The following is a 56,901-nucleotide window of genomic DNA, read 5'->3' as shown; positions in this document are numbered from 1 at the left end:
CCACTGGAGGAGCACGGCGAGCAGCAGCAGCACCGGGCCGCCGATCACGGCGAGCCAGGCGAACTTCGCCGTCGTGTCCGCCTCGGGCAGGGGCGGCGGCTCCGGGGGCACGAAGTGGCCCTCGTCCGTCTCGTCGAGGTCGTCGTCACCCGCCTCCGACGCCTCGTAGTCGCGCGGGCCGGCACCGAGGCCCACGGATACGCCGGGCGCGAAGACGACCGAGCCGCCCAGTGGCCTCTCTGGCCCGGGGCTCTCCTCCTCGTCGTCCTCGGACACCGTCGTGCCGCCCTTCGCCGCCTTGTCCAGTGCCGCGAGGTCCTCGACCGACTTGAACGGTCTGGCCCCCGGCGGGTCCGCGGGCTCGTTGCCGTACCCCGCGACGATCGCCGCCCAGGCGGCCTCCTCGTCGATGGGCCGGGGCTCCCGGTCCCGGTCGTCCCGGTCCGCGTCGTGCTGCTCAGCCACCGGTGGTGATTCCCTTCTTCCCGGCACTCGGAGCGAGGCGGCCGATGAACGCGTAACTCTCGTCGAAAATCCGCTCCGCATCGTGGTCCAACGTCGCCACGTGGTAGCTCTGTTCCAGCAGGATCTCCCGCACGTCCACCGAGGACACACGGCTGAGGATCCGGGCCGAGTCGACCGGCGGGACGACATGGTCCCGGGGACTGTGCAGCAGCACCATCGGCTGGGTGACCTGCGGCAGCTCGCCGTCGACGAGCCGGAGGAAGTTCCGCAGGGAGTGTGCGGCGTGCAGCGGCACCCGGTCGTAGCCGAGCTCCTCCACCCCCTCCTTGGCGATGTCGCTGGTCACGCCCTTCGTCGTACGGACGAAGTGGCGGGCCACCGGGAGGGCGTGCGCCGAAAGGCCGTGGAGCTTGTTGGCCGGATTGACCACCACGATGCCGGTGATCGCGTCCCCGTGCCTGGCGGCGAGCCGCAGCGTCAGAGCGCCGCCCATCGAGAGCCCGAGGACGAAGACCTGGCTGCACCGCTCCCTCAGCGTCCGCAGCTCCCTGTCCACCTCCGCGTACCAGTCCTGCCAGCCGGTCAGCTGCATGTCCTGCCAGCGGGTGCCGTGCCCGGGCAGCAGGGGCAGGGACACGGTCAGGCCGCGCTCCGCCAGATACTCCGCCCACGGGCGCAGCGACTGCGGGCAACCGGTGAATCCGTGACAGAGGAGGACGCCGACCTCACCGCCCTCGTGGCGGTACGGCTCGGCTCCAGGAAGGACCGGCACCGGGGGTCTCCTTGTTCGTGAGGACGAGAAGGCGAGGAGAAGGAACGTGTTCGTCGGAGGTTCGATCCGAAGGTGCCTTCACCGTACGCGACCGGGCTGACACCGACCAGGGCCGACGGCGTCCCGGCATGGCCCCGGGGGAGAGAGCGCAGGCCCCCCACGGGTTAAGGTCTTTCCGACGGACACCAGGAAGGCACCCGAGTTGATCTACGGCGCAATGAAGTTCTCCATCGGAGGGTCGCTGAAGCTTGCCTTCCGGCCGTGGGTGGAGGGCCTCGAGAACATTCCCGCCGAAGGGCCGGCGATCCTCGCGAGCAACCACCTCTCCTTCTCCGACTCGTTCTTCCTCCCGGCGGTCCTCGACCGCAAGGTCACCTTCATCGCCAAGGCCGAGTACTTCACCTCGCCCGGAGTGAAGGGCAAGCTCACCGCGGCCTTCTTCAAGGGCGTGGGCCAGCTGCCGGTGGACCGGTCCGGTGCACGGGGGGCCGGCGAGGCGGCCATCAAGAGCGGCATAGGGGTCATCGAGCGCGGTGAACTGTTCGGTATCTACCCGGAAGGCACCCGCTCGCCCGACGGCCGGCTCTACCGGGGCAAGCCTGGTGGTCTTGCTCGGGTGGCGCTCGCGACGGGCGCGCCCGTCATCCCGGTCGCGATGATCGACACCGAGAAGATCCAGCCCCCCGGCAAGGTCATTCCCAAGCTGATGCGCCCGGGCATCCGGATCGGCAAGCCGCTCGACTTCAGCCGCTATCACGGCATGGAGCACGACCGTTTCATCCTGCGCTCGGTGACCGACGAGGTCATGTACGAGATCATGAAGCTGTCCGGGCAGGAGTACGTGGACGTCTACGCCACGGCGGCCAAGCGGCAGATCGCCGACGCGGAGAAGGCGGCCAAGGAAGCGGCCAAGGAGGCCGCGAAGGAAGCCGACAGGGCCGCGAAGCAGGCGGAGAAGACCGGGCAGGCGGAGAAGACCGGGCAGGCCGAGGGGACCGAGCAGGCCCGGAGGGAATCGAAGGCCGGCAGCGCGGATCGGGACGGCGCCCAGTAGCGTCGTCCCGCAGGCGGGACGGGGTGGGGATCATGGCCAGGCGTGAGCGTGTCGTGCGCATGTCTGTCGAGCTGCCGCTGTGGCGTGCGCTGACCGCGTACCGCGTACTGACGATGGGCTACGCCGTCCTGCTCTTCGTCTTCACGCGCCACAGGTTCGAGCACCCCTGGGTGGCCATCGGGTATCTCGCCTTCCTGGCCGTCTGGACCCTTGCCACGCTCTCCAAGGTGGCGAACGCCGCCGCCTGCACCAAGCGCTTCCTCGTCGCCGATCTCACCGTCGCCCTCACCGGCATCATCCTCACGCCGCTCGCCGACCAGCAGGCCCAGCAGATCGACGGCCCGACCCTGCCGTCGATCTGGACGGCGGGGGCGGTCCTCGCGTACGCGATCAAGGGCGGCTGGCGCTGGGCCGGCTTCGCGTCCTCCCTCGTCGCCGTCGCCAACATCATCGAGCGCGGAGAGCCCAGCCGGGACACCTTCCACAACGTCCTTCTCGTCTGGGTCGCCTCGATCGCCATCGGTTACGTCGTCGAGGTCGCCCGCGCCTCCGAGCGCACCCTGGCCCGCGCACTGGAGATCGAAGCGGCCACGCGGGAGCGGGAGCGACTCGCCCGCGACATCCACGACAGCGTGCTCCAGGTGCTGGCCATGGTGCAGAGGCGCGGCACGGCGATCGGTGGCGAGGCGGCGGAGCTGGGCCGGATGGCGGGCGAGCAGGAAGTCGCCCTGCGCAATCTGGTCGTGGGCGGCCTGGTGCCCGCCTCGCGGGTGTCGGAGGACGAGACGCAGGGCGCGGTCGTGCGGATCGTGGACGAGTCCGACGAGTCCGACGAGGGCGGCTCGGGGACCGGGGGTTCGCGGACGTGTGACCTCCGGAGCCTGCTGGCCCCGCATGCCGGTTGCCGCGTCACCCTGTCCGAGCCGGGCGCCCCGGTGCTGCTTCCGGTGCCAGTGGCGAAGGAACTTGCGTCCGCAGTCGGCGCCGCCCTGGACAATGTCCGCAGGCACGCCGGGGACGGCGCACAGGCATGGATCCTGGTCGAGGACTGGCCGCACGAGGTGATCGTGACGGTCCGGGACGACGGGCCGGGCATCCCGGAGGGGCGGCTCGCGCAGGCCGAGGGGGAGGGGCGGCTCGGTGTCGCGCTCTCGATCCGCGGCCGGCTGCGGGACATCGGCGGCACGGCGGAGCTGGTCTCGGTGCCGGGACAGGGCACGGAAGTCGAGTTGAAGGTCCCACGGGGGAAGGCGGAACGATGACGGAGACGACAGGGCAGCAGCCGGTCCGGGTCATGGTGGTGGACGACCACCCGATGTGGCGGGACGCGGTCGCACGCGATCTGGCCGCGGCCGGCTGCGACGTGGTGGCGACGGCGGGCGACGGCCCGCAGGCGGTGCGCCGCGCCACGGCCGCGGCACCCGATGTCCTCGTCCTCGACCTCAATCTGCCGGGGATGCCCGGTGTCCAGGTCTGCAAGGAGCTCGTCGGCGCGAACCCCGCGCTTCGGGTGCTGGTGCTCTCGGCGAGCGGTGAGCACGCCGACGTGCTGGAAGCGGTGAAGTCGGGTGCGACGGGCTATCTGCTGAAGTCGGCAAGCACGGAGGAGCTGGTCGACGCGGTGCGGCGGACCGCCGTCGGCGACCCGGTGTTCACACCGGGGCTGGCGGGACTGGTGCTCGGGGAGTACCGGCGGCTGGCCACCGAGCCCGCTGTGCCGGCCGGGCCCGACGATCCCAGGGCGCCGCAGCTCACCGAGCGGGAGACCGAGGTCCTGCGGCTCGTGGCCAAGGGGCTCTCGTACAAGCAGATCGCCGAGCGACTCGTGATCTCGCACCGCACCGTGCAGAACCATGTGCAGAACACTCTGGGCAAGCTTCAGCTGCACAACCGCGTGGAGCTCGTGCGGTACGCGATAGAGCGCGGCCTCGATGACGCCTGATCACTCGTCGGAGTGAATGGCCGGGCGCCAACAGGCGCCCACCGCACAGGAATTCACCTTTCACACAGTCCCGGAGTGACCTGGCTCACTACTAGCGTGACTTCCCTATGCCACCACCGACGGCGAAGGGAACTTCCATGCGGGTCGGAGTACTGACCGGGGGCGGCGACTGCCCCGGCCTCAATGCGGTCATCCGCGGCATCGTCCGCAAGGGTGTCCAGGAGTACGGCTACGAGTTCACCGGTTACCGGGACGGCTGGCGCGGGCCGCTGGAAGGCGACACCGTGCGGCTGGAGATCCCAGCGGTGCGGGGCATCCTGCCGCGCGGTGGCACCATTCTCGGCTCCTCGCGCACGAATCCTTTCAAGCAGGAGAACGGCGTCCGCCGGATCAAGGAGAACCTCGCCAAGCACGAGGTGGAGGCGCTCATCGCGATCGGCGGTGAGGACACCCTCGGGGTCGCGGCCCGTCTCGCAGGTGAGTACGGCGTGAACTGTGTGGGTGTGCCCAAGACGATCGACAACGATCTCTCCGCCACGGACTACACCTTCGGCTTCGACACGGCGGTCGGTATCGCGACCGAGGCGATCGACCGGCTGCACACCACCGCCGAGTCGCACATGCGGGTCCTGGTCGTCGAGGTGATGGGCCGTCACGCGGGCTGGATCGCGCTGCACTCGGGGCTGGCCGGCGGGGCGAACGTCATCCTCATCCCGGAGCAGCGCTTCGACGTGGATCAGGTGTGCGCCTGGGTCACCTCACGCTTCCGCGCCTCGTACGCGCCGATCGTGGTCGTCGCCGAAGGGGCGATGCCCAAGGACGGTGACATGGTCCTCAAGGACGGGACGCTCGACTCCTTCGGCCACGTCCGGCTCTCGGGCGTGGGCGAGTGGCTGGCCAAGGAGATCGAGAAGCGCACAGGCAAGGAGGCGAGGACGACGGTCCTCGGCCATGTCCAGCGGGGCGGCACCCCCAGTGCGTTCGACCGCTGGCTGGCCACCCGCTTCGGCCTTCACGCCATCGAGGCGGTGCGCGACGGCGACTTCGGGAAGATGGTCGCGCTGCGCGGCACGGACATCGTCCGCGTGCCGATCTCCGAGGCGACGGCGAAGCTGAAGACGGTCGACCCGGCGCTCTACGAGGAGGTCAGCGTCTTCTTCGGCTGACACGAGGGTCGGGCGTGGCCGGCCCGGGGCCGTGTGCTTCGGGCCGGCCACGTAGCTGCTCGATACCGCGCGGGTGGCCGGATGTCCGTCCTCAAGCGCCGCAAGTGCCGGATCCGGGGCTGGATCTGGGCGCCCCCGGTGCTCGGCAGGCGGGCCGCGGCCGGCCCGGGTGTCCGTTCCGAGGTGCCGGAGGGGCTCTCATGGAGCCCCTCCGGCGACTGAGGGAGCGGAACCCCGGGTTTCGGGACGGGGGTACCTCCCGGGCGAGACTCTTGGGGAGGGCCCTCCACGGACGCCACTCCCACTCCCACGCCGCCCCTCACGCGCACACCGTCTCCGCGCTACGCCGACGGCTCCCGCATCACAGCCCTCACCAGCCCCCGCACGATCTCCGGCCCGCGCAGCGTCAGCACCGACTCGGGGTGGAACTGGATCCCCGCGAAGCCCGGTCCGCGCAGCGCGTGGACCTCGCCCGACGCCGTGCGGCTCACCTCTGTGCCGTGCGAGGAAAGCTCCGTGGCCGCCTCGTCGTCGCAGACGGCCGTGAAGCTGTTGTAGAAGCCCACTGTCTCCTCGTCGCCGAACAGGTCGATCCGCATCTGAGCGCCCTGGAACGGGGTCTCCTTGCGGGCGATGTCCAGGCCGAGCTCGGCGGCGATCAGCTCATGGCCCAGACACACGCCAAGGAGGCTGCGGTCCGAAGGGCCTCGATGAGGGGTGGTGGCCGGGAGCCGGGTGGGACCGCCCCGGTGCCCGCGCAGCAACTCCGCGGTGAGCGAGCGCAGGAAGCGCATCTTCGGGTCGGTCGCATCCAGGGGGTCGCCCGGCCCCGGGCCGAGGACCACCGGCCCCTCGTGCGCCAGCGCCGCCTCCCGTACACCGGGGTCGTCGTAGCGGCGCACGGTCACCTCCAGGCCCGCCCCGCGCAGCAGATGGGCGAGCATCGCGGTGAAGGTGTCCTCGCCGTCCACGACCAGGGCGTGCCCGGTCACTTTCTCCGGCCGGGACTGCATCTTCAGCCAGAAGGGCGCCAGGTCGGCCCGCCGGGCGTCCAGCGCCGCCCGTACCCGCGGGTCGTCCGCGAGTCGTGGCCGTACCGCGTCGTCCTGCCGGGAGCCGGGACGTACTCCCAGTGCGGCGAGCACCCCCGCGGCCTTGGCATGGGTCTCCGCCACCTCGGACAGCGGGTCCGAGTGGCGGACGAGCGTCGCGCCGACGGGGACGCGCAGCCCGCCGGAGGCCGAGATGTCGGCGGTACGGATCAGAATCGGGGAGTCGAGGGTCTGCATACCGCCGGCGTCCCTGCCGAGGAGTGCCAGCGCGCCCGCGTAGTAGCCACGCCCGGCCCCGTCCGGCCCGAGCGGTTCGTAGCGCTCGATCACCCGGCAGGCGTTCTGCACGGGAGACCCGGTGACCGTCGCCGCGAACATGGTCTCCTTGAGCACCTCGCGCACATCGAGCGAGGAGCGCCCGCGCAGCTCGTACTCGGTGTGTGCGAGATGGGCCATCTCCTTGAGCCGCGGCCCGACCACGACGCCGCCCATGTCGCCGACCGTGCACATCATCTTCAGCTCCTCGTCGACGACCATGGAGAGCTCGTCGGTCTCCTTGCGGTCGGCGAGGAAGGTCAGCAGATCCTCCGGCGACGGCCCCTCGGCCGGATAGCGGTAGGTGCCGCTGATCGGGTTCATCACGACGGTCCCCCCGGTCATCCGGACGTGCACCTCGGGGCTCGCACCGACCAGCGTGCGCCCGCCCGTCTCCCGCCCCCGCCCTTGTGAGGAAGGCTCTTCGGGCCCTTTCCCGTCGCCGGTGTGGACGACGAAGGTCCAGTACGCGCCGCGCTCGCCGGCGAGCAGCCGCCGGAACAGGGCGAGCGCGTCGGCCCGGCCGAAGCCGGGGATCTCCCCGGTGAACGTCCGCCGGATGACGAAGTTCGCGCCCTCGCCGCGCCCGATCTCGTCCTCGACGACCCGCCGGACGGTCTCCGCGTACTCCTCGTCGCCGACGTCGAAACGGCCTTCCTCGACGCGCACCTCGTGCCTGGGCAGCGCTTCGAGCGCGTCCGCCAGGGGAAGCTCGTACGTCTCGTCCGCGACCAGTACGGACAGCGGCGTGCCGTCGTCGCGTACGTCGAAGCCGCGCTCCCTGATCTGCCGGAACGGCACCAGCGCGAGGGACGGGCGGTCGTCGACCGGGATGTCGGCGAGCCGGTCCGCCTCGTGGACGCGGCCTACGAGCACCTCGATGGTGTCGTGGTCGCGGCCGGGAGTGCGCCTGCGGAGCAGGGCGAAAGCGGGGACGCGGGTGCCGTCCAGCAGTCTGCTGATGATGTCCATCCGGGGTGGTTCCTTTCCGAGGTGGAGAGGAACGGCCGCGGATACGGAGAAAGGCCGCCCCTCGGGCGGCCTTCGCGGTGATCGTTCAGTGGGTACGCGCGATGAGGTGGGCCGCCGGTTCAGCGGGCCACCACCAGTTCCGGTTGGTCGGCGCGTACATGTGAGGCACCTTAACCGACGCGGACCGGAAGGGGAGTGTCCGTCCACGACCATGCGCGCGGGGGCGCGGCAGATGATCAGAGGTTGTGGACGGTTCGTCTCAAAAAGTGAGCAGAGGTCTGGACGGCACGTGCGACCACGTAATGTTGTCGAGGTGACCGTGAACGCTAAGCCCACCGCTACCGGTGGCAACACCTGGCGAAACCTGCCCGCGGCGCAGCAGCCCGAGTACCCCGATGCCGAGGCTCTGCGCGATGTGATCGCGGACCTCGAGTCGTATCCGCCGCTCGTCTTCGCGGGCGAGTGCGACCAGCTGCGCGCCCGGATGGGAGCCGTCGCCAGGGGCGAGGCGTTCCTGCTCCAGGGCGGCGACTGTGCCGAGGCCTTCGACGGCGTGTCCGCCGAGCACATCCGTAACAAGCTCAAGACCCTGCTCCAGATGGGTGCGGTGCTCACGTATGCCGCGTCCGTGCCGGTCGTCAAGGTCGGCCGGATCGCCGGCCAGTACTCGAAGCCGCGCTCGAAGCCGACCGAGACCCGCGACGGTGTGACGCTCCCGACCTACCGGGGCGACTCCGTCAACGGCTTCGACTTCACCGAGAAGGCCCGCGTCCCGGACCCGGAGCGGCTGAAGCGGATGTACAACGCCTCCGCCTCGACGCTCAACCTGGTCCGTGCCTTCACCACCGGCGGTTACGCCGACCTGCGCCAGGTGCATGCCTGGAACCAGGACTTCGTGAAGTCGTCCCCGTCGGGACAGCGCTACGAGCAGCTCGCGCGGGAGATCGACAACGCGCTGAACTTCATGAAGGCCTGTGGCACCGACCCCGCCGAGTTCCGCACGGTCGAGTTCTTCTCCTCCCACGAGGCCCTGCTCCTGGACTACGAGTCGGCGCTGACCCGTGTGGACTCGCGTACGGGCAATCTGTACGACGTCTCGGGCCACATGGTGTGGATCGGCGAGCGCACCCGTCAGCTCGACGGCGCGCACATCGAGTTCGCGTCGAGGATCCGCAACCCGATCGGGATCAAGCTCGGCCCGACCACCACGGTCGACGAGGCGCTGCAGTACATCGAGAAGCTGGACCCGGAGCGCGAGCCCGGCCGGCTGACCTTCATCGTCCGCATGGGCGCCGACAAGGTCCGTGACCGGCTCCCGGAGCTGGTCGAGAAGGTCACCGCGTCCGGTGCCACCGTGGCCTGGGTGACGGACCCGATGCACGGCAACACCTTCGAGGCGGCCTCCGGCCACAAGACCCGCCGTTTCGACGACGTGCTGGACGAGGTCAAGGGCTTCTTCGAGGTGCACAAGGCGCTCGGCACGCACCCGGGCGGTATCCATGTCGAGCTCACCGGTGACGACGTCACCGAGTGCGTGGGCGGCGGCGACGAGATCTTCGTCGACGATCTGCACCAGCGCTACGAGACGGCCTGCGACCCCCGGCTGAACCGCAGCCAGTCGCTGGACCTGGCGTTCCTGGTGGCGGAGATGTACCGCAACCAGTGACCCGGCCGGCGCTCCGCCGACACGGATCGTGGGGCGTGGATCGATGTGATCCGCGCCCCACAGTCGTATCCGGGGCTTTTACGAGCGGGGCCCGGCGGGTAAGGTTAGGTTTGCCTCACCGATCAGTCGGGAGGGCGCCACCAGTCCGACCCACTCGATCCAGCCGGGAGGTGAACCGCGTGTATGTCTGCTCATGCTTCGGCATCACGGAGAAGCAGGTCAAGGAACACGCGGAGGCCGGTGCCTGCACCCCCCGCCAGATAGCCTCGGTGTCCAAGGCCGGCACCGACTGCGGATCGTGCGTCCGCCGGATCCAGGGCATCCTCGGCCGCGGCGCCTGCCCCAGGCGAGAGCTCCTCGAGCAGGGCAACGGCGCCGCCGTGCTGGCCGCCGGCCCGGAGGCCGACGCCGATGGTCCGGCCGAGTTCCCCGAAGCTGCCTAGTGCTGTGACCGGTGCCCCGTAGGCGGCTCCCGGCCCTGAACGACCTGGTCTGAACGATCCGGTCTGAACGACCCGGTCTGAACGATCCGGCCTAGCTGTCCGGCTGCTCGATCAGCTGCGCGATGTAGAGGGCCTCGCCGAGCTTCTCGACCAGATCCAGCTGGGTGTCGAGATAGTCGATGTGGTGTTCCTCGTCCGCCAGGATCGACTCGAAGATGTTCGCGGACGTGATGTCGCCCTTGTTCCGCATGACCTCGATGCCGCGCCGCAGCCGGTCGATGGCCTCGACCTCGACCTGCCGGTCGGCCTGGAACATCTCGGTGACCGTCTGCCCGATCCGGACATGGAAAAGCCGCTGGTAGTTCGGGAGGCCCTCCAGGAAGAGGATCCGGTCCGTCAGGACCTCCGCATGCTTCATCTCGTCGAAGGACTCCGCCCGTGTGTACTTCGCGAGCTTCGTCCAGCCGAAGTTCTCCTGCATCTTCGCGTGCAGGAAGTACTGGTTGATCGCGGTCAGCTCGGCAGTCAGCTGCTCATTGAGGAACTCGATGACCTCGGGGTCGCCCTGCATCGCAGAGGCTCCTTCCGCGCGCTTGTGACTCGGGCAGGATGCGCGCATCCTCGCACCGTGATCCAGGGCAGTCCAGTAAGTGCAGGCTTAGTATGAGTTGCCCGAATCGGCTCAGACCTGGTCATGACCACCCCTTCCCGTCTGTCACCATTGAAGGCATGGGTCAGCCGGAGAGCCGGGAAATCAGCGAGGCAGAGCAGTCCGGGCTCCCTCCGGGGCAGCGACTGCAGCGCGGCTGGCCCGTCACCCACTACGGGCCCGTCCCCAGGTTCAAGCCGGACCGCTGGGAGTTCCGGGTCTTCGGTGCGACCGCCGACGGTGACAAGCACTGCTGGAACCACGAGGAGTTCTCGGCCCTGCCGTTCTCCACCGTCGTCGCCGATCTGCACTGCGTGACGAAATTCAGCATGCTGGGGGCCGAATGGGGCGGTGTCCCCGCCCGGACGCTCGTCGAGCTCGCCCCGCCGTCGCCGGCCGTCACCCACGTCATGGTCTGGGCCGAGTACGGCTACAGCGCCAATGTGCGGCTCTCCGACTTCCTCTCCGAGCGCACGATTCTCGCCACCCACAAGGACGGTGAGCTGCTCACCGCCGAGCACGGATTCCCGCTGCGGCTGGTGATCCCGCATCTGTACGCCTGGAAGGGCCCGAAGTGGGTGCGGGGCGTGGAGTACATGACCGCCGACCGCCGGGGGTTCTGGGAGGAACGCGGCTATCACAACCTCGGCGATCCCTGGCGGGAGCAGCGCTACTCCTACCAGGAAGGGCCGGGGGACGGGCCCGAGCTCTAGCACTGTGACCGGAAAGGTTCACAGGCTCGCGACTCCCCGGAGCTGCGCCTCGGAGGTCCCCTGGCAGACCAGGGTCCCGCCCTCGCGCCGCGGACTCCCTCAGCGGAGACTCTTCAGCCGCGCCACATCCGCCGCGTACGCCTCCTTGGGACCCGGAGTCTCGATGATCAGCGGCACGCACGCGGTCGCCGGATGCGTCATCAGCGCGCGGAACGGTTCCTCGCCTATGTGACCCGCGCCGATGTTCGCGTGCCGGTCCTTGTGCGCCCCCACCACATCCTTGGAGTCATTGGCGTGGATCAGCTTCAGCCGGTCCTTGCCGACCGTCTCCACGAGCAGATCCAGGGTCTCCTTCACGCCACCCGGCGCCGCCAGATCGTGCCCCGCCGCGAAGACATGGCAGGTGTCCAGGCAGATGCCCAGCTTGGGGTGGGCGTCCAGTGCCTCGAAGTAGGGGCCGAGGTCCCATGTCCTGGAGCAGAGCGAGAAGCCCTGCCCGGCGGTGGACTCCAGCAGCAGGAACGGATCGTCCTCGTGGGTCAGCTCGTCCAGCAGCGGCAGCACCAGCTCCCTCACCTGCGCGAGGGCCACCTCGCGTGAGCGGCCTCCGGTCGCCGAGCCGGTGTGGACCACCACACCGAGCGCGCCGATCTCCCTGCCTCGGCGCAGCGAGTGCCGCAGCGACTCCACGGAGCGCTCGGCGGTCGCCGCGGTGTGGGAGCCGAAGTTGATCAGATACGGGGCGTGGACGTACGCCGGTATCCCCTCGGCCGCACACCGGTCACGGAACTGCTCGTCCTGCGCCGGGTTCCCGGCGGGCGTCGCCCAGCCGCGCGGATTGGCGACGAAGACCTGGACGCTCTCGGCGCCGATGTCGCGGGCGTAGGCCAGTCCGGTCCTGGCGAGGCCGCCGGCGACGGGAACATGGGCGCCGACGGGGTTGCGCATCGTTTCTAGAGCCCCTTGGTCTTGATGGTGACGGTGCTGCCCTCGGGGGCCTGCTCGCCGCCTTCGACGGACTGGCTCTCGACCTCGTTGCCCAGGAACGGGAAGCCGCGGTCGACCTCGACCACGAAACCCGCCTTCTCCAGCGCACGGCGCGCGTCGTCGACGGACCGGCCGGTGACGTCCGGCACGTCGATCATGCGCGGGCCCTTGGAGACGGTGAGGGTGACCGTGTCGCCCTCGGCGGCCTGCCCGCCCTCGGCCGGGGACTGCCTGGCGACGGTCCCTGCGTCCTCGGGGGAGTGGACCCGCTCGGGGGCCACCCGTACCTTCAGCCCGGCGTCCTCGAGGGTGCTCGTGGCGTCGTCGACGGACTCGCCGGCCACGTCCGGTATGTCCACGGGAGCGCCCTTGCTCACGACGAGTGCGACCGCGGCGTCCCGTCGGCGGTCGGTGCCCGCGGCCGGGTCCGAGCCGATGACGGTGCCCCGCGCGACGTCCTCGCTGAATTCCTTGGTGGTCGCGCCCGGGGCGAGGCCCGCCTTGCGCAGAGCGTTCCTGGCCTCGGCAAGCGGCAGGCCCTCGACCTTCGGGACCCTGACGATCTCGGGGCCGCGGGAGACCACGAGGGTGACCGAGCCGTTGTCACGGATGCGCCCGCCGGGGTCGGGGTCGACGTCCATGACGCTGCCGCGCTCGTAGACGTCGCTGAAGTCCCGCTTGATCTGCTTGACCTCGAGGCCCTCGGAGGCCAGCCGGTTCCTGGCCTCTGCCTCGGTCCGGCCGAGGACGGTGGGCACGCGCGTGAACTGTCCGGCGTTGATGTACCAGACGCCCGCGCCCACGCCGATGAGCAGCAGCGCGGCGACCACGGCCGCGACCACGCCACGCCGCGGCCCGCGGGGCCCCCGCCGGCCGCGCGGCGCCGGAGGGCTCTCCGACGGCATCTCCAGGCGGCTGGTGTGCTGGACGCCCTCCTGCTGCCGATCCGAGGGGAGCAGCCGGGGGATCACACTCGTGCGGTCCTCGGCGGAGTCGTGCTCCGTGGCCCGCGCGCCCGGCGGGACGGCGTCGAGCTGGTCGTCGCGCAGTGCGGCGCGTGCCTCCCGCGTCCGCGCGAGCAGCGCGACGGCGTCGTGCGGGCGGAGCTCGGGGGCGCGGGCGGTGGCGCCAGCCACCAGCTCGTCCAGCTCCGGGGCGAGCCCGGGAACGGCGGCGGACGGGGCGGGGACGTCCTCGTTGAGGTGCTGGTAGAGGACCTGGGCGGGGGTGTCGCCGGAGTGCGGTTTGGCGCCGGTCAACATCTCGTACAGCACGACGCCACAGGCGTAGACGTCGGCGCGCGTGTCGGCGCTCCCGGACTCGATCTGCTCCGGCGCGAGATACGACACCGTCCCGAGGAGCGAGCCCGTGGTGTTCGTCACCGTACCGACGGCCCGCACCAGCCCGAAGTCGGCGACCTTGACCCGGCCGTCGTCGCCGATCAGGACGTTCTCCGGCTTCATGTCCCGGTGCACGAACCCGGCCCGGTGCGCCGCCCCGAGCGCGGCGAGCACGGGTTCGAGGATGTCGAGCGCGGCCCGCGGCTGGAGCGCGCCGCGCTCGCGCAGTACGTCGCGAAGGGTGCACCCGGCGACGTACTCCATCGCCAGATAGACGTACGCGTCCTGTGCCCCCTGGTCGTAGACGCCCACCACATTGGGGTGCGACAGCCGCGCCACGGACTTGGCCTCACGGATGAAGCGCTCCACGAACGAGGCGTCCGTCGCGAGCGCCGGGTGCATCACCTTGAGGGCGAGCACCCGGTCGAGCCGGATGTCCACGGCCCGGTAGACCGTGGCCATGCCACCGACGGCGACCCGCGCGTCGACGCGGTAGCGGCCGTCGAGCAGCTGCCCGACAAGGGGGTCCTGAAGGGTCGTATCCACGCACGCGAGTCTACGAGCAGTGCGGCGTCCCCTCGCCCCCTCGGGCCGGCCCCGGGGCAGTACTGAAGCGCATCCGTGACGAGCGGGAGTGACCGATCCCTCAGAACGCCGGGCGTTCCGGGTCCAGCACCGCGCGGCCCTCCACCGGGGACGAGGCCTCGGCGAAGTGGCGGCGGGGGATACGGCCCGCGCGGTGGGCCAGGCGGCCCGCCTCCACCGCATGCCGCATGGCCTCGGCCATCAGGACGGGTTCCTGGGCCCGGGTGACCGCGGAGGCGAGCATCACGGCCGAGCACCCGAGCTCCATCGCCAGCGCGGCGTCCGACGCCGTGCCCGCCCCCGCGTCCAGGATCACCGGTACGCCCGCCTGCTCGGCGATGAGCTGGAAGTTGTGCGGGTTGCGGATACCGAGCCCCGACCCGATCGGCGAGCCGAGCGGCATGATCGCCGCACAGCCCGCCTCCTCCAGCCTGCGCGCCAGCACCGGGTCGTCATTGGTGTACGGAAGGACGGTGAAGCCGTCGTCGACCAGCACCTCCGCCGCGTCCAGGAGCTCGACCGGGTCGGGCAGCAGCGTGCGCTCGTCCGCGACCACCTCCAGCTTGATCCAGTGCGTCCCGAGCGCCTCGCGGGCGAGCCGTGCCGTCAGAACCGCCTCACCCGCTGTGAAACAGCCCGCGGTGTTCGGCAGGACGCGGATGTCCAGCCGGTCCAGCACCGACAGCACGGAACCCCGTACCGTCGGGTCCAGCCGCCGCATCGCCACCGTCGTGAGCTGTGTGCCGCTCGCGACCAGCGCCCGCTCCAGTACGTCGAGGCTCGGCGCCCCGCCCGTACCCATGATCAGCCGGGACGAGAACGCCACCCCGCCCAGCACAAAACGATCGTCCGCCATGAGCCCGTCAGCCTCCCTGCACCGCGGTCAGGACCTCGACCCGGTCGCCGTCGCCGAGCAGGGTTCCGGACCACTCGCCGCGGGGGACGACGGTCTCGTTGACGGCCGCCGCCACCCCGGAGGGCGCAGCCGTCAGCGTCGCCACCAGGACGTCCAGCGTCGTACCCGCCGCGATGTCCCGCGGCTTTCCGTTCACGGACACGGTCATACGGACAGCTCCTGACGTACGGGAGAAAAGCGGCGAGGGGTGAAGGCGCGTGCCTCTTCCGGCAGCTCGCCGGTGACGAGCGCCTGCGCCATGACGTCGCCCGTCACCGGTGTGAGCAGTACACCGTTGCGGTAGTGGCCGGTGGCCAGCAGCAGCCCCGGCAGTTCGGTCGGTCCGAGCAGCGGCGCGTTGTCCGGCGAACCGGGGCGCAGCCCCGCGCGCGTCTCGGTGAGCGGCAGCTCCGTGATGCCCGGAACGAGCTCGTGCGCGTCGCGCAGCAGCTCGTACACGCCGCCCGCCGTGACCGTCGTGTCCCAGCCGAGCTCCTCGGTCGTCGCCCCCACGACCAGCTCCCCGTTCTCGCGGGGCACCAGATAGACCTGGCTCCCGCGCACCACGGCCCGTACCGTCCGCGACAGGAACGGCGCGTACGGGCGGGGCACCGTCAGCCGCAGCACCTGCCCCTTCACCGGCCGCACCGGCGGTACGACCTCCTCCGGTACGCCGTCCAGCCGGCCGCTGAGACTGCCAGCGGCCAGCACCACCCGCCCGGCGGCCACCTCGTGGTCCGCCCCGGAGCCCTCGGCCCCGGCCGGGCCGCCCTCGCGGAGTACGGCTCCGGTCACCCGGTCCCGCACTACCGAGAGCCGCTGCGCCCAGCTGCGGTGGAAGGTCACTCCCGCCCGCTCGCACGCCACGACCAGCGCCTTCGCGAGGCGCCGGGGATCGATCTGGTGGTCGCCGTCGACCCGCAGCCCGCCCCTCACTCCGGGTGCGAGCATCGGCTCGAGGCGCCGGCACTCACGGCCGGTGAGCCACTCCGACTCCAGCCCCGACCGGCGCTGCAGCGCGTGCAGTTCGCGCAGATGCGCCCGGTCGTCCGTGTCGAGCGCGACGGCGAGGGTGCCGCAGGAGCGGTACCCGGTGTCCTGACCGCTCGCTTCCTGAAGCTCCGCGACGAACTCCGGGTAGCGCCGCGCGGAGGCGAGATTGAGGCCGAGGAGCGTCTCCTCGCCGTAGTGGAGCTCGGTCACCGCGGCGAGCATGCCCGCCGCGACCTGTGCGGCCCCGCCGCCCGGCTCGGGGTCGGCGAGCGCGGTGCGCAGTCCGCGCTGGGCCGCCCGCCAGGCCGTGACCAGGCCGATGATTCCGCCCCCGATGACCAGCACATCCGCAGACGTACGTGAACGCATGGGTGTCCGGACCCTCCCTTCGCCGGCATGACCCGGATCAGGTTCGTACGGTCGGAGGCCGCCTCAGCCTCCCTCTCAGCCCGGTGCGTCCGGGCTCCCGCGATCAGCAGTACGGTGGCCAGCCTAACCCCCACCCCCAACTCGCAGTAAGGGAGCCCGCTGTGGCCCGCTCGCTCGACGGACTCGTACTCGCGCCGGTCGCCGACCAGGCCCCGGGCCAGGTCGGCACCAGGACCCGGTTCACCTACCACGAGCAGGAGGGCCGGATCTGGGCGGACTACACGGGCGGTGACGTGGTCCGGGGGCATCTCGTCGGCACCCGTGAGGGCGACCGGCTGGACTTCCGCTACGTACAGCTGAAGCAGGACGGCACCACGTCGTCGGGGCACTGCGTGTCCACGGTCGTCGAGCTGCCCGACGGGCGGGTCAGGCTGGACGAGGCCTGGGAGTGGGAGTCCCAGCAGGGCAGTGGTACGAGCGTGGTGGAGCAAGTGTCTTCTGATTGATCGTCAGATTGTTAGGCTGGACCGGTGAGTGAGCAAACGGCGCAGCGCCGAGTCGTCATCGTCGGGGCCGGAATGGCCGGTGTCCAGACCGCCGTCGCCCTGCGCGAACGGGGCTTCGCAGGCTCCGTCACCCTCATCGGCGCCGAGCCGCACCAGCCGTACGACCGGCCCCCGCTCTCCAAGGCCGTCCTGCTCGGCAATGCGGAGGGATCGGCCCTCGACATCGATTTCGAGGCGCTCGCCGTGGACCTCCGGCTGGGCCGCGAGGTGACCGGTCTGCGGCCCGGGGCCCATGAGCTCGACACCGCGGCAGGACCCGTCGGCTACGACACCCTCGTGATCGCCACCGGAGCGGAGCCCATCACGCTCCCCGGCACAGAAGGCGTCCAGGGCGTCCATCTGCTGCGCACGCTCGATGACGCGGAACGGCTGCGTCCGGTGCTGGAGCGGCAGCACGACATCGCGGTCGTCGGAGCCGGCTGGATCGGCGCGGAGTTCGCCACCGCCGCCCGCGCGGCCGGCTGCCGGGTCACCGTCGTCGAGGCCGCCGACCGTCCCCTCGCGGGCGCCCTGCCCGCCGAGGTCACCGCGCCGATGGCCGGCTGGTACGCGGAGAGCGGCGCGGAACTCGTCACGAACGCCCGGGTCGTGGGCGTCGAACCGGACGCCGTCGTCCTCGCGGAGGGCTCCGGGGAACGGCGCAGGATGCCGGCCGGAGCCGTGGTCGTCGGTATCGGCGCGCGTCCCGCCACCGGCTGGCTCGAGGGCTCTGGCATCGCCATCGGCCCGGACCGCTCCATCACCGCGGACGCACACCTGCGCACCTCACTGCCCGATGTGTACGCGGTCGGCGACTGCGCGTCCTTCCCTTCCGCGCGCTACGGCGAGCGGCTGCTCGTGCACCACTGGGACAACGCCCTCCAGGGTCCGCGCACGGTCGCCGCCAACGTCGTCGGCGGCGCGGCCGGGGAGGAGCCGCGGCACTACGATCCCGTTCCCTACTTCTGGTCCGAGCAGTTCGGACGTTTCGTGCAGTACGCGGGACACCACGAAGGCGCCGGGACACTCGTATGGCGGGGTGACCCAGGGGCGGGTTCCGCCTGGTCGGTGCTGTGGCTGCGGGACGGGGTGCTGGTCGCCGTGCTCGCCGTGGGCAGGCCCCGGGATCTGGCCCAGGGACGCAAGCTCATCGAGGCGGGCGCGCGGCTGGATCCCGACCGTGCGGGGGACCCCGGCGTCCCTCTGAAGGCCGCAGCTCTCTAGGGTCCGGCTACCGACTGTCAGTCCGGGATGGCACGCTTGTCCCGTGACCGAGATTGACGCAAAGATCGACGCCCTCGTCCCCGCCTGGCTTCACCTGCCGGACATCGCGGAAATGCTCGATGTAGAGGTGACGCGTGTGCGACAGCTGGTCAAGGAGGGCCAGCTGATCGCAGTGCGCCGGGGTGAGAACCGGACCCTCCAGGTCCCCGCCGCCTTCATCAACGGCGACAAGGTGGTCAAGGGCCTCTCCGGAACCCTGACGCTCCTGAGGGACGACGGCTTCAACGACGAAGAGATGCTCGAGTGGCTCTTCACGCCGGACCCGACCCTGCCGGGCACCCCCGCGGAGGCACTCAGCGAGAATCGCGGCACGGAGGTGAAGCGCCGGGCCCAGGCGCTCGCCGTCTGACGTCCTCAACCACACCGGACGCGGTGTACGGACCGGGGTGAGGGCATGCGCCCGTGCCCCGGGTCCGTACACCGCCCAACCCGGTCCCACACGGGGGGAGCACCTCATGTCCACGCTTCGCGCGCGCCTGTCCGACGCCCGCCTCTATCTGTGCACGGACGCCCGCAAGCGCCAGGGGGACCTCCCCGAGTTCCTGGACGCGGTGCTCTCCTCTGGCGTGGACATCGTGCAGCTGCGGGACAAGGGCATGGAGGCGGGTGAGGAGCTGGAGCACCTCGCCGTGTTCGCCGACGCCTGCCGCCGCCACGGCAGACTCCTCGCGGTGAACGACCGGGCCGATGTCGCCCATGCCATCGGCTCGGACGTGCTGCATCTGGGGCAGGGAGACCTGCCCGTGACGGCCGCGCGGGCGATCCTCGGTGGCGACGTGCTCATCGGGCGCTCCACCCACGCGGAGGCCGAGGCCGCCGCGGCCGCCGTCGAGCCCGGGGTCGACTACTACTGCACGGGGCCCTGCTGGCCCACCCCCACCAAGCCGGGGCGACACGCACCGGGACTGGATCTTGTGCGCTACGCGGCCTCGCTGCCGCAGGACCGCCCCTGGTTCGCGATCGGGGGGATCGACGCCGGCAATCTCGACCAGGTTCTGGACGCCGGGGCCCGCCGCGTCGTCGTCGTCCGGGCGATCACCGAGGCCGAGGACCCGGCGGCGGCCACCGCCGATCTCACCAAGCGGATACGGGGTTATGGTCACTAGGCCGATTGCGAACACTCCGTGTCCGATAGGTGGACATCGGTTGGGTCACCCAGTAGCCCTGGCTAACCTGCGAGTATGGCCCTCGGTACAGCTTCCACCAGGACGGATCGCGCACACACCGTGCGCGAGCTGCTCGCGACCGGCAAGACGTCCTACTCCTTCGAGTTCTGGGCGCCCAAGACCGAGAAGGGCGAGCGGAACCTGTGGAACGCGCTGCGCAGGGTCGAGGCGGTGGGCCCCAACTTCGTCTCCGTGACCTACGGCGCGGGCGGCTCCACCCGGGCAGGCACGGTCAAGGCCACCCAGCAGATCGCCGCCGACACCACCCTGACGCCGGTCGCGCACCTCACCGCGGTCGACCACTCCGTCGCCCAGCTGCGCAACATGATCGGCCAGTTCGCCGACGCCGGAATCAGGAACATTCTGGCGCTGCGCGGTGACCCGCCCGGCGACCCCATGAGCGAGTGGGTCAAGCATCCGGACGGCGTGACGTACGCGGCCGACCTGGTGCGGCTGATCAAGGACTCCGGTGATTTCTGCGTCGGTGTCGCGGCCTTCCCCGAGATGCACCCCCGGTCGAAGGACCGGGACACGGACATCCGGCACTTCGTGGACAAATGCCGGGCCGGTGCCGACTACGCGATCACCCAGATGTTCTTTCATCCGGAGGACTACCTGCGGTTGCGCGACCGGGTCGCCGAGGCCGGCTGCGCGACGCCCATCATCCCCGAGATCATGCCCGTCACCAGCGTGAAGCAGATCGAACGGCTCAGTCAGCTCAGCAATGCGTCCTTCCCGTCCGCCCTGGAAGAGCGGATCCGGGCCGTCGCGGACGATCCTGCCGCTGTACGCTCCATTGGGATCGAGTTCGCGACGGAGTTCTGTGCACGGCTGCTCTCCGAGGGTGTCCCCGGATTGCACTTCATTACGCTCAACAACTCCACGGCGACGCTGGAAATCTACGAGAATCTCGGACTGCACGAGCAGTCGTAAACCGGCCACCCCCGCCAGCACCCCCGGCGGCGGCCGATGAGAGGGGCGGGCATGGGCTGGACGGTGCTCTACATCGCGTTCGGCATTGTCGCGCTGTGGCTGCTCGGCGAGGTGCTGCTGCAGTACAAGGCACGGCTTCGCTGGCGGCTGCTCGCCTTCACCGGATTCCTCGGGGTCGTCCTCGGCGTACTGATGCCGAACGTGATCGTGATCGCGGTAGGTGCGGTCGCCTTCGCGGTCGGCCAGACATACGTCACGCTCTCGTTCCGGCGCGGCTTCTCCACGGGCTGGGCGATCGGCGGCAGTCCCGGGTCCAGCCGCCGCCGCAAGTCCGGTGGCGGCGACGCGATGCGGGAGCCCACCCTCGAGGTCACGGACCTCTCCTACGAACCGCACGAGGACGAGCCGTCCGCGGGGGACAGCACGGCCGTCTACGAGCCGGTGCCGATGCCCGACGACACCGGTCAGTACGGCATCTACAGCGAGTCCGCCTACGCCTCGAACCAGGCACCGGGCCAGGGACAGACCCAGGGCTACGACCAGGGGACCGCACACGACCACGCACAGGACCAGGGCCAGCACCTCTACGGCGGTTACGACCCGTATGCGTCTCCCGCGTCCCCCTACGAGCAGCCGACCGCCGCCCAGGCTCAGGACGCCTACGCCGGGCAGTACGACTACGGCACGGGCCAGCAGCAGTACGCCGCATACTCGGACCCGTACATCGGCAGCCAGGGCTACGGCTCCTACGACAGCTACGGCGGCCAGCAGCAGTACACGGACCCCTACGCCACCCAGCAGGGTTACAACGACACACCGCCCGGAGGCGTCTGGGTGCCGCAGCAGCGCGACAGCGATCAGCAGGTCCCGCCCATGCCGTCGGAACAGCCCTCGCCGTACGGCTACGACCCCAGCGACTACGAGAACGGCTACAACGGCCAGACGTACCGCTACTGACCTGCGGTCAGCGGTCGGCGGTCGATCGGGCAGGCCGGCATGGGCCCTGAGTGCCCTGGCCGGCGAGCACCGGGGACGTCGCCGCACGCCCGGGCCCGCGCAGGGTCACCGGGAGCCGCGGAAGTCCTCGCCCTCCACGATCAGTCCGGCCACCAGCGCACCCGACATGCCCGCATGCGCCGGCCCGCCGCCCGGGTGTGCCCAGCCGCCGGCGAGATACAGGCCGGGCAGCCGGGTGCTGTTCGAGGGACGCAGATACCTTCCGCCGTCCCCGGCCAGCGCGGGCGGCTGCACCCGGCCCGCCCGGGCCGGGATGAGGACCTCGCGCCACAGCAGCCGCTCACATATGTCCGGGACCGCCGGACGCGCCGCCTCGACGAGCGCGTCCGCGTAGCTTTCGCGGACCGTGTCGTCCGCCCATCCGGCCGGCGTGACCGTCGCGGTCAGCGTGAGGGCCTCATGGGCGTCGTCGGGCCGCGTCGTCGGGTCGTCGGGCCGCAGCACCGTGACCGTGGGCCGCTCCGTGAGCGTGCCCCCGAAGACCGCGGCGGCCTCGGCCGCCGTGTCGGGGGAGTGCACGACGGACCGGTGTGCCGTGCCCTCGGGGCGGGCGCCGCGCAGCGCCAGCAGGACCGTGAACCGGCCCGGGGCCTCGTCCGCCTCCCCGGGACGTACACCGCCCGCAGGCCAGGGTTCCAGGCCACCGAGGCCGGAGCGGCCCGCGCCCGCCACCACGTGGTCGGCCTCGACCACATCGCCCCCGGCGAGCTCCACACCCGCCGCCCGGCCGTCCCGCTCGACGACGCCTGTCACCTCGGCACCGAAGGCGAACTCGACCTTTCGCTCCAGACAGCGCTCGTACACGGCCCGCGCGAGGGCACGCATCCCGCCCCTGACGTACCAGCTCCCGAACGTCTGCTCCATGTACGGCAGCAGGGCGGCGCTCGCCGGGGCGTGCCGGGGATCCAGACCGTACGACAGCGCGTAGGCGTCGAGCAGGGCGCCGAGCCGGGCGTCGGCGAGCTCCCAGGCACCCACCTCGGCGAGCGTGCGTGCCTGGCGCGTGCGCAGCATCCGGCGCTGCCGGAGCGCCGGGTACGGATCGCGGCCCAGCACCTGCCAGTCGGACCACAGCGGCTCCTCGAGCAGGGGCCTGCGCGAGCGGTCCCAGGCGTCCCTGGCCCGGCCGAGGAACTCGCCCCACCGGCCGCCCGCGCCGGCACCCAGGGCCGAGTCCAGCGCGGAGACGACGCCACCGCGCGAGGCGTTGGGCAACGACACGTCCGTGCCGTCGGAGAAGAGATGGCGGCTCGCGGGGTCGACCTGGGTCATCTCGACCCTGCTCTCCAGCGGCTCCTTGCCGGTCTTGACGAACAGATCGCGGTACACGGCGGGCAGATGCAGCAGACCGGGACCGGTGTCGAACGCGAACCCGTCACGCTCGAACCCGCCCACCGCGCCGCCGAACGTCGCCGAACGCTCGTACACCGTCACCCGGTGGCCCGCCACGGCCAGCCGGGCGGCGGCCGCCATGGCGCCCATCCCGGCGCCGATCACCACAATCCGTGCCATGCCAGGGACCTTATCCGCCCCCACCGACAGTCCGTGCCGGGCGGTCAGCGGGGTGGCGGTCCCGGCAGCCCGGAGGCGATCCGCTTCTCCTCGCGGCGCTGCGCCCTGCGGCGGAGGAAGCGGCGGATCCGCGCGGCGAGGAAGAAGAGTGTCACGAGGCCCAGCACCAGCAGCGTCCCCGCGATGATCGCCGCCGCCACCGGGTTGAAGATCGCGAAGGTGATGATCCCGGCGACGCCCAGATCCTCGGCCGTGCTCAGGGCGACATTGCTGAAGGGCTCCGGCGAGGTGTTGACCGCCATCCGCGTGCCGGCCTTCACCAGATGGCTCATCAGCGCCGTGGACCCGCCGACCGCGGCCGCCGCGAGTTCGGGGAGCGAGCCGCTCTGCCCGGCCAGCAGCGCGGCCACGACCGCTCCCGCCACCGGCCGGATCACCGTATGGACGGAGTCCCAGGCCGAGTCGACGTAGGGGATCTTGTCCGCCACCGCCTCGCACAGGAACAGCACCCCGGCCGCGATCAGGACGTCGGTGCGCTGCAGCGACTCGGGCACTTCGTCGGTGAGACCGGTCGCACCGAAGACGCCGAGCAGCAGGACCACCGCATAGGCGTTGATGCCACTGGCCCAGCCGCTCGTGAAGACCAGAGGGAGTACGGACACGGAGGCGATCGTAACCAGCCCCGGCCGGGTGCGGGTGGGGCCGGGTGCGGGGTGCTGAGTATCCGTACCTACGTGCGTAGATGAGTACTCGCGCGGATGGGCTACGACCTGCCGGGACGGAAGAGTGGGGACCACGGCAGGGGCGCGGCGCCGGCACCGCCGGCACGGGGCGGCGGAACGGCGCGGCGCACCGGCCGAACGGGGGTTGCCCGGACCCGGGGGGAACAGCGGTACGGGGCAACGGGGGAAACGGGGAATCGGGGGGAACGCCGGTCCGGCGAAGCTCGGGGGGATCGAGCTTCGCCGGACCGGCACTTTTCCGTTTTCCCTGTCAAGGCCCTCTGAGCCGGAGGTTCTCCCTGCGTCAGCTGCGGCCCTGCTTCAGCGGCCGCCCACTCGCCCGTGCAGCAGCCGGGACAGGGCCTGGTGCACGTCGTCGATCGACCGCTCCCGCTGGAACGCCTGCCAGTCGAGCGCCGCGACCAGCACCATGCCGACGAGCGCCGCGGCGGTGAGCTGAACGTCGATCTCCTCGCTGAGCTCGCCCTGCTCGACCCCCTCCCGCAGGACCGTCTCGACCACGGCGACCGCCTGCTGACGGACCACCAGCAGCGTGGACTGCCAGGCGCGGTTGGTGCGCCAGAGCTCGGCCACGTACAGCTGGGTGAACGCGGGGTAGCGCTCGATGAAGCCCAGACCCGCCTTGATCATCGCGTCCAGCGCCTCGATCTTGGTGCCGCCGCGCTCCTCCGTCTCGTCGGCGGCCGCCTGGAGGGATGCGGTGAGCAGGCCGACGCCGTACCGCAACAGCTCCTCGAAGAGCTCGGTCTTGCTCTTGAAGTTGTAGTAGACCGTGCCCTTGGCGACTCCGGCCCGCTCGGCGATCTCGTCGACGGTCGTCGCGGAGAATCCCTGTTCGGCGATGAGGGTCACGGCCGCTTCGTAGAGCTTGGCGCGCGTCGCCTGTCTCCGGGTGCTGCTGCTGTTCATGCCGTCGATTCTCACAGGTGCGGCGGATGTCACAGGCTCAGCTCCGGGTGGAGACGGTCGAACGTCCACACCTGCTTGCGGCGCGCGGACACGGCGGTGAGCGCGAGGGCTCCGACCATGAAGGCGGTCAGCACCGCCGTCGACTGCCAGACCGGGCCGATGCCGCCCCCCGTGATCAGCCGGCGCAGGGACTCGACGACATACGTCATCGGCAGGAAGGGATGGACGGCGTTGAAGAAGCCCGGGCTGGTCTGGACGGGGTAGGTGCCCCCGGCCGAGGTCAGCTGGAGCATCAGCACGGCGAGCACGAGGATCCGGCCGGCCGCGCCGAAGCGGGCGTTGAGCCACTGGATGATCGCGGCGAAGCAGCACACCACGAGCGCCAGGAACCCGACGGTCCCCGCCGCACGGGTCATCTGGAGCCCGAGGCCCCAGTGGAGGACCGACATCAGCGCGGCGACCTGGAGCAGGCCGATCGCGGCCACGGGCAGCCAGCCCGCCAGCGCGATCCGCCAGGCGGAGGCTCCGGCGGCCAGGGCGCGCCGGTTGAGCGGCTGGATCAGCATGTACGCCACCATCGCGCCCACCCAGAGGGACAGCGGGATGAAGTACGGGGCGAAGCCGGTGCCGTAGTTGGGCGCCTTGTGGAGCGACTGGTTGGCGAGCTGGATCGGGTCGGCCATCACGTCCGTACGGCGGTCGCGGTCCTGCTTGTCGTAGTCGGGGATCTTGCCGACACCTTCGTTGAGGCCACCGGCCAGTTCGCCGGAGCCGTCGACCAGTTTGAACATGCCGCCGTCGAGGTCGTGGGCGCCGGTGTTGAGCCGCCCGACCCCTGAGTCGAGGTCGGCGGAGCCCGACTGGGCGTTGGCCAGTCCGGTGTGGATCCGGACCGCTCCCTTGGCGACCTTGTGCGCGCCGCTGTTCAGATGGTTGATGTCGGCGACGGCCTTCTCCACGTCGTCGTCGAGGGTCGGGGAGCGGTCGGCGAGGGCCTTGGCCTGCTTCTGCAGGTCCTCGAGATGGGAGTCGAGCTTCTCCAGGTCGCCGTGGCTGTTCTTCACCAGCTCGTTGACGTCGTCGGCGATCTCGGCCGCGTCTGCGGCGGACGTCTTGGCGTGTGCCAGTACCGCGCAGAGTTCCGGGTCGGGGAGCAGGGCGTCCTCGCAGCGCTCCTTGTGCACCCTGGCCAGTGCGTCGGCGGCCTTGTGCGCCTCGGCCGCGGCGCCGGGTGCGCGCTTCACGAGCAGGTCCAGATGGCGCCGGGCCGCCCGGGAGGTGTCCTCCACGAAGCGCGCGGTGTCGCCGATCATCTTGCCGTTGTCCTTGAGGTACGGCCGGACGTCGGCGGCGATGCCGTTGACCTTGTCGGCCAGCTTCTGGGTGCCGTCGGCGACCCCCTGGGCGCCCGTCTCCAGTTCGCCCGCGCCCTTGTTGAGGCGCGTGATGCCGCCGGCCAGCTTGCCACTGCCGTTCTTCGCGGTACTGAGGCCGTCGGCGAGGTCCTTGGAGCCCTTCTTGGCCTTGCCGATGCCGCCCTTCAGCTTGTCCGCGCCGTCGGCGGCCTTCTCCGTGGCGTCATGGATGTCGGAGAAGGAGATGAAGATCTTGTCGAGGATGGAACGGGAGGCGTTCTTCGACGCCGACTTGCGCACCTCGGAGAAGACCGACCGGGATATCTGGCCGACGATGTAGTTGTTCGCGTCGTTCGTCCGCACCTCCAGCGCGCCGGTCTCCGGGGAGTCCGAGGAGCTGGACGCGATGCGCTTGCTGAAGTCGGCGGGCATGGTCAGCGAGAGGTAGTAGGTGCCGTCCTCGACGCCCTTGCGGGCCGCTGAGGCGCCCACCTCGTGCCATTCGAAGACCGCGCTGTCACGCAGGCCCTTCGTGATCTCGTCACCAGCGGCGATCTTCTTGCCGCCGGCCGTGGCTCCCTTGTCGTCGTTGACCAGGGCGACGGGGATCCGGTCGAGGCGGCTGTACGGGTCCCAGAAGGAGGCCAGGTACAGAGCGCCGTAGAGCAGCGGCAGCAGCAGAATCGCGATGAGCGCCGCAGCCGGCAGTTTCCCCCTGCCGAAGCGCTTCAGCTCAAGCGCGGCCAGTTTCGGCGAGCGCATCGGCCGCCCCCTCCTCGATGTCGTCGTCCTGCCCGGTCCGGGCTGCTGCGCCGGTCCGCTCCGGCTTCGCGGAGCGGTCGGTCTCCTCTGCGGACGCGGTCCGCGGGGAGGTGTCGTGCTGTGCGGGCTCCGCGCGATCCGCGGACTCGTCGGGTCCGTCGGGTCCGTCGTCCCCGGGCTCGCCGCCGGCCTCCGGTGCTCCGGACCTTCCGGCCGCTTCCGGCTTTCCGTTCCGCTCCGGCCTTCCGGCCGCTTGCGGGGTCTCCGGCCGGCCCGGGCTCCCGTCCGTCCCCGCTTCCTTGCCGTCTCCGGGCTTAGGGGCTTCCTTGCCGCTCACCCGCTTGCGGGGCTTCCGCAGCCGACCGGCGGTCGCGGACTTCCCGAGATCCCCCGCAGTGCCCTCAGTGCCCTTCGCGGCCGGGTCGCTCCCGGCGGTGCTCCCGCTGTCGGTGTCCCCGGTCGCCCTGAGGGAGTCCGTCGCCCCCGTCGTACCGGCCCCGTCCGCGGTGCCGGGACGTGAGCCGGTCCTCGTGCCTGCGTCCGCCCCGGTCGTGCCCGTACGGATCACCACCGCGTCCTCGGGGGCCTCGCTGCACACGGCCAGCACGGTCGTGCCCTTTGCCGCGACGGCGCGCAGGAGCTCCCATGCCTGCGCCCTGTCGGCGTCGGAGAGCTTGAGATCGGTGTCGTCGACCGCCAGCAGGCCGGGCCGGCCGATCAGCCCCAGAGCGACCGAGAGGCGCAGGGCCTCCAGGCGCTCCAGGTCCCGTATCGATGTACGGCCTGCCTTGGGCAGGGCATCCAGGTCGAGGCCCACGGCCTCCAGTGCCTCGTCGATACGGCTCCGCGCCGATGCCGCCGCCTCGCCCCGCGGGCGCAGCAGTGTGCGCAGCGAGCCGTCGAACCTTCGCTGCAGCAGCGCACGCTCGCGCAGGTGCTCCGCGACGGTGAGCGACGGGTCGAGCTCGCTGACGCCCGGGACCGGACCGAGTGCGCTGATCCGGCGTACGGCGGCCATCTTGCGCGGCAGCCGCAGCCCGCCGACCTCGGCGTGGCCTTCCGCCGGCTTCATCCGGCCGGTGAGGGCGAGCAGCAGGCAGGTGCGGCCGGAGCCGGACGGGCCCTCGACGGCGATGAGCGAGCCGGGCGCCGCATCCACGTTCACCCCCCGGAACGCCCAGCCGCGCGGGCCTTTGAGCCCGAAGTCCTCGGCGGTGACGGCCGCCCCGTGCGTGTCCACGTACCCCCCAAAGCGTTTGTTGCCGACTACTTTTGAACTGACCGGTCAGTTCAAAAGTACCCTGTGATCATCGGAGAGCCAAATGGGCCGGTCAGTCGTCCCGGTCGCCCGGCTCGATCGTCGCCACGATCTCCTCGAGCCGCCTGCACACCCGCTTGATCTCCTCGTGGACCTCGTTCCGCTCGGTGATGACCGCGGAGAGCAGCAGGCCCGTAAAAGCGACCGAGCCGTTGAAGGCCTGCAGCGTGACCATGTTGGAGAACAGGTCCTTGCCGGCGAACGGGCCCGTCCCACGGGCAGCGGCGAGGATCGTCAGTGTCGACACGAGCAGCGCGCACGGCGCGGCGCCCGCCAGCTGGAACCGGAACGCGGCCCAGATGAGCACGGGGAAGACGAGGAACAGCAGGGACGAACTGCTCGAGCGCGTCGCTGTCAGTGTGACGGCGACCGCCGCGGCCGTCAGCGCCACGGCCTCCGCCCAGCGGCCGACACCGGCCCTCGGTGGCCACCGGAACCTTCGGATGACGAGCAGGAACGGCGTGACCAACAGGACACCCATCGCGTCGCCGGTCCACCAGACCGACCACACCGACCAGAAGTCGGCCGGCTCCACCGCCCCGGCCAGGGTGAGCACGCCGGTGCCCAGGGTCGAACTGATCAGCATGCCGGTCAGAGCACCGAGAAAGACCAGGGCGAGTCCGTCCCGCAACCGGTCGAGCTCCGGCCGGAACCCCACACGCCGCAACAGCACGTACGCGACCACCGGAGCCAGGGTGTTGCCGGCGGCGATGGCCAGGACGGCAAGGGCCGAGGGGCCGATGGACACATTGACCAGGAAGGCGCCCAGCGCGATGCCCGGCCACACGCGCAGCCCCAGGATGAGCAGCGCGGCCAGCGCCACCCCGGTCGGTGGCCACAGGGGCGTGACCTGGCCACGTACCAGTTGCTGGAGAAGCCCCAGTTCGGCGGATCCGTAGTAGACGGCGGCGACGGCGAGGGCCCTCAGCACTGCGAATCCGTAACCCCGGATCTCCTCCTTGCGCACCACAGCAGTCTGCGCCGCCGACGGGGGCGCGGCGAGCCAGGAAAGGCGGTGGTGGAGCCGGTTCGGGTGGCGGCCTCAGCCGGGTTCAGGCGGCCGGCGGCCCGTCGTAGCGGGTGACCAGCACTGCCGCATCGTCACGGTGACCGGTCAGCTCCGCCACCTTGATGACGGCCGAGGCCAGCACATCGGGATCGGCGTCGAACCCCGCCCGCACCAGCTTCGCCACCTCGGCCAGACCCGACTCCATCGGGAAATCCGGCCCCTCCACGACCCCGTCGGTGATCAGGACGAGGACCCCGGCCTCCGTCAGCCGCCGGTGGGTCACCGGATAGCGCTCGCCGGGCACGATGCCCAGGGGCGGCCCGCCGCGGTCCAGGGCGATGCCCGAGCGGCCGCCGGCAGTTGCCCAGACCATCGGGACATGACCTGCGCGGGACACATGGAGATCCCGGGTGACCGGGTCGAAGCGCAGGAAGCAGCAGGTGGCGAAGAGGCCGAAGCCCATGGAGATGAGCAGGTCGTTGGTGCGGCTCAGCACCTCTCTCGGATCGCTCGTCGCCTCGGCGAGAGCGCGCAGGCTGGTGCGGACCTGCCCCATGAACGCGACCGCCTCGGCATCGTGGCCCTGCACATCTCCGATGGCGAGACCGAGCGAGCCGTCCAGCATGAGGAACGCGTCGTACCAGTCGCCGCCCACGGCCAGTCCGTCCCGTGAGGGCGCGTAGCGGGCCGCGATATGGACGCCCGGGAGCTCCGGCAGCTCGGGCGGGAGCATGTGGCGCTGCAGCGCCACGGCGAGCTCCACCCTGGCCCGTTGCAGCTTGATCCGCTCCAGGGCCTGGTCGACGAGACGCCCGAGGGTGATCAGAAGATTCTGCGCACTGTCGGGCGGGTCGGCGCGATGTCCCCTCATGACCGCTCCGGGCGTTATCAGGTACTCACCTGACCTCACCTTAGCTGTCGGACCCACACCCCACCTCCAGAGGCGAAACCGCAGGTCGGAGCCGATTGTCAGTGGTGCCCCTCACGATGGACACATACGGCCACAGCGCCGTCACACGACGACAGGAGGTTCGTCATGGCCAACTCCTACGCCGCTGCCGCACGCCGGCTCAGCACAGGCGGCCCTGCCCCCTCACTGCCCCACTCCCCGCAGACCGCTCCCGCGGCCGACGTCCACCCCGTGCCCCGCCGTTCTTCGGCGCCGCCGGCAGCCATCGATCTGCTCACCCAGGCCCGTGCCGGTCTCGATGAGGCCGCCACCCTGGAGACCCCCAACGAGCGCTATGCCACCGCCCACCTCGCCGCGCTGCGCACCGCGGCGGCGGTGCTGGCCGCCCGCGGCCGGCCCGAGACCGGTCCGCGCCGGCGGGCCCGCATAAGGTCCGCGTGGGAAGTGCTTCCCGAGATAGCTCCGGAGCTGACCGAGTGGAGCGCGCTCTTCGCCTCCGGAGCCCGGCGCAGGGCCCGGGCCGAGGCCGGCATCCAGGGCGCCGCCGGCAGTCGCGATGCCGATGATCTGCTGCGCGACGTGGCCATGTTCCTGCGCATCGTCGAGCGGATGCTCGTGCTCCAGCCGGTCCTGCCGCAGCCGAGGCCGGGGTCCGGGGCTGGGCCTGAGCCGGGGCCGGGGCCGGGGCCGGTGCCGCAGTGGCCGGGGACAGGGGGCGCCGCGGGATGACGCCCCCATAGCGGCCCGCATGCCGGTTCGGGACGGCGACTTGGCCTGACGACGCGCGATGACGGGGACGCCCCGCTCAGGCAATAGGGTGGAGCGAGCTTGCACCGTTCACGCCCCCGCCCTCCGGGCGGCACCGCGCCGAGGAGTCAACTGCCGTGCCGGACCAGATGCGCCCCCTGCGGCTTCGCCCCGAGGGGACCCCGTCCCGGGCCTCCCTCCGTACCGCCGTGGTCTGGGACGTCCTCAGGGACGCCCTCGACCGCCGGGCCAGGGCGACCGGGAAGGACGCCCTGGACGTCCTGGACACCGGCGGTGGCTCCGGCAACTTCGCGGTGCCCGCCGCCCGTCTCGGTCACCGGGTCACTGTCGTGGACCCCAGCCCCAACGCCCTGTTCGCGCTGGAGCGCCGGGCGGCCGAGGCAGGGGTCGCCGACCGTGTGAGCGGCGTCCAGGGCGATGTCCACGGCCTCTTCGACGTGGTCGGGCGCGACGGCTTCGACATCGTGCTCTGCCACGGTGTGCTGGAGTACGTCGACGACCCCGCAGAGGGTGTACGGAACGCCGCGGAGGCGCTGCGCGCCGGCGGCGCACTCAGCCTGCTGGCGGCCGGCCTGGGCGGGGCCGTCCTCGCCAGGGCGCTGGCCGGACACTTCACCGAGGCCCGCCATGCTCTCGGCGACCCGGCAGGGCGCTGGGGCGAAGGCGATCCGGTTCCACGCCGCTTCACCGCCGAGCAGCTCACCGGACTGGTCGCATCGGCCGGCATGAAGGTCGGTTCCGTGCACGGTGTGCGGGTGTTCGCCGACCTGGTCCCCGGCGTGCTCGTGGACACCGAGCCCGGTGCGCTGGACGCCCTGCTCAAGCTGGAGGAGGCCGCCGCCGAGCTGTCCGCGTTCCACTCGGTCGCGACCCAGCTCCACGTCCTGGGCGAGAAGCACGGCTGACCCGCCGCTGATCAGGGGCGCAGCCGCAGACGGAGTACGCCGGAGGTCCCCCGATCGGGGCGTTCGCCCCGTATGATCGGGGGACACTATCCGGCATGACGGATCGGCGGTTGGGGAATCAACGCTTCAACAGTCGACCCGGCATGGCGGCCCGCAAAGGGAACAGGGCAAAGGGCGGGTTTCACGGGGGCGATTCCCTGCCTATCCTGAAAAGGGCCGCTTACCGGTCGCCCCCAGCGACCGACGACTAGGAGGACTCCGTGCCGCTCTCGGAGCACGAGCAGCGAATGCTCGAGCAGATGGAGCGAGCGCTGTACGCCGAAGATCCCAAGTTCGCGACAGCGCTCGAGGGAAGCGGGCTGCGTACGTACACCCGGCGACGGGTCTACCAGGCGGTCGCCGGCTTCCTGGTGGGTATCGCGCTCCTCATGGCCGGAATGGTCACCACCGTGATCTGGATCAGTGTGGTGGGATTCCTCGTCATGCTCGGTTGCGCGGTCCTCGCAGTCACCGGCTGGCGCAAGGCGCCCAAACCGGGCGAGCAGGGCCCCGGAGCGCAGGCAGCGCCCCGGCAGCCCAGGCAACGCCGGTCGATGATGGACCGGATCGAGCAGCGGTGGCAGCGTCGCCGCGACGAGCAGGGTGGCCACTGAGCCTCCGAAGTCCGATCGCCGCCGTGCGGGCGTGAACGCGCGCGTACGGAACCACAAACGACTCGTACGGCACGAGACCACGAACAACCGAGGGGTGACCGCGTTTCAGCGGTCACCCCTCACCCGTTCGGCCCAACCGTCGTCCCGTGCGCGCGGGAAGTGTGCTGGGGGGCCCGGCCCCCCAGCACATCCTGTCTATCCGCGCTGTCGCGACAGCTTGCGCAGCTGCCCCGTCAACCGGTCAAGAGCCCCGTCCCGGGCGGCGACCCAGCGGTCCGTTGCCGTGTTCCACCGCTCCGAGACCGCCCATACGACACGCACCGACGAGCGCGGCAACAGCAGGGCCCGCAGGCGCGTGCTCCGGCTCGCGTGCGCGGAAAGGCCCGCACGGACCCGCTCCGCGTCATCGGCGAGCCCGGTCCCCGGCCGCGGCTCGGGGGCGTACAGCACGTGCTCCACCGCCCGGGCCACCCGGTGCACCGCGTCGGCAGGAGCTCCCTCCAGCCGTCCGAGCCGGACGATCCGGGCCGCGGCCTTGCGTGGCGTCTGCGACTCGTCCGGCGGGATGCCGTGGTCCCACGCCGAATCGGAGATCTCCCGCCAGGCGGCCAGGGTCCGCGCGGACGCCTGCTCCAGGGAGCCGTCGGCGTCGGACGACGGCCCGGCGCCAGCCCCCGCGGGCGATTCCCCGGCGGCTGCCGGGGTCCGGCCGGAGGCGTCCCTGGGCTTCCCCTGCCTCCCCGGCGCCCGTACGTGCCGGTCCGAACCCAACCGTCGCCTCCGTACCCGAAGGCGCCACAGCATCGGCAGCAGCGGTACGAGGACAGCGGCCGCCACGGCGATGATCCACAACAGGATCGTGCCCAGGGACGAGCCCCCGTCCGCCGACGGCGCCACATCCTGCGGAGCCGCGGCCCCGCACTCCCCGAGCCGCTGATCGCGCGGGGAGCAGGAGGACGCGGTCGACGGGGCGGCCGGCGCCGCGGCCGAGGTGCTCGCCTCCGGCTGCGCCGGAGCGCTCGGCGCGCCGGACGGCGTCTGCTCGCGCGTGTAGTCGGGAGCGCTGCCACGGGTCGGCGTGGGCTCGAAGCGGGTCCACCCCGCCCCCTCGAAATACAGCTCCGGCCAGGCGTGCGCATCGCGGTTGCTCACCGACATCGCACCCCCCGCCGCCGTTGTGCCCGGCGTGAATCCCACGGCGACCCGCGCCGGTATGCCCAGCGTCCGCGCCATCGCCGCCATCGTGAACGAGAAGTGGACGCAGAAGCCCTCCTTGTTCTTCAGGAACCGGGAGATGCCCTCCACACCCCCGCCCGACTGCACCTGGGTGTCGTAGCTGAAGCCGCCGTTCACGGCGAACCAGTCCTGGAGCTTGACCGCGCGCTCGTAGTCGTTCGTCGCGCCCTCGGTCACCCGGGCCGCCGTGGTCCGTACATCGGCCGGCAGCGAACCGGGCACCTGCGTGTACTCACGCAGGAGCGACGCCGGGGCCCTGGGCGCCTGTGCGAGCTGCTCACGGGTCGGGTTCACCAGGAGGCTGGTGACCGAGTACTGCACCCCGCTCGTCGTCTGGCCGCCGTCGCCGATGACCGTCCGCCGCGCCGGGTCGAACCGCCACTTCCCGTCGATGTTCAGCTTCGTCGCCGGATACGGCATCGGCAGCCAGCCCTGCCGGTACGAACCGGCGGCGGAGATGTTGGTCCTGATCTCGGACGTACCGACCTGGTCGCCCAGCCCGTCGGGGCGGGGCAGCCGGTCGGGGACACCCGTGACCGGGCGCACCGAGAACTTCCACGAGCCGCCGTCGAACTGGTCCAGCGCCATGATCCGCAGGTACATGTCGCCGGTGCGGCGTGCGTTGGTCTTGTACTTCAGCCACTCGCGCTGTTGAGGCTGGTTCAGGGTGTCCTGAAGCGTCACGACGGGGTTGACCGCGTCGATCGTGCCGCCGCCCCCCGGGCCGTCGCCCGGCCCGTTGCCGGCCCCGCCGAGCAGTCCCCCGCCCAGCGACGGGAGCACAGCGGGCACGGCCAGCGCGATGCCGAGAGCGAGCGCTCCGATCCGCCGGCCCGAGCGCACCGGCGCCTGCGCGGCGCCGCCGCCCTCCTCGAACCCGCCCGCGCCCCTGCCCGCCGTCCGTGGGGCGGCGCCGAACACCCTGCCCCACTGCGACAGCCGGTCCCGGCCCTCCGCCAGCAGGAGCAGCAGATAGCCGGTGGCCGCCAGCAGGAACCAGAGCCAGCTCGCACCGCCGCCGGACAAGGCGGCCGCCACCGAGTACAACGCGAGGAGCGGCAGACCGGCGGGGGCGGCGCTGCGGAACGACACAGCGAGCACGTCCACCACCAGGCCGATCAGCAGCACCCCGCCGATCAGCATCAGCCGGATCCCGTCCGTGGCGGGCGCCGGTGACGCGTACCGCCCGACGTCCTCGCTGCCCGCGGCCAGCAGCTCTCCGAAGTGGACGAACGCGTCAGGCCCCGGCAGCAGGCCCAGCAGGGCCTCCTCCCGGGCGAAGAGCAGTGTGAGCATCAGCAGAGCGACGAGGCCCTGCGCGGCCACGGTCAGCGGCCGGGCCAGCGGCACCCGCCTGGCCAGCACGCCGACCCCGGTCTGCACCGCGACCAGGAAGGCCGCCTGCATGATCCATGTCGCCGGGTGGACCAGCGGCAGCATTGAGCCCGCCGCCATCAGTGTGGCGGCGAAGGCGCACAGGGCCAGCCTTCCGCGACCGCTCATGACCATCCCCCAGAAAAGCCGTTCGTACCGCCTGCGGGGACGTGCTCTGTCCGCTCCCCGGCCGCCCGCCGCCACAGCTCGGGCAGGGCCGTTCCGGGCGTGACGGGCACCGCCGTCCAGCCGGCCTCGCGCAGCGCGCGCAGTCGCTCGTCGACCGCGCCCGGTACCGCGCCGCCCGTCAGCCAGGTGCCGCTGTCGAGGACGAAGGCGACGGCGGCGCCGCTGCGCTGCCGCATCCGGGCCGCGACGGCTGCCTGCTCTTCGTCGAGATCGCCGATGAAGGCGACCAGCAGCCCTTCGTTCCCGCCGCGGAGCACGTCGTACGCGCGGGACAGCCCGGCACCGTCCGAGTGGTCCACGACCGCCAGGGTGTCCAGCATCAGCCCGGCGGAGTCGGCGGAGTCGTGGGTGGACCCGGCGAAGCCTTCGGCCCCGGCACCGGGCACCGAGCTTCCCGTGTCCGTCAGCAGCCGCACCGCGAAGCCCCGCTCCAGCATGTGCACCAGCACGGAGGCCGCCGCCGAGACCGCCCACTCGAAGGCGGAGTCGGGGCCCGCGCCCTGGAACGCGATGCGGCGGGTGTCCAGCAGCACCGTGCACCTGGCGCGCTGCGGCTGCTCCTCGCGCCGCACCATCAGCTCGCCGTAGCGAGCCGTGGAGCGCCAGTGCACCCGGCGCAGATCGTCGCCGTGCCGGTACGCGCGCGGAATGATGTCGTCCTCGCCGGCCAGCGCCAGCGAACGCTGCCGCCCGTCGCCATGCCCCGTGGCCTCTCCCGCCAGCCGCACCGGCGGCAGCGGCTCGGTCCGCGGGATCACCATGAGAGTGTCGTAGGCGCTGAACGAACGGGTCAGCTCGCACATCCCGAACGGATCGCTCAGCCGCAGCTGCAGCGGGCCGAGCGGGTAGCGCCCGCGCAGATCAGAGCGGACCCGGTAGGACACCTCGCGGCGGCCGCCCGGCTCCACCCGGTCGAGCACGAAGCGCGGCCGCGGCCCCAGCACGTACGGCACGTGGTCCTGCAGCATCAGCAGGCCCGTGTGCATCCGCGAGACGTTGTCGATCCGCAGATGGACGCGTGCCTCCGACCCGGCGGGCACCCGCGAGGGGGCCAGCCGCCGGCTGCCGGCGACGCGGTAGCGCGTGCGGTGCAGCACGGCCACACAGACCAGCGGCAGCGCGGCGAGCAGCATCCCGACCCGGAGCAGATCGGGCTGCCCCAGCACATACGCGCACACCGCGGCGGCCACGCCGGCCGCCAGGAAGGAGCGGCCGCGTGTGGTCAGCCCGCCGAGAGCCGCCCGCAGACCGCCTTTCTCCTCATCGCCGGCGGCAGGGCTCCCGGCCGCCATCACAGCCGCCGGACGCCGGGCCGCTGCTGGTCGTAGAGCGGACTGCCGGGCACCTGCCGTGCCGCGCCGCCGTAACCGCTGTCGTCGCCCGACGTGGGTACGGGTATGCGCTGCAGGATCTCCAGCACGACCTGCTCGGCGGTGCGGCGGTTGAGCTGGGCCTGGGCGGTCGGCAGCAGACGGTGCGCGAGGACGGGCACGGCGAGCGACTGCACATCGTCCGGCAGGGCGTAGTCCCGGCCGGAGAGGGCCGACGACGCCTTCGCGGCCCTGAGCAGATGCAGGGTGGCGCGAGGCGAGGCGCCGAGTCTCAGATCGGGGTGGTTACGGGTCGCGGCGACGAGCTCCACCGCGTACCGCCGCACGGAGTCGGCGACATGGACCGTGCGCACCGCGTCGATCAGTTTCACGATGTCGTGGGCGTGCGCCACGGGCTGGAGGTCGTCGAGCGGTGACACCGCGCCGTGCACATCGAGCATCTTGAACTCGGCCTCCGGGGTCGGATACCCCATCGACACCCGGGCCATGAAGCGGTCCCGCTGCGCCTCCGGCAGCGGGTACGTGCCCTCCATCTCCACCGGGTTCTGGGTGGCCACCACCATGAAGGGGCTGGGCAGTTCGTACGTCTGCCCGTCGATCGTGACCTGCCGCTCCTCCATGGACTCCAGCAGCGCCGACTGGGTCTTCGGCGACGCGCGGTTGATCTCGTCGCCGATCACTATCTGCGCGAAGATCGCGCCCGGCTTGAACTCGAAGTCCCGCCGCTGCTGGTCGTAGATCGACACACCCGTGATGTCCGACGGCAGCAGGTCCGGCGTGAACTGGATACGCCGCACCGAACAGTCGATGGATCGCGCCAGCGCCTTGGCCAGCATCGTCTTGCCCACGCCCGGCACATCCTCGATGAGCAGATGCCCTTCGGCGAGCAGCACGGTCAGCGAAAGCCGTACGACCTCAGGCTTGCCCTCGATCACACCCTCGACCGACCTGCGGACACGCTCCGCTGTGGTGGTCAGATCTGTGAGGCTCGCTCGATCGTCATAGGTCGTCACCCGGCCCTCCTCGGCCCTTTCCATGGGCCGGTGCACTGCATACGGCACGGCCCACCCCGAAACACGGACACCGGCTGCGGTCGGTGCCGCAGGGTGTCACACCCGCATTCTTGTTGCCGTTACCGCTTCGTGTCACTCGCCTGTGGACAACTGGGCGTCATATATCACTGCTTGCCACGCTTTGCCGCTCACGCGACGGCGTCGATCTCTCGCAGCAGGCCGGTCGTGACATCGAAGACGAAACCACGGACATCGTCCGTGTGCGGCAGGAACGGCGAGGTCCGCACCCGCTGCATGGACTGTCGCACATCCTGGTCGACATCGCGGAACGCCTCAACCGCCCAGGCCGGCCGCTGCCCCACCTCGTCCTCCAGCTCGTGCCGGAAGTCCTCGGTCAGACTCTCCAGACCGCAGTTGGTGTGGTGGATGAGTATCACGCTGCGGGTCCCGAGCGCCCGCTGGCTGATGGTGAGCGAGCGGATCACATCATCGGTGACCACACCCCCCGCGTTGCGGATGGTGTGACAGTCGCCCAGCTCCAGACCCAGGGCCGCGTGCAGATCGAGCCGGGCGTCCATGCACGCCACCACGGCGACCTGGAGCACGGGCTTGGCGTCCATGCCCGGGTCGGCGAACCGCGATGCGTAGCGCTCGTTGGCCTCGACGAGCCGGTCGGTGACCGTACCGCGTGCGAGTGCCGCGTCGGCGGGGAGATGCGCAGAGGTCGACATGTCTATGACGGTACTGGCCACGGGGTCTGCGGGCTCGCCGTGAGAATGGACAAAGAGCGTCAATGAGTCTTGTTGTGAGGTAACCCACAGGCGCGGGTGCGACCCCCCGTACGGGTGAACCGTCCCGATTGTGCCCCCGGCGCCGGACGGCCGCGCGACGCGCCAGCCGGTTGATTGACCGGCCAGGTCAGTGGACTAGAGTGACGCGGAGTTCACGGACACTTCCTGCACATTTCCATGATTTCCCCGCGTGTGCGGCAGCGGCATCCGTACGCTCCGGCCCCCGCGCGCGTCGGACCTGAGAGGGCGCATTGAGCCAGCGACACGTCCCGGTGATGCTCCAGCGGTGCCTGGACCTGCTGGCACCCGCCCTGGCGCCGGCGGACGTCGAACGGGGCGAGGGCCGTGGGCCCGTCGTGGTCGACTGCACGCTCGGACTGGGCGGGCACAGCGAGGCCCTGCTCACGCGGTTCCCGGAGGCCCGGCTGGTCGCGCTGGACCGTGACAAGGAAGCGCTCCGGCTGTCCGGCGAGCGCCTCGCGCCGTTCGGAGACCGTGCCACCCTGGTGCACGCCGTGTACGACGAGTTGCCGGACGTCCTCGCCCGCCTCGGCATCACCGGTGTCCAGGGCGTCCTCTTCGACCTCGGTGTCTCCTCCATGCAGCTCGACGAGGCCGACCGGGGATTCGCGTACGCCCAGGACGCCCCCCTCGACATGCGCATGGACCAGACGACCGGCGTCAGCGCCGCGGAGGTGCTCAACACCTACCCCGCCGGCGAGCTGGTGCGGATCCTGCGCGCATACGGCGAGGAGAAGCAGGCCAAGCGGATCGTGGCGGCGATCGTGAGGGAGCGTGAGAACGAGCCCTTCACCAACAGCGCCCGCCTCGTCGAACTGATCCGTGACGCCCTGCCGCAGGCCGCGAAGCGCACCGGCGGCAACCCGGCGAAGCGCACCTTCCAGGCCCTGCGCATCGAGGTCAACGGCGAGCTGACGGTCCTCGAGCGGGCGATCCCGGCCGCGGTGAAGTCCCTCGCGGTCGGCGGCCGGATCGCCGTCCTCTCCTACCACTCGCTCGAGGACCGGCTGGTCAAGCAGGTCTTCGCGGCGGGCGCGGCGAGCACCGCCCCGCCCGGTCTGCCGGTCGTCCCCGAGCGCTACCAGCCGCGCCTGAAACTGCTGACCCGCGGCGCCGAACTCCCCACCGAGGAGGAGGTCGCCGAGAACCGCCGTGCGGCGCCCGCACGGCTGCGCGGCGCCGAGCGGATCCGCGAGGACGTGCGGTGACGGCGACGGCCGCGGCGGTCACGGCGCTCACGACGGCACTCCCGGCAGCTCCGGCGACCGGGTGAGGGAGGGCATGAGGTGAAGAAGGCCGCAGGACTCAAGGGACGCGCCGCGCGGCTCGCGGGGCTGCTGCCGTCCGGGGGGCCCAGCACCGCCGCCCGCACCCCCTTCGTCCTGCTCGTCGTCGTGCTCCTGGGCGGCGGCCTGATCACCCTCCTGCTCCTCAACTCGTCCCTCAACGAGGGGTCCTTCGAGCTGAGCGAGCTGAGAAGGAAGACCACCGAGCTCACCGACGAGGAGCAGGCGCTCCAGCGGGACGTGGACGGACGCTCGGCCCCCGACGCACTCGAGCGCAGGGCCCGCGAGCTCGGGATGGTGCCGGGCGGCAGCCCCGCGTTCCTGGACCCGGACGGCAAGGTCCGGGGAGCGCCGGGAAAGGCCGCCGCCCCGGCCGCGCCGTCGCCCGTGGCTCCGGCACCGCCGCCGGCCGCACCGTCCGCCCCGCCGGCCGTGACCCCGGGCCCGGCCGCGGCCGTCCGGTCCACGGCAGCACCCGCCACGCCCGCGACGCCGAAGCAGCCCCCCACGACCCCCGGCAGGTGACGCAGTGCCTCCCAAGGAACCACCGCGCCGCCGGGTGCCCGGCCCCGCGCGCCCCTCCGGCCCCGCGAACCGTTCCCGTTCCCGTCCCCGTCCCGCGTCGCGCCGTCCGGCCGCGCCACCCCGCAGGATCCGCCTCGGCAGCCCCCGCCCCCGGCTGCGGCTCGTCAGCCTGGCACTCACCCTCACCATGCTGGCGTTCGTCGTACGGCTGCTTCAGGTGCAGGCGGTCGACGCCGGCACGTACGCCGCCATGGCCGACAAGAACCGCTATCTGAGCCACAAGCTGGCCGCCGAACGCGGCGAGATCACCGACCGGTCCGGGATCGCCCTCGCCACGAGCGTCGACGCGTACGACATCACCGCCGACCCGAAGATGTTCACACCCGAGGAGAGCAAGGCGCCGGACGCCCCGGAACAGGCCGCTGCCCTGCTCGCGCCGATCCTCGGAAAGCCGGCCGCCGAGCTCGCGAACAAGCTCAAGGCCCCCAGGTCCCGCTACACCGTCCTGGCCAGGCGCCAGACCCCGCAGGTGTGGAACCAGATCAAGGACCTCAAGAACGTGTTCGCGGAGAAGGCCCGGGCGGACAAGGCCGGAGGCGGCCCCGGCGCCAACGTCCTCGCGGGCGTCTTCCGGGAGACCAGCAGCAAGCGCGTGTATCCCAACGGCGATCTCGCCGCCGGGATACTGGGCTACGTCAACGCCGAGGGCCGTGGCGCGGGCGGGCTCGAGTCCATGCTCGACCACGATCTCGCCGGCAAGGACGGCGAGATCACCTATGCCCAGTCCGGCGGCCGTCGTGTCCCCACCGCCGGAACCCGGGAGACGCCCGCCGTCCCCGGTTCCGACATCGAGCTCACCATCGACCGCGACATCCAGTGGGCGGCCCAGAAGGCGATCGCCCAGCAGGTGCGCAGCTCGAAGGCCGACCGCGGCTATGTCGTCGTCCAGAACACCAGGACCGGCGAGATCCTGGCCATGGCCAACGCCCCGGGCTTCGACCCGAACGACATCTCCCAGGCCAACGCCGCGGCCATGGGCAACGCCGCCCTCCAGGACGTGTACGAACCCGGCTCCACCAGCAAGGTCATGTCCATGGCCGCCGTACTGGAGGAGGGGGCCGCGACCCCCGGCACCCATGTCACCGTGCCCAACCGGCTGCACCGCGGCGACCGGCTCTTCCACGACGACATCGACCACCCGACCTGGCACCTGACGCTCAACGGCGTCCTCGCCAAGTCCAGCAACATCGGCACCATCCTGGCGACCGGCCAGCTCGGCGACACCCAGGCGAAGGCCAACAAGGTCCTGCATTCGTACCTGCGCAAGTTCGGCGTCGGCCGCCCCACCGGGCTGGACTACCCCGGGGAGTCGGCCGGCATCCTCGCCGAGCCGCAGCACTGGTCCACTTCGCAGCAGTACACGATCCCCTTCGGTCAGGGCCTGTCGGTCAACGCCGTACAGGCCGCCTCCGTCTACTCGACCATCGCCAACGGCGGCGTGCGCATCGAGCCCACGCTGGTCCGTGGCACCACGGGCCCCGACGGCCGCTTCACCCCGGCCGCGGCGCCCGGGAAGACCCGCGTGGTCAGCGGGAAGACCGCCAGGACCCTCGCCACGATGCTGGAATCGGTCGTCGGCGACGAGGAAGGCACCGGAAACAGGGCGCGGATCCCCGGCTACCGCGTCGCCGGAAAGACCGGAACGGCCAACAGGGTCGATCCGGAACTGGGCCGCTACAAGGGCTACACCGCCTCCTTCGCGGGCTTCGCACCCGCCGACGACCCTCGGATCACCGTCTACTGCGCCATCCAGAACCCGACGAAGGGCAGTTACTTCGGCGGCCAGATCTGCGGACCCATCTACAAGAAGGTCATGGAATTCGCGCTCAAGACCCAACAGGTGGCACCCACCGGCAAGCCGCCCGCGCGCCTGCCGGTCACCTTCACACCGGGACAGTGACCCGGGAGGCACCGTCAGTGACAACAACCATGCCCGACCCCCGGAACCACGGCCCGGAGGTCCCCGCGCGGCACCCCTCATTTAGCACTGGTCCCGGTACGCCCGGTACGCTCACCGCCGTGCCACACGCTGATCAGTACCGAACCGCCCCACCCCGTCCGGCCGAGGTCCGCCCGATCGACCTCGCAGAGCTGGCCGACCGGCTGGAGGTAGAGCCCCCGGGCTCCGGCGCGGTCACGGGCATCACCCACGATTCGCGGGCGGTGCGTCCGGGGGACGTCTACGCCGCCCTGCCCGGCGCCCGCCTCCACGGGGCCGACTACGTCGCCCAGGCCAAGGAGCTCGGAGCGGCCGCGATCCTCACCGACCCGACCGGCGCGGAACGCGCCGCCGCGACCGGGCTGCCGGTCCTGGTCGCCGAGAACCCGCGCGCACGTATGGGCGAGCTCGCCGCGGCCATCTACGGCCGGCCAGGAGAAGGCCTGCTGCAGATCGGCATCACCGGCACCTCCGGCAAGACCACCACGGCCTATCTCGTCGAGGGCGGGCTGCGCGGCGCCGGTCACCACACGGGTCTGATCGGCACGGTCGAGATGCGCATCGGCGACGAGCGCATCAAGTCGGAGCGCACGACTCCCGAAGCCACCGATCTGCAGGCGCTGTTCGCGGTCATGCGCGAGCGCGGTGTCGACTCGGTCGCCATGGAGGTCTCCAGCCACGCCCTGGTGCTCGGCCGGGTCGACGGCTGCGTCTTCGACGTCGCCGTCTTCAACAACCTCAGCCCGGAGCACATGGAGTTCCACTCCGGCATGGAGGACTACTTCCAGGCCAAGGCCCAGCTCTTCACGCCGGCCCGGGCACAGCAGGGCGTCGTCAACCTCGACGACGAATACGGGCAGCGGCTGGCGGCCGAGTCCGCGATCCCCGTCGTCACGTTCTCCGCCGAGGGCCACCCGGACGCCGACTGGCGGGCGGAGCACGTCGAACTCGGCGCGGTCGGCTCGACGTTCACCGCCGTGGGCCCCAACGGCGAGCGGGTGACCGCCAAGGCGCCGCTGCCCGGCCCGTTCAACGTCGCCAACACGCTCGCCGCCATCGTCACCCTCGCCGTGGCGGGAACCGACCCGCAGACCGCGGCCGACGGCGTTGCCGCCGTGCCCGGTGTCCCCGGCAGGCTGGAGCGCGTGGACGAGGGCCAGCCCTATCTCGCGGTCGTCGACTACGCGCACAAGACGGATGCCGTCGAGTCGGTCCTCCGATCCCTGCGCAAGGTCACCAAGGGCAGGCTGCACATCGTGCTCGGCTGTGGCGGTGACCGTGACAGGACCAAACGCGGCCCGATGGGCGCCGCCGCGGCCCGCCTCGCCGACACCGCGGTCCTGACCTCCGACAACCCCCGCTCCGAGGACCCCCTCGCCATCCTCGCCGCGATGCTCGCGGGAGCCGCGGAGGTGCCGGCGCACGAGCGCGGAGAGGTCCAGGTCTTCGAGGACCGGGCAGCCGCCATCGCCGCGGCCGTGGCACGCGCCGAGCCGGGCGACACCGTGCTCGTCGCGGGCAAGGGCCACGAGCAGGGCCAGGACATCGCCGGGGTGGTCCGTCCCTTCGACGACCGTCAGGTGCTCCGCGAGGCGATCACGGCACGGCACGCGGGCACCGGGCATCCGGAGCCTTCCGCCGACCGGCAGGACCCCCGCAGCGACATGAACAGTGAGGGATGAAGCAGTGATCGCCCTCTCCCTCGCAGAGATCGCCGAAATCGTCGGCGGGCAGTCGCACGACATACCGGATCCGGCCACCCTGGTCACCGGACCCGTCGTCATCGACTCCCGCCAGGTCGAAGCCGGCAGTCTGTTCGCCGCCTTCACCGGTGAGCACGTCGACGGCCACGACTACGCCGAGCGCGCCGTCGAGGCGGGCGCGGTGGCCGTGCTCGCGGCCCGGCCCGTCGGTGTCCCCTCCATCGTCGTCGAGGACGTCCAGAGCGCGCTCGGCGCACTGGCGCGCGCCGTCGTGGGCAGGCTCGGCACCGAGGTCGTCGCCCTCACCGGCTCCGCGGGCAAGACCTCCACGAAGGACCTCATCGCACAGCTCCTCCAGCGCCACGCACCGACGGTCTGGACGCCCGGCTCCCTCAACAACGAGATCGGCCTGCCGCTCACCGCGCTCCGCGCGACGGTGGAAACGCGCCATCTCGTCCTGGAGATGGGCGCCCGGGGCATCGGCCACATCCGCTACCTCACCGGTCTCACCCCGCCGCGCATCGGCCTCGTGCTCAACGTCGGCACCGCCCACATCGGCGAGTTCGGCGGTCGTGAGCAGATCGCCCAGGCCAAGGGGGAGCTCGTCGAGGTGCTTCCGGAGGACGGCGTGGCCGTCCTCAACGCCGACGATCCCCTCGTGCGTGCGATGGCCTCCCGCACCAAGGCGCGCGTCGTCCTCTTCGGCGAGGCGGGCGAAGCGGACGTACGGGCCGAGAACGTCCGCCTCATGCCGGGTGGACAGCCCGCATTCCGGCTTCGCACACCCTCCGGGTGCAGTGACGTGACCTTGCGGCTGTACGGTGAGCACCACGTGTCGAACGCGCTCGCCGCGGCCGCCGTCGCCCATGAGCTGGGCATGTCCGTGGACGAGATCGCCACCGCGCTCTCGGAGGCGGGCACCCTCTCCCGCTGGCGTATGGAGGTCACCGAGCGTCCGGACGGCGTGACGATCGTCAACGACGCCTACAACGCGAACCCCGAGTCCATGCGAGCCGCCCTGCGCGCGCTCGTGGCCATGGGCACGGCCGCCCAGGCCGCCGGGGGACGTACATGGGCGGTGCTCGGCCCCATGGCCGAGCTCGGGGACGAGTCGCTCGCCGAGCACGACGCGGTCGGACGGCTCACCGTCCGGCTCAACGTCAGCAAGCTCGTCGCGGTCGGGGGCAGGGAAGCGTCCTGGCTGCAGCTGGGCGCATATAACGAGGGTTCGTGGGGTGAGGAGTCGGTGCACGTGTCCGACGCGCAGGCGGCGGTCGATCTGTTGCGCAGAGAGCTGCGCCCGGGTGACGTCGTGCTGGTGAAGGCTTCCAGGTCGGCCGGACTCGAGCGGATCGCCCAGGCGCTGCTCGAGAACCCCGCTGCGTCTTCGGAAGGGCAGGTCGCCGGCCGATGAGGCAGATCCTCTTCGCGGGGGCCATCGGGCTCTTCCTGACGCTCATCGGTACCCCGCTGCTGATCAAGCTGCTTGCCCGCAAGGGATACGGGCAGTTCATCCGTGACGACGGCCCGCGCAGCCACGGCAGCAAGAAGGGCACGCCCACCATGGGCGGCATCGCCTTCATCCTGGCGACGCTCATCGCCTACGCCCTCACCAAGGTGATCACCGGAGAGGACCCGACCTTCTCGGGTGTCCTGGTGCTCTTCCTGATGGCGGGCATGGGCCTGGTCGGCTTCCTCGACGACTACATCAAGATCGTCAAGCAGCGGTCGCTGGGTCTGCGGGCCAAGGCGAAGATGGCCGGGCAGCTGATCGTCGGTATCGCGTTCGCCGTGCTGGCACTGCAGTTCGCCGACATCCGCGGCCAGACCCCTGCCTCCACCAAGCTGTCGTTCGTCACCGACTTCGGCTGGTCCATCGGCCCGGTGCTGTTCGTGGTGTGGGCGCTGTTCATGATCCTCGCCATGTCGAACGGTGTGAACCTCACCGACGGCCTGGACGGTCTGGCCACGGGCGCGTCCGTGATGGTCTTCGGCGCGTACACCTTCATCGGGCTCTGGCAGTTCCAGGAGTCCTGTGCGAACGCGATGACGCTGACCAATCCCAACGCCTGCTTCGAGGTGCGCGACCCGCTCGACCTCGCGGTCGTCGCCTCGGCGCTGATGGGCGCCTGCTTCGGCTTCCTGTGGTGGAACACCTCGCCCGCCAAGATCTTCATGGGTGACACCGGCTCGCTCGCCCTCGGTGGCGCGCTCGCGGGCCTGGCGATCTGCTCCCGCACGGAGCTGCTGCTCGCGCTCCTCGGCGGTCTGTTCGTCCTGATCACCATGTCCGTGGTCATCCAGGTCGGCTCCTTCCGGCTCACCGGCAAGCGCGTGTTCCGGATGGCGCCGCTGCAGCACCACTTCGAACTCAAGGGCTGGTCCGAAGTCCTGGTCGTGGTCCGTTTCTGGATCATTCAGGGCATGTGCGTCATCGTGGGTCTGGGGCTCTTCTACGCGGGCTGGGCGGCCGACAAGTGAGTACGCAGGACTGGCAGGGCAAGCACGTCACCGTCGCCGGGCTGGGCGTGAGCGGCATTCCCGCCGCGCGCGTCCTGCACGGCCTGGGCGCGGTCGTCACGGTCGTCAACGACGGCGACGACGAGCGTGCGCGTGCGCAGGCCGCCGAGCTGGAGGCGGAGGGCATCGCCGTCCGCCTCGGCGACGGCGCCACCCTGCCGGAGGGCACCGAGCTGGTCGTCACGGCGCCCGGCTGGAAGCCCGACAAGCCCCTGTTCGCCGCGGCCGCAGAGGCGGGCGTGGAGATCTGGGGCGATGTGGAGCTGGCATGGCGGCTGCGCGGGCCCGACGCCGCACCCTGGCTCGCCGTCACCGGCACCAACGGCAAGACCACGACGGTCCGGATGCTCGCCTCGATCCTGGAGGCGGCCGGGCTGAGGACGGCCGCCGTGGGCAACATCGGCGTCTCACTGCTGGACGCCGTGGTGGGTGACGAGAAGTACGACGTGCTGGCCGTCGAACTCTCCAGCTACCAGCTGCACTGGGCGCCCTCGCTGCGCGCCCACTCCGCCGCCGTGCTCAACCTGGCGCCCGACCACCTCGACTGGCACGGCTCCATGGAGGCGTACGTCGCCGACAAGGGCCGTATCTACGAGGGCAATACGGTCGCGTGCGTCTACAACGTGGCCGATCCCGCGACCGAGGACCTGGTGCGCGAGGCGGACGTCGAGGAGGGCTGCCGCGCGATCGGCTTCACCCTCGGCACGCCCGGTCCCTCACAGCTCGGCGTCGTGGACGGCATCCTCGTGGACCGCGCGTTCGTCGAGAACCGGCAGAAGCAGGCGCAGGAGCTGGCCGAGGTCTCCGACGTCAACCCCCCGGCCCCGCACAACATCGCCAACGCACTCGCCGCTGCCGCGCTGGCCCGGGCGTTCGGCGTCCCGCCCGCCGCCGTACGGGACGGGCTGCGCAACTTCCGGCCGGACGCGCACCGCATCGAATACGTCGACGAGGTCGACGGCGTCGCGTACGTGGACGACTCGAAGGCCACCAACACCCATGCGACGGAAGCGTCCTTGGCCGCGTACGACCCGATCGTCTGGATCGCGGGCGGACTGGCGAAGGGTGCGACCTTCGACGGGCTCGTCGAGAAGTCGGCGAAGCGGCTGCGCGGTGTGGTTCTCATCGGCGCGGACCGGGCTCTGATCGCCGAAGCCCTCGCGCGACACGCCCCCGAGGTCCCGGTCGTCGACGTCGAGCGGACCGACACTGGGGCGATGTCGGCGGCGGTTCGCGAAGCGGCGGGCCTCGCGCAGCCGGGGGACACGGTTCTGCTGGCCCCGGCCTGTGCCTCGATGGACATGTTCGTCAACTACAACAAGCGGGGCGAGGCCTTCGCGGACGCGGTCCGCGCCCTCGCCGCCGAGCGCGCCTGACCGGCCCGGTCCCCGCCGCCGCGCCTCGGCGCCGCCGCCCACGACTGGAGGGGACACCGCCCATGCCGCCCGACCCCACCGCCGCGTCCGACTCCCCGGGCACCCGGCCCCCGGCCCGCCGCGGCCCCATGACGCCTCTCGGTCACGGGGACCGGCCGTTCCCGCTGTCTCCGTCCGCGTCCCAGGACGCGGGCTGCCGAGACTCCGGGCCGCCCCGGCCCGTGGCGGTGGGGCGTTCCGCCCCCGCGGACCGGCCCTCTGTGCCGGTTCCGGCTGCCGCCGGGCGCCACGAACCCCGGACTCCCGTGAGAGGGACCCCGGGGCCGGTCACCTCCCGGCCCGGCCCGACGTCGACGGCAAGCGCCTCGGAGCCGACGCCGCGGGCCGACCCCTCCGCCTTGCCGAGCAGGACGGCCGTGGAGAGCGGGACGGCCGTGGAGAGCGGGGGCCGGCCGCGCGGCCGGCGGGGCCCGGCGCCGGCCTCCGTCGCACTCCCCGCCGACGGAACCACCGTCGGCGCTCCCGCCCATCCGTGGCGTGGGCGCCGGGGAGGTTCCGCGACGACCGGCCGTTTCGGCGCTGTGGCGCCCACCCCGGCCGCAGGCGGAAGCGGTTCGCCCGGACCGACGTACGGGGCGCCCCTGCGCGTGCAGGCGGCCGTCGCAGCCGCGGCGCGGCGGTTCGTCCGTACGATCACCGCACGGGCCGACGCCCTGGTGGCCGGGCTGGTCCCGCAGCCGGCGCTCGCCGGCGTCGCGCTGCGCAGCGGGACCGCCGGGCCCGCGTCGAGGCGACCGCCTGCCGCGCGGAGCGGGGGGCAGGGGAGCGGCGCGCCACGGCCGCCCCTCGGGAGCGGGATCCGACGGGTCTACGAGCAGGCACGGAGGGCCTGGGACCGGCCGCTCACCGCGTACTACGTGATCCTCGGCGCCGGGCTGCTGATCACCGTCCTGGGCCTCGTGATGGTCTACTCCGCGTCGATGATCAAGGCGCTGGAGCTGTCCCTGCCGGCCTCGTACTTCTTCCGCAAGCAGTTCCTGGCCGCCGTCATCGGCGCCGGGCTGCTGCTCCTCGCCTCCCGGATGCCGGGCAAGCTGCACCGGGCACTGGCCTACCCGCTCCTCGTCGGCAGCGTCATCCTGATGGTGCTCGTACAGGTCCCGGGGATAGGGCATTCCGTCAACGGCAACCAGAACTGGATCTATCTCGGCGGTCCCTTCCAGCTGCAGCCCAGTGAGTTCGGCAAGCTCGCGCTCATCCTCTGGGGCGCCGACCTGCTTGCCCGCAAGCAGGACAAACGGTTGCTCACGCAGTGGAAACACCTGCTCGTCCCGCTGGTGCCGGTGGCCTTCATGCTGCTGGGGCTGATCATGCTCGGCGGTGACATGGGCACCGCCATCATCCTGACCGCGATCCTCTTCGGGCTGCTCTGGCTGGCCGGCGCCCCCACCAGGCTGTTCGCCGGGGTGCTGGCCGTCGCCGGTGTGATCGGTGCCATCCTGATCGGGACGAGTTCCAACCGTATGGCCCGGTTCCAGTGCGTCGGTGCCACTGATCCGGGACCCGGCGACAACTGCTGGCAGGCGGTGCACGGGATCTACGCACTCGCCTCCGGCGGATGGTTCGGTTCCGGTATCGGGGCAAGTGTGGAAAAATGGGGCCAACTACCTGAAGCGCACACCGACTTCATCTTCGCCATCACCGGGGAGGAACTGGGGCTGGCGGGGACGCTGTCGGTGCTCACTCTCTTCGCGGCTCTAGGCTATGCGGGTATCCGCGTGGCCGGACGCACGGAGGACCCCTTCGTGAGGTACGCCGCGGGAGGCGTGACCACCTGGATCACGGCCCAGGCCGTGATCAACATCGGTGCGGTGCTCGGTCTGCTGCCGATCGCCGGAGTCCCCCTCCCGCTGTTCTCCTACGGAGGCTCCGCCCTGCTGCCGACCATGTTCGCCGTGGGGCTACTGATCGCGTTCGCGCGGGAGGACCCCGCCGCGAAGGCGGCCCTGGCCATGCGGAGGCCCGGGGTCAGATGGAAGACGATGAGACGGCGCGTCAAGAAGCGTCCGTCCGGAGAGCGGTGAATTTCGGTGCATGTCGTACTCGCCGGCGGGGGGACCGCCGGCCACATCGAGCCCGCGCTCGCCCTCGCGGACGCCCTGCGCAGGCAGGATCCGACCGTGGGCATCACAGCCCTTGGCACGGAGCGCGGACTGGAGACCAGGCTCGTGCCCGAGCGGGGCTATGACCTGGCTCTCATCCCTGCCGTACCACTGCCGCGCAAGCCGACGCCCGAGCTGATCACCGTCCCGGGCCGGCTGCGGGGCACCATCAAGGCAGCCGAGCAGATCCTGGAGCGCACCAAGGCGGACTGCGTCGTCGGCTTCGGCGGCTATGTCGCGCTGCCCGGCTATCTCGCCGCCAAGCGCCTCGGCGTCCCCATCGTCGTCCATGAGGCCAACGCCCGTCCGGGTCTGGCCAACAAGATCGGCTCGCGGTACGCGGCGGCCGTCGCGGTCTCGACGCCCGACAGCAAGCTGCGCGACGCCCGCTACATCGGCATCCCGCTGCGCCGTTCCATCGCCACCCTCGACCGGGCCCGTGTCCGGCCGGAGGCGCGTGCCGCGTTCGGGCTCGATCCCCATCTGCCGACGCTGCTGGTGTCCGGCGGCTCGCAGGGCGCCCGCCGCCTCAACGAGGTGATCCATCAGGTCGCCCCGCTGCTGCAGCGCTCCGGCATCCAGATCCTCCACGCGGTCGGCCCGAAGAACGAACTGCCGCGCGTGGACAACATGCCGGGAATGCCGCCCTACATCCCGGTACCGTACGTGGACCGGATGGATCTCGCCTACGCGGCGGCGGACATGATGCTCTGCCGCGCCGGCGCCATGACGGTCGCCGAACTCTCCGCCGTGGGCCTGCCCGCCGCTTACGTACCGCTGCCGATCGGCAACGGCGAACAGCGGCTCAACGCCCAGCCGGTGGTGAAGCACGGCGGCGGCCTGCTGGTCGACGACGCCGAGCTGACTCCCGAGTGGGTCCAGGGGAATGTGCTCCCGGTGCTCGCCGATCCGCACCGGCTGTACGAGATGTCCCGCGCCGCGGCCGAGTTCGGACGCCGGGATGCAGACGATCTGCTTGTCGGAATGGTGTATGAGGCGATTGCCGCACGCCGGTAGGGGACAGCGAAGGGCAGGGCACGGAGCATGGCCGGACCGACGACCGCCGAACGTGGCACACGGAGACCGAAGAGTCCGTCGTCGGCCGGTCGGCCCGGCCGGCCCGGCAAGAGGCCGGCCTTCCGCCGCACCCCTCTGCCGGCCCGCGGACTGCTGCTGATCCTCTGCGCTCTCGTCGTGCTCACGGCGGCGGGAATCTGGGTGCTCTACGGCTCCTCGTGGCTGCGCGTCGAGCAGGTCCGGGCCTCCGGCGCAAAGGTTCTGACACCTCGTGAGGTCGAGCAGGCGGCGGCCGTACCGATCGGATCGCCGCTCATTTCGGTTGATATGGACGCCATCGAGGCGCGGCTGCGCGAGAAGCTGCCCCGTATCGACTCGGTCGAAGCCGAACGTTCATGGCCGCACGGGATCGTACTGAAGGTGACGGAGCGGGAGCCGGTACTACTCATCGGAAAAGACGCGAAGTTCATCGAAGTGGACGCGAAGGGCGTTCGTTTCGCCACGGTGGACAAAGCGCCCGAAGGCCTGCCCCTGCTGGAGCTGACGGCGGATCGGTCGCCGAGTCTGCGCCGCTTCGGCGAGCGGCGGCTGGTTCGGGAGGCGGTCCGGGTCGTCTCCGAACTCCCGCCCCGGGCCGCCCGGGACCTCCGCTCCGTCGAAGTGCGATCGTACGACTCCATCACCCTGAAGCTGGTCCGGGAGCGGACGGTCGCCTGGGGTAGCGCGGAGGGTGGTGAGGCGAAGGCTCGCACGCTCACCGCGCTGATGAAAGCCGATCCCGAGGCCCGGCATTTCGACGTGAGCGCGCCCACGGCCCCTGCCGCGTCCGGGAGTTGACGCACAAATGCGCAGGCCAGCACCCTGGTTGGTCAGCGCAACGGCTGATCACATAGGGTGAAAAGAAAAACGGGAGGTTCGGCGTGTTCGTTGAACGCGCGCCGCTTGTCGACTTAGTGTCTCGTTCGAGAGAGTCCAGGAAGTTGAGACACTGGTAACCCTAAACTTCAACGTTAGGGTTTGGGTCGGCGTTTCGGACCGTCCCATCGGCATCCGTCGTCGCAGCGCGGTCACCACCGCGAGGCGGCGACACGTAACTCGAGGCGAGAGGCCTTCGACGTGGCAGCACCGCAGAACTACCTCGCAGTCATCAAGGTCATCGGTGTCGGCGGCGGTGGTGTCAATGCCATCAACCGAATGATCGAGGTCGGCCTCAAGGGCGTCGAGTTCATCGCGATCAACACCGACGCGCAAGCCCTGTTGATGAGCGACGCCGACGTCAAGCTCGACGTCGGCCGCGAACTCACCCGCGGCCTGGGGGCCGGAGCCAACCCGGCAGTCGGCCGCAAGGCGGCAGAGGACCACCGAGAGGAGATCGAGGAGGTCCTCAAGGGGGCCGACATGGTCTTCGTCACCGCCGGCGAAGGCGGCGGCACCGGCACCGGCGGCGCGCCCGTCGTGGCGAACATCGCACGCTCGCTCGGCGCCCTGACCATCGGCGTGGTCACCCGGCCCTTCACCTTCGAGGGCCGCCGTCGCGCCAACCAGGCGGAGGACGGCATCGCCGAGCTCCGCGAAGAGGTCGACACGCTCATCGTCATCCCGAACGACCGGCTGCTGTCCATCTCGGACCGCCAGGTCAGCGTGCTCGACGCGTTCAAGTCGGCGGACCAGGTCCTGCTGTCGGGTGTCCAGGGCATCACCGACCTCATCACCACTCCGGGGCTCATCAACCTCGACTTCGCCGACGTCAAGTCGGTCATGTCCGAGGCCGGCTCCGCGCTCATGGGCATCGGCTCCGCCCGCGGTGACGACCGTGCCGTGGCCGCGGCCGAGATGGCGATCTCCTCGCCCCTGCTGGAGGCCTCCATCGACGGCGCACGCGGTGTGCTGCTCTCCATCTCGGGTGGTTCGGACCTCGGTCTCTTCGAGATCAACGAGGCCGCCCAGCTGGTCAGCGAGGCGGCCCACCCCGAGGCGAACATCATCTTCGGTGCCGTCATCGACGATGCGCTGGGCGACGAGGTACGGGTCACGGTCATCGCGGCCGGCTTCGACGGGGGCCAGCCCCCGACCCGCCGGGAGAACGTGATCGGCTCCGCCGCCGCCAAGCGTGACGAGCCGGCGCCCCCGGCCCGCCCCGAGCCGCGTTCCCTCGGCGGCCTCGGTACGGTGCCGCCGCGCGAGGAGCCGGTCCCGGCCGAGCCGGCCCCGGTGGCGAGTGAGACCTCGTCGTCCGGGAACGCGTCGCCGCAGGTTCCGCCGGCCCGGCCGTACGACAGCCAGGCCGAGGAGCTGGACGTCCCGGACTTCCTGAAGTGACCTTGAAGTGATACGGGAGCACGACAGCGTGAGCGGCGCCCATTTCGCCTTCACCGACAGGTGGGGCGGGGTGAGCGCCGCTCCGTACGAAAAGCTCAACCTCGGCGGCGCGGTCGGCGACGACCCCGCCGCCGTTCGCGAGAACCGCGAGCTCGCGGCGCGGGCCCTGGGTCTCGACCCGGGGCTCGTCGTCTGGATGAACCAGGTGCACGGCCGCTCGGTCGCCGTGGTCGACGGCCCTTGGGCCGGCGGCGAGATCCCGGCGGTGGACGCGGTGGTGACCGCCCGGCCGGGACTGCCGCTCGCCGTCCTCACCGCCGACTGCACCCCGGTTCTGCTGGCGGACCCGGTGGCGGGGGTGGCGGGCGCGGCCCACGCCGGACGCCCGGGGATGGTCGCCGGCGTCGTACCGGCCGCCGTGGAGGCCATGATCGCGCTCGGCGCGGACCCGGCACGGATCACCGCCCGTACCGGGCCCGCCGTCTGCGGTCGCTGCTACGAAGTCCCCGAGGCGATGCGCGCCGAAGTCGCCGCGGTGGAACCGGCGGCCTGGTCCGAGACCAGCTGGGGCACCCCGGCGGTCGATGTCACGGCTGGGGTCCATGCCCAGCTCGACGCCCTCGGCGTACGGGACCGGCAGGCATCGCCGGTGTGCACACTGGAGTCCGGGGACCATTATTCGTACCGCAGGGACCGCGTGACGGGACGCCTCGCGGGATATGTCTGGCTGGACCCCGAAAGCCCCGGAGATCCTGGAAGCGCCGGAAACGCCGGAAGTGCCGGAAGCCCCGGAAGAGAAGAGTCATGACCGACCGCAGGACCGAACTCGCAGAGAACCTGGCGCGCGTGGAGGAACGTATCGCTTCCGCCTGCGCGGCGGCCGGGCGCAAGCGGGAAGAAGTGACCCTCATCGTGGTCACCAAGACCTACCCCGCGAGCGATGTGCGCCTGCTGCGCGAACTCGGAGTGCGGCACGTTGCCGAGAACAAGGACCAGGACGCGGCGCCCAAGGCCGCCGCATGTTCCGATCTCGATCTCATGTGGCACTTCGTCGGTCAGCTCCAGACGAACAAAGTCCGTTCTGTTGCGACTTATGCCGACGTCGTGCAGTCGGTCGACCGGTTGAAGCTGGTTCGTGCACTGTCCGCGGCGGCGGTGCGTGCCGAGCGCGAACTGGAGTGTCTGATCCAGGTCGCGCTCGACGCCGAGTCGGGCGGGCAGGCCCGGAGGGGCGGCGTCGCACCTGACGGCATCGAGGAGTTGGCCGCCGCGGTCGACGAGGCACCCGGGCTTCGGCTCGGCGGACTGATGACCGTCGCGCCTCTCGAGGGGCCGTACGCGGGACGTCAACGGGCCGCGTTCGAGCGGATGATGGAATTCTCATCAAGCCTGCGCGCCGACCGTCCTGCTGCGAACATGGTGTCAGCAGGGATGAGTGCGGATCTCGAAGAGGCAGTAGCGGCCGGAGCGACACATGTGCGCGTCGGTACTGCGGTACTCGGAGTCCGACCTCGGCTCGGGTAACGTCGCGAAGCAAGTCGGACCACAGTAGAAAATATGGTCATTTCCGTCGAAAGGCGGACAGGCCGAGTGGATCGCGGGTACTTGGTGACGTAGCCGAACGAAGCCGATCCACCACAGAGCGGAGGACTCAGAGAATGGCCGGCGCGATGCGCAAGATGGCGGTCTACCTCGGCCTCGTGGAGGACGATGGGTACGACGGCCGGGGATTCGACCCCGACGACGACTTCGAACCCGAGATGGAGCCGGAGCCCGAGCGGGACCGGCGCCGGCATCAGCCCCCGCATCAGGTGGAACGGGAGGAGCCGGTGCGCGTGGTGCAGCCGCCCGCCCCCCGTGAGCCGGTGCCGCATTCGGCTCCGCTGCCCGCGGATTCCGGACGTCCGGCACGAATCGCCCCCGTGGCATCCATCACACCTGAACGTCCGAGCCTGGAGAAGAACGCACCGGTGATCATGCCCAAGGTCGTGTCCGAGCGCGAGCCCTACCGCATCACGACGTTGCACCCCCGGACCTATAACGAGGCCCGTACCATCGGGGAACACTTCCGTGAGGGCACCCCGGTGATCATGAATCTCACCGAGATGGACGACACCGATGCAAAGCGACTTGTCGACTTTGCCGCGGGACTCGTCTTCGGTCTCCATGGCAGCATTGAGCGAGTGACGCAGAAGGTGTTCCTGTTGTCGCCTGCTAACGTCGATGTCACGGCGGAGGACAAGGCCCGCATCGCAGAGGGCGGGTTCTTCAACCAGAGCTGAGAAATCGACACCGGGAACGAACCCGGCCGGAAGGCCGGACACGAGAGCCAGGGGAGAGGTAAGCGCGAGGATGGACGTCGCACTTTTCGTGGTCTACATCGCGCTTGTGTGCTTCCTCGTCGTGCTGATTTTCCGGCTGGTCATGGACTACGTCTTCCAGTTCGCGCGCGCGTGGCAACCTGGCAAGGCGATGGTGGTCGTCCTTGAGGCCACCTACACTGTCACCGATCCACCGCTCAAGCTTTTGCGGCGGTTCATCCCGCCGCTGCGTCTCGGGGGCGTGGCACTCGACCTGTCCTTCTTCGTTCTGATGATCATCGTCTACATCCTGATCTCCATCGTGCGCAGCGTGGGGAGCGGGATGTGAACGTTACGGTCTTGCCGACTGCCGACGACTACGTAGAGGTGAAGTAGAGATGCCGTTGACCCCCGAGGACGTGCGGAACAAGCAGTTCACGACCGTCCGCCTCCGAGAAGGCTATGACGAGGACGAGGTCGATGCCTTTCTCGATGAGGTCGAAGCCGAGCTGACGCGTCTGCTCCGCGAGAACGAGGACCTGCGCGCCAAGCTGGCCGCGGCGACCCGTGCCGCCGCGCAGAACCAGCAGCAGCAGGGCATGCGTAAGCCGCCGGAGCCGCAGGACGGCCGCGGTCCGGGCGCACCTGTGCCCGCCGCCATATCCGGACCCCCGGTCCAGCAGCAGCCCCCGCAGATGGGTCCCCCCCAGCTGCCCGGTGGAGCTCCGCAGCTGCCGGCCGGTCCTGGTCACGGTCACGGTCCGCAGGGCCACGGTCCTCAGGGGCACGGTCCGCAGGGCCCGGGTCCGATGGGACCCGGCCCGATGCAGGGCGGTCCCATGGGTGGCCCGATGGGCGGCCCCATGGGCGGTCACGGTCCGCAGATGCCCGGTCAGGGCCCGGGCGGCGACAGTGCCGCGCGTGTCCTCTCCCTGGCCCAGCAGACCGCCGACCAGGCGATCGCCGAGGCCCGGTCCGAGGCGAACAAGATCGTCGGCGAGGCGCGCTCGCGCGCCGAGGGCCTGGAGCGGGACGCCCGCGCCAAGGCGGACGCGCTGGAGCGGGACGCGCAGGAGAAGCACCGCGTCGCGATGGGCTCGCTGGAGTCGGCCCGTGCCACGCTCGAGCGCAAGGTCGAGGACCTGAGGGGCTTCGAGCGCGAGTACCGCACGCGTCTGAAGTCGTACCTGGAGAGCCAGCTGCGCCAGCTGGAGACCCAGGCCGACGACTCGCTGGCCCCGCCGCGGGCCTCCGCCGCGCCGTCGCTGCCGCCGTCCCCGGCGCCCTCCATGGCTCCGGCGGGCGCGAGCGCCCCGTCCTACGGCGGCAACCAGACGATGGGTGGTCACGGGCCTTCCCCCGCGGCTCCGTCGTACGGCGGCCAGCAGCAGATGTCCCCGGCGATGACCCAGCCGATGGCACCGGTGCGGCCGCAGGGCCCGCAGCCGATGCAGCAGGCGCCGTCGCCGATGCGGGGCTTCCTGATCGACGAGGACGACAACTGACGGCGGGCTGCCGCGCGATGAGCGCGTAGCCGTCGGCAGGCTTCAAGGGCCGGGCCCGGAACGTGAG

53 protein-coding genes, 1 pseudogene and 1 riboswitch (1 of these 55 only partly in view) are annotated in these 56,901 nt (G+C 71.2%); of the genes and pseudogenes, 33 read left to right on the top strand and 21 right to left on the bottom strand.

The window, feature by feature from the left end:
* A protein-coding gene (locus ACFU5O_RS00270; protein ID WP_384234493.1) for a hypothetical protein crosses the window boundary here: on the bottom strand, positions 1 to 465 show its 5' portion. It extends 129 nt beyond the left edge of the window; only the first 465 of its 594 coding nucleotides appear in the window; its start codon is at positions 463 to 465; its stop codon lies off the left edge, out of view.
* Entirely contained in the window at positions 458 to 1,237 is a 780-nt protein-coding gene (locus ACFU5O_RS00265) for an alpha/beta hydrolase (RefSeq protein WP_384234491.1), read from the bottom strand. The genes ACFU5O_RS00270 and ACFU5O_RS00265 overlap by 8 nt, the downstream gene beginning before the upstream one ends.
* 217 nt (positions 1,238 to 1,454) lie before the next feature.
* Here ACFU5O_RS00265 and ACFU5O_RS00260 point away from each other — a divergent pair, with 217 nt between their 5' ends.
* From ACFU5O_RS00260 to ACFU5O_RS00240, 5 genes are all read left to right on the top strand, one after another.
* Complete coding sequence (locus tag ACFU5O_RS00260) at positions 1,455 to 2,291, top strand: lysophospholipid acyltransferase family protein (protein WP_384234490.1); 837 nt, start codon at positions 1,455 to 1,457, stop codon at positions 2,289 to 2,291.
* A 32-nt stretch (positions 2,292 to 2,323) separates the two neighbouring features.
* Positions 2,324 to 3,553, top strand: coding sequence for a MacS family sensor histidine kinase (gene macS, locus ACFU5O_RS00255; RefSeq protein WP_384234488.1), 1,230 nt, complete (start codon positions 2,324 to 2,326; stop codon positions 3,551 to 3,553).
* A complete protein-coding gene (locus ACFU5O_RS00250; protein ID WP_384234487.1) occupies positions 3,550 to 4,233 on the top strand; it encodes a response regulator in 684 nt (227 codons plus the stop codon). The genes macS and ACFU5O_RS00250 overlap by 4 nt, the downstream gene beginning before the upstream one ends.
* 137 nt (positions 4,234 to 4,370) lie before the next feature.
* Positions 4,371 to 5,399: a 6-phosphofructokinase gene (locus tag ACFU5O_RS00245; RefSeq protein ID WP_384234485.1), complete on the top strand. Its 1,029-nt coding sequence runs from the start codon at positions 4,371 to 4,373 to the stop codon at positions 5,397 to 5,399.
* 81 nt (positions 5,400 to 5,480) lie between these two features.
* Complete coding sequence (locus tag ACFU5O_RS00240) at positions 5,481 to 5,621, top strand: hypothetical protein (RefSeq protein WP_384234483.1); 141 nt, start codon at positions 5,481 to 5,483, stop codon at positions 5,619 to 5,621.
* Between the two features lie 119 nt (positions 5,622 to 5,740).
* Here the strand turns inward: ACFU5O_RS00240 and ACFU5O_RS00235 are convergent, their stop codons facing one another.
* Positions 5,741 to 7,738, bottom strand: a complete 1,998-nt coding sequence (locus ACFU5O_RS00235) for an anthranilate synthase family protein (RefSeq protein WP_384234481.1) — start codon at positions 7,736 to 7,738, stop codon at positions 5,741 to 5,743.
* Positions 7,739 to 7,823: 85 nt separating this feature from the next.
* Positions 7,824 to 7,898 (bottom strand): trp operon leader peptide, encoded by a 75-nt coding sequence (locus ACFU5O_RS00230; RefSeq protein WP_384236312.1) that lies wholly within the window; start codon positions 7,896 to 7,898, stop codon positions 7,824 to 7,826.
* A 153-nt stretch (positions 7,899 to 8,051) separates the two neighbouring features.
* On the opposite strand from ACFU5O_RS00230, the gene ACFU5O_RS00225 reads away from it, so the two are divergent.
* Entirely contained in the window at positions 8,052 to 9,404 is a 1,353-nt protein-coding gene (locus tag ACFU5O_RS00225) for a class II 3-deoxy-7-phosphoheptulonate synthase (RefSeq protein WP_384234479.1), read from the top strand.
* Between the two features lie 179 nt (positions 9,405 to 9,583).
* Positions 9,584 to 9,847 (top strand): bacterioferritin-associated ferredoxin, encoded by a 264-nt coding sequence (locus tag ACFU5O_RS00220; protein ID WP_384234478.1) that lies wholly within the window; start codon positions 9,584 to 9,586, stop codon positions 9,845 to 9,847.
* A gap of 91 nt (positions 9,848 to 9,938) precedes the next feature.
* On the opposite strand, the gene bfr is transcribed toward ACFU5O_RS00220, so the two are convergent.
* On the bottom strand, positions 9,939 to 10,418 hold the full coding sequence (gene bfr, locus ACFU5O_RS00215) for a bacterioferritin (RefSeq protein WP_384234476.1): 480 nt from the start codon (positions 10,416 to 10,418) through the stop codon (positions 9,939 to 9,941).
* Between the two features lie 158 nt (positions 10,419 to 10,576).
* Here bfr and ACFU5O_RS00210 point away from each other — a divergent pair, with 158 nt between their 5' ends.
* Entirely contained in the window at positions 10,577 to 11,209 is a 633-nt protein-coding gene (locus tag ACFU5O_RS00210; protein WP_384234475.1) for a sulfite oxidase-like oxidoreductase, read from the top strand.
* Positions 11,210 to 11,308: 99 nt separating this feature from the next.
* Here the strand turns inward: ACFU5O_RS00210 and ACFU5O_RS00205 are convergent, their stop codons facing one another.
* The 5 genes from ACFU5O_RS00205 to thiO form a co-directional block, all read right to left on the bottom strand.
* A complete protein-coding gene (locus ACFU5O_RS00205) occupies positions 11,309 to 12,157 on the bottom strand; it encodes a deoxyribonuclease IV (RefSeq protein ID WP_384234473.1) in 849 nt (282 codons plus the stop codon).
* A gap of 5 nt (positions 12,158 to 12,162) precedes the next feature.
* Complete coding sequence (pknB, locus tag ACFU5O_RS00200; RefSeq protein WP_384234471.1) at positions 12,163 to 14,082, bottom strand: Stk1 family PASTA domain-containing Ser/Thr kinase; 1,920 nt, start codon at positions 14,080 to 14,082, stop codon at positions 12,163 to 12,165.
* A gap of 100 nt (positions 14,083 to 14,182) precedes the next feature.
* Entirely contained in the window at positions 14,183 to 14,977 is a 795-nt protein-coding gene (locus tag ACFU5O_RS00195; RefSeq protein ID WP_384234469.1) for a thiazole synthase, read from the bottom strand.
* Positions 14,978 to 14,984: 7 nt separating this feature from the next.
* Positions 14,985 to 15,185: a sulfur carrier protein ThiS gene (gene thiS, locus ACFU5O_RS00190; protein ID WP_384234468.1), complete on the bottom strand. Its 201-nt coding sequence runs from the start codon at positions 15,183 to 15,185 to the stop codon at positions 14,985 to 14,987.
* The gene (thiO, locus tag ACFU5O_RS00185) at positions 15,182 to 16,378 is read right to left on the bottom strand and encodes a glycine oxidase ThiO (RefSeq protein ID WP_384234466.1); all 1,197 of its coding nucleotides are present in this window, start codon (positions 16,376 to 16,378) and stop codon (positions 15,182 to 15,184) included. Before thiO ends, thiS begins: the two co-directional genes overlap by 4 nt.
* Positions 16,375 to 16,489, bottom strand: a riboswitch (TPP riboswitch). It overlaps the preceding gene by 4 nt.
* A gap of 50 nt (positions 16,490 to 16,539) precedes the next feature.
* On the opposite strand from thiO, the gene ACFU5O_RS00180 reads away from it, so the two are divergent.
* The 6 genes from ACFU5O_RS00180 (at position 16,540) to ACFU5O_RS00155 (ending at position 21,263) form a co-directional block, all read left to right on the top strand.
* The gene (locus tag ACFU5O_RS00180) at positions 16,540 to 16,884 is read left to right on the top strand and encodes a hypothetical protein (protein WP_384234464.1); all 345 of its coding nucleotides are present in this window, start codon (positions 16,540 to 16,542) and stop codon (positions 16,882 to 16,884) included.
* Positions 16,885 to 16,908: 24 nt separating this feature from the next.
* Positions 16,909 to 18,147, top strand: coding sequence for an NAD(P)/FAD-dependent oxidoreductase (locus ACFU5O_RS00175; RefSeq protein WP_384234462.1), 1,239 nt, complete (start codon positions 16,909 to 16,911; stop codon positions 18,145 to 18,147).
* A 43-nt stretch (positions 18,148 to 18,190) separates the two neighbouring features.
* Entirely contained in the window at positions 18,191 to 18,556 is a 366-nt protein-coding gene (locus ACFU5O_RS00170; protein ID WP_384234459.1) for an Rv2175c family DNA-binding protein, read from the top strand.
* 106 nt (positions 18,557 to 18,662) lie between these two features.
* Positions 18,663 to 19,313, top strand: a complete 651-nt coding sequence (gene thiE, locus ACFU5O_RS00165) for a thiamine phosphate synthase (RefSeq protein WP_384234456.1) — start codon at positions 18,663 to 18,665, stop codon at positions 19,311 to 19,313.
* 75 nt (positions 19,314 to 19,388) lie between these two features.
* On the top strand, positions 19,389 to 20,306 hold the full coding sequence (gene metF, locus ACFU5O_RS00160) for a methylenetetrahydrofolate reductase [NAD(P)H] (protein ID WP_384234454.1): 918 nt from the start codon (positions 19,389 to 19,391) through the stop codon (positions 20,304 to 20,306).
* Positions 20,307 to 20,357: 51 nt separating this feature from the next.
* Positions 20,358 to 21,263, top strand: a complete 906-nt coding sequence (locus tag ACFU5O_RS00155; protein ID WP_384234451.1) for a hypothetical protein — start codon at positions 20,358 to 20,360, stop codon at positions 21,261 to 21,263.
* Positions 21,264 to 21,368: 105 nt separating this feature from the next.
* On the opposite strand, the gene ACFU5O_RS00150 is transcribed toward ACFU5O_RS00155, so the two are convergent.
* From ACFU5O_RS00150 to ACFU5O_RS00120, 7 genes and pseudogenes are all read right to left on the bottom strand, one after another.
* A complete protein-coding gene (locus ACFU5O_RS00150) occupies positions 21,369 to 22,835 on the bottom strand; it encodes a phytoene desaturase family protein (protein WP_384234449.1) in 1,467 nt (488 codons plus the stop codon).
* A 44-nt stretch (positions 22,836 to 22,879) separates the two neighbouring features.
* Positions 22,880 to 23,497, bottom strand: a complete 618-nt coding sequence (locus ACFU5O_RS00145; RefSeq protein WP_384234446.1) for a DUF4126 domain-containing protein — start codon at positions 23,495 to 23,497, stop codon at positions 22,880 to 22,882.
* Positions 23,498 to 23,878: 381 nt separating this feature from the next.
* Positions 23,879 to 24,487 (bottom strand): TetR/AcrR family transcriptional regulator, encoded by a 609-nt coding sequence (locus ACFU5O_RS00140; RefSeq protein ID WP_384234443.1) that lies wholly within the window; start codon positions 24,485 to 24,487, stop codon positions 23,879 to 23,881.
* A 29-nt stretch (positions 24,488 to 24,516) separates the two neighbouring features.
* Positions 24,517 to 26,604 (bottom strand): YhgE/Pip family protein, encoded by a 2,088-nt coding sequence (locus ACFU5O_RS00135; RefSeq protein WP_384234440.1) that lies wholly within the window; start codon positions 26,602 to 26,604, stop codon positions 24,517 to 24,519.
* 556 nt (positions 26,605 to 27,160) lie between these two features.
* Positions 27,161 to 27,844, bottom strand: a pseudogene (locus tag ACFU5O_RS00130) (ATP-binding cassette domain-containing protein); the annotation flags it as partial.
* 91 nt (positions 27,845 to 27,935) lie between these two features.
* Positions 27,936 to 28,889 carry an MASE1 domain-containing protein gene (locus tag ACFU5O_RS00125; RefSeq protein ID WP_384234437.1) on the bottom strand — a complete coding sequence of 318 codons (954 nt, stop codon included), beginning with the start codon at positions 28,887 to 28,889 and terminating at the stop codon, positions 27,936 to 27,938.
* A gap of 85 nt (positions 28,890 to 28,974) precedes the next feature.
* Entirely contained in the window at positions 28,975 to 29,802 is an 828-nt protein-coding gene (locus ACFU5O_RS00120) for a PP2C family protein-serine/threonine phosphatase (protein ID WP_384234435.1), read from the bottom strand.
* Positions 29,803 to 29,967: 165 nt separating this feature from the next.
* Between ACFU5O_RS00120 and ACFU5O_RS00115 the strand changes: the two genes are divergently transcribed.
* The 3 genes from ACFU5O_RS00115 to ACFU5O_RS00105 all read left to right on the top strand — a co-directional run bounded on the left by ACFU5O_RS00115 (position 29,968) and on the right by ACFU5O_RS00105 (position 32,167).
* Positions 29,968 to 30,570: an SAV_6107 family HEPN domain-containing protein gene (locus tag ACFU5O_RS00115; RefSeq protein ID WP_384234432.1), complete on the top strand. Its 603-nt coding sequence runs from the start codon at positions 29,968 to 29,970 to the stop codon at positions 30,568 to 30,570.
* A 155-nt stretch (positions 30,571 to 30,725) separates the two neighbouring features.
* On the top strand, positions 30,726 to 31,514 hold the full coding sequence (locus ACFU5O_RS00110) for a methyltransferase (RefSeq protein ID WP_384234429.1): 789 nt from the start codon (positions 30,726 to 30,728) through the stop codon (positions 31,512 to 31,514).
* 260 nt (positions 31,515 to 31,774) lie between these two features.
* On the top strand, positions 31,775 to 32,167 hold the full coding sequence (locus ACFU5O_RS00105) for a DUF3040 domain-containing protein (protein ID WP_384234426.1): 393 nt from the start codon (positions 31,775 to 31,777) through the stop codon (positions 32,165 to 32,167).
* Between the two features lie 195 nt (positions 32,168 to 32,362).
* Here ACFU5O_RS00105 and ACFU5O_RS00100 read toward each other — a convergent pair whose 3' ends face one another.
* The 4 genes from ACFU5O_RS00100 to ACFU5O_RS00085 all read right to left on the bottom strand — a co-directional run bounded on the left by ACFU5O_RS00100 (position 32,363) and on the right by ACFU5O_RS00085 (position 38,104).
* A complete protein-coding gene (locus ACFU5O_RS00100; RefSeq protein WP_384234423.1) occupies positions 32,363 to 34,906 on the bottom strand; it encodes a DUF3488 and DUF4129 domain-containing transglutaminase family protein in 2,544 nt (847 codons plus the stop codon).
* Positions 34,903 to 36,258, bottom strand: a complete 1,356-nt coding sequence (locus tag ACFU5O_RS00095) for a DUF58 domain-containing protein (RefSeq protein ID WP_384234419.1) — start codon at positions 36,256 to 36,258, stop codon at positions 34,903 to 34,905. Before ACFU5O_RS00095 ends, ACFU5O_RS00100 begins: the two co-directional genes overlap by 4 nt.
* Positions 36,258 to 37,310, bottom strand: coding sequence for an AAA family ATPase (locus ACFU5O_RS00090; RefSeq protein ID WP_384234416.1), 1,053 nt, complete (start codon positions 37,308 to 37,310; stop codon positions 36,258 to 36,260). Before ACFU5O_RS00090 ends, ACFU5O_RS00095 begins: the two co-directional genes overlap by 1 nt.
* A gap of 188 nt (positions 37,311 to 37,498) precedes the next feature.
* Complete coding sequence (locus ACFU5O_RS00085) at positions 37,499 to 38,104, bottom strand: beta-class carbonic anhydrase (RefSeq protein ID WP_384234413.1); 606 nt, start codon at positions 38,102 to 38,104, stop codon at positions 37,499 to 37,501.
* Between the two features lie 248 nt (positions 38,105 to 38,352).
* Between ACFU5O_RS00085 and rsmH the strand changes: the two genes are divergently transcribed.
* The 16 genes from rsmH to ACFU5O_RS00005 all read left to right on the top strand — a co-directional run bounded on the left by rsmH (position 38,353) and on the right by ACFU5O_RS00005 (position 56,834).
* On the top strand, positions 38,353 to 39,330 hold the full coding sequence (gene rsmH, locus ACFU5O_RS00080) for a 16S rRNA (cytosine(1402)-N(4))-methyltransferase RsmH (protein WP_384234410.1): 978 nt from the start codon (positions 38,353 to 38,355) through the stop codon (positions 39,328 to 39,330).
* A 78-nt stretch (positions 39,331 to 39,408) separates the two neighbouring features.
* Positions 39,409 to 39,933: a septum formation initiator family protein gene (locus ACFU5O_RS00075; RefSeq protein ID WP_384234408.1), complete on the top strand. Its 525-nt coding sequence runs from the start codon at positions 39,409 to 39,411 to the stop codon at positions 39,931 to 39,933.
* A gap of 4 nt (positions 39,934 to 39,937) precedes the next feature.
* Positions 39,938 to 41,893 carry a peptidoglycan D,D-transpeptidase FtsI family protein gene (locus ACFU5O_RS00070; protein WP_384234405.1) on the top strand — a complete coding sequence of 652 codons (1,956 nt, stop codon included), beginning with the start codon at positions 39,938 to 39,940 and terminating at the stop codon, positions 41,891 to 41,893.
* Between the two features lie 17 nt (positions 41,894 to 41,910).
* The gene (locus tag ACFU5O_RS00065) at positions 41,911 to 43,614 is read left to right on the top strand and encodes a UDP-N-acetylmuramoyl-L-alanyl-D-glutamate--2,6-diaminopimelate ligase (RefSeq protein ID WP_384234402.1); all 1,704 of its coding nucleotides are present in this window, start codon (positions 41,911 to 41,913) and stop codon (positions 43,612 to 43,614) included.
* Positions 43,615 to 43,618: 4 nt separating this feature from the next.
* Entirely contained in the window at positions 43,619 to 45,049 is a 1,431-nt protein-coding gene (gene murF / locus ACFU5O_RS00060; RefSeq protein WP_384234399.1) for a UDP-N-acetylmuramoyl-tripeptide--D-alanyl-D-alanine ligase, read from the top strand.
* Positions 45,046 to 46,116, top strand: coding sequence for a phospho-N-acetylmuramoyl-pentapeptide-transferase (gene mraY / locus ACFU5O_RS00055; protein WP_384234396.1), 1,071 nt, complete (start codon positions 45,046 to 45,048; stop codon positions 46,114 to 46,116). Before murF ends, mraY begins: the two co-directional genes overlap by 4 nt.
* Complete coding sequence (gene murD, locus ACFU5O_RS00050) at positions 46,113 to 47,531, top strand: UDP-N-acetylmuramoyl-L-alanine--D-glutamate ligase (protein WP_384234393.1); 1,419 nt, start codon at positions 46,113 to 46,115, stop codon at positions 47,529 to 47,531. The genes mraY and murD overlap by 4 nt, the downstream gene beginning before the upstream one ends.
* A 725-nt stretch (positions 47,532 to 48,256) precedes the next feature.
* Positions 48,257 to 49,615 carry a putative lipid II flippase FtsW gene (ftsW, locus tag ACFU5O_RS00045; RefSeq protein WP_384236309.1) on the top strand — a complete coding sequence of 453 codons (1,359 nt, stop codon included), beginning with the start codon at positions 48,257 to 48,259 and terminating at the stop codon, positions 49,613 to 49,615.
* Positions 49,616 to 49,621: 6 nt separating this feature from the next.
* Complete coding sequence (gene murG / locus ACFU5O_RS00040) at positions 49,622 to 50,710, top strand: undecaprenyldiphospho-muramoylpentapeptide beta-N-acetylglucosaminyltransferase (RefSeq protein WP_384234391.1); 1,089 nt, start codon at positions 49,622 to 49,624, stop codon at positions 50,708 to 50,710.
* Between the two features lie 27 nt (positions 50,711 to 50,737).
* Positions 50,738 to 51,547 carry a cell division protein FtsQ/DivIB gene (locus tag ACFU5O_RS00035; protein ID WP_384234389.1) on the top strand — a complete coding sequence of 270 codons (810 nt, stop codon included), beginning with the start codon at positions 50,738 to 50,740 and terminating at the stop codon, positions 51,545 to 51,547.
* A gap of 279 nt (positions 51,548 to 51,826) precedes the next feature.
* A complete protein-coding gene (gene ftsZ, locus ACFU5O_RS00030; protein ID WP_384234387.1) occupies positions 51,827 to 53,029 on the top strand; it encodes a cell division protein FtsZ in 1,203 nt (400 codons plus the stop codon).
* A 28-nt stretch (positions 53,030 to 53,057) separates the two neighbouring features.
* The gene (gene pgeF / locus ACFU5O_RS00025) at positions 53,058 to 53,837 is read left to right on the top strand and encodes a peptidoglycan editing factor PgeF (RefSeq protein ID WP_384234385.1); all 780 of its coding nucleotides are present in this window, start codon (positions 53,058 to 53,060) and stop codon (positions 53,835 to 53,837) included.
* A complete protein-coding gene (locus tag ACFU5O_RS00020) occupies positions 53,834 to 54,553 on the top strand; it encodes a YggS family pyridoxal phosphate-dependent enzyme (protein WP_384234383.1) in 720 nt (239 codons plus the stop codon). The genes pgeF and ACFU5O_RS00020 overlap by 4 nt, the downstream gene beginning before the upstream one ends.
* Positions 54,554 to 54,687: 134 nt before the next feature.
* Positions 54,688 to 55,311, top strand: a complete 624-nt coding sequence (locus tag ACFU5O_RS00015) for a cell division protein SepF (protein ID WP_384234381.1) — start codon at positions 54,688 to 54,690, stop codon at positions 55,309 to 55,311.
* A gap of 70 nt (positions 55,312 to 55,381) precedes the next feature.
* Positions 55,382 to 55,678 carry a YggT family protein gene (locus ACFU5O_RS00010; RefSeq protein WP_384234379.1) on the top strand — a complete coding sequence of 99 codons (297 nt, stop codon included), beginning with the start codon at positions 55,382 to 55,384 and terminating at the stop codon, positions 55,676 to 55,678.
* Positions 55,679 to 55,727: 49 nt separating this feature from the next.
* Positions 55,728 to 56,834 (top strand): DivIVA domain-containing protein, encoded by a 1,107-nt coding sequence (locus ACFU5O_RS00005; RefSeq protein WP_384234376.1) that lies wholly within the window; start codon positions 55,728 to 55,730, stop codon positions 56,832 to 56,834.
* The last annotated feature ends 67 nt before the right edge of the window (positions 56,835 to 56,901 follow it).

Origin of the sequence: Streptomyces sp. NPDC057445 (assembly GCF_042802855.1) — a bacterium.
Taxonomy (GTDB): domain Bacteria; phylum Actinomycetota; class Actinomycetes; order Streptomycetales; family Streptomycetaceae; genus Streptomyces.
The sequence above is the reverse complement of the archived record's forward strand: the minus strand, read 5'-3'. Positions and strand labels throughout refer to the sequence as shown.

What these genes read in the sequence shown, in the direction of transcription:
- ACFU5O_RS00140 (WP_384234443.1), bottom strand. Translation starts at nt 24,487, where the DNA reads ATGAACAGCAGCAGCACCCGGAGACAGGCGACGCGCGCCAAGCTCTAC.
- ACFU5O_RS00120 (WP_384234435.1), bottom strand. Translation starts at nt 29,802, where the DNA reads ATGAGGGGACATCGCGCCGACCCGCCCGACAGTGCGCAGAATCTTCTG.
- ACFU5O_RS00010 (WP_384234379.1), top strand. Translation starts at nt 55,382, where the DNA reads ATGGACGTCGCACTTTTCGTGGTCTACATCGCGCTTGTGTGCTTCCTC.
- ACFU5O_RS00005 (WP_384234376.1), top strand. Translation starts at nt 55,728, where the DNA reads ATGCCGTTGACCCCCGAGGACGTGCGGAACAAGCAGTTCACGACCGTC.
- ACFU5O_RS00205 (WP_384234473.1), bottom strand. Translation starts at nt 12,157, where the DNA reads ATGCGCAACCCCGTCGGCGCCCATGTTCCCGTCGCCGGCGGCCTCGCC.
- ACFU5O_RS00210 (WP_384234475.1), top strand. Translation starts at nt 10,577, where the DNA reads ATGGGTCAGCCGGAGAGCCGGGAAATCAGCGAGGCAGAGCAGTCCGGG.
- thiO (WP_384234466.1), bottom strand. Translation starts at nt 16,378, where the DNA reads ATGCGTTCACGTACGTCTGCGGATGTGCTGGTCATCGGGGGCGGAATC.
- bfr (WP_384234476.1), bottom strand. Translation starts at nt 10,418, where the DNA reads ATGCAGGGCGACCCCGAGGTCATCGAGTTCCTCAATGAGCAGCTGACT.
- ACFU5O_RS00095 (WP_384234419.1), bottom strand. Translation starts at nt 36,258, where the DNA reads ATGGCGGCCGGGAGCCCTGCCGCCGGCGATGAGGAGAAAGGCGGTCTG.
- ACFU5O_RS00115 (WP_384234432.1), top strand. Translation starts at nt 29,968, where the DNA reads ATGGCCAACTCCTACGCCGCTGCCGCACGCCGGCTCAGCACAGGCGGC.
- thiE (WP_384234456.1), top strand. Translation starts at nt 18,663, where the DNA reads ATGTCCACGCTTCGCGCGCGCCTGTCCGACGCCCGCCTCTATCTGTGC.
- ACFU5O_RS00235 (WP_384234481.1), bottom strand. Translation starts at nt 7,738, where the DNA reads ATGGACATCATCAGCAGACTGCTGGACGGCACCCGCGTCCCCGCTTTC.
- ACFU5O_RS00015 (WP_384234381.1), top strand. Translation starts at nt 54,688, where the DNA reads ATGGCCGGCGCGATGCGCAAGATGGCGGTCTACCTCGGCCTCGTGGAG.
- ACFU5O_RS00260 (WP_384234490.1), top strand. Translation starts at nt 1,455, where the DNA reads ATGAAGTTCTCCATCGGAGGGTCGCTGAAGCTTGCCTTCCGGCCGTGG.
- ACFU5O_RS00250 (WP_384234487.1), top strand. Translation starts at nt 3,550, where the DNA reads ATGACGGAGACGACAGGGCAGCAGCCGGTCCGGGTCATGGTGGTGGAC.
- ACFU5O_RS00135 (WP_384234440.1), bottom strand. Translation starts at nt 26,604, where the DNA reads ATGCGCTCGCCGAAACTGGCCGCGCTTGAGCTGAAGCGCTTCGGCAGG.
- ACFU5O_RS00195 (WP_384234469.1), bottom strand. Translation starts at nt 14,977, where the DNA reads ATGGCGGACGATCGTTTTGTGCTGGGCGGGGTGGCGTTCTCGTCCCGG.
- ACFU5O_RS00035 (WP_384234389.1), top strand. Translation starts at nt 50,738, where the DNA reads ATGGCCGGACCGACGACCGCCGAACGTGGCACACGGAGACCGAAGAGT.
- ACFU5O_RS00240 (WP_384234483.1), top strand. Translation starts at nt 5,481, where the DNA reads ATGTCCGTCCTCAAGCGCCGCAAGTGCCGGATCCGGGGCTGGATCTGG.
- ACFU5O_RS00155 (WP_384234451.1), top strand. Translation starts at nt 20,358, where the DNA reads ATGGGCTGGACGGTGCTCTACATCGCGTTCGGCATTGTCGCGCTGTGG.
- thiS (WP_384234468.1), bottom strand. Translation starts at nt 15,185, where the DNA reads ATGACCGTGTCCGTGAACGGAAAGCCGCGGGACATCGCGGCGGGTACG.
- ACFU5O_RS00245 (WP_384234485.1), top strand. Translation starts at nt 4,371, where the DNA reads ATGCGGGTCGGAGTACTGACCGGGGGCGGCGACTGCCCCGGCCTCAAT.
- mraY (WP_384234396.1), top strand. Translation starts at nt 45,046, where the DNA reads ATGAGGCAGATCCTCTTCGCGGGGGCCATCGGGCTCTTCCTGACGCTC.
- ACFU5O_RS00150 (WP_384234449.1), bottom strand. Translation starts at nt 22,835, where the DNA reads ATGGCACGGATTGTGGTGATCGGCGCCGGGATGGGCGCCATGGCGGCC.
- metF (WP_384234454.1), top strand. Translation starts at nt 19,389, where the DNA reads ATGGCCCTCGGTACAGCTTCCACCAGGACGGATCGCGCACACACCGTG.
- ACFU5O_RS00020 (WP_384234383.1), top strand. Translation starts at nt 53,834, where the DNA reads ATGACCGACCGCAGGACCGAACTCGCAGAGAACCTGGCGCGCGTGGAG.
- macS (WP_384234488.1), top strand. Translation starts at nt 2,324, where the DNA reads ATGGCCAGGCGTGAGCGTGTCGTGCGCATGTCTGTCGAGCTGCCGCTG.
- ACFU5O_RS00100 (WP_384234423.1), bottom strand. Translation starts at nt 34,906, where the DNA reads ATGAGCGGTCGCGGAAGGCTGGCCCTGTGCGCCTTCGCCGCCACACTG.